The sequence below is a fragment of the Caballeronia temeraria genome, from assembly GCF_001544795.2.
In the GTDB taxonomy this organism is placed as follows: Bacteria; Pseudomonadota; Gammaproteobacteria; order Burkholderiales; family Burkholderiaceae; genus Caballeronia; species Caballeronia temeraria.
The window spans coordinates 1-55,781 of the sequence record NZ_FCOI02000027.1 but is presented as its reverse complement, the minus strand read 5'-3'; the positions used below and the strand labels follow the sequence as shown (position 1 = coordinate 55,781).

The 55,781-nt window shown below is 61.3% G+C and carries 62 protein-coding genes and 4 tRNA genes (1 of these 66 running past the window's edge); 5 read left to right on the top strand and 61 right to left on the bottom strand.

Features of this window, described 5'->3' with window-relative positions; all coding sequences use genetic code 11:
• The 6 genes from aroB to pilM form a co-directional block, all read right to left on the bottom strand.
• A protein-coding gene (gene aroB, locus AWB76_RS29185; RefSeq protein ID WP_061163586.1) for a 3-dehydroquinate synthase crosses the window boundary here: on the bottom strand, window positions 1-15 show its beginning. 1,062 nt of this gene lie to the left of the window's left edge; only the first 15 of its 1,077 coding nucleotides appear in the window; its start codon is at window positions 13-15; its stop codon lies off the left edge, out of view.
• Window positions 16-31: 16 nt separating this feature from the next.
• Window positions 32-577 carry a shikimate kinase gene (locus AWB76_RS29180; RefSeq protein WP_061163585.1) on the bottom strand — a complete coding sequence of 182 codons (546 nt, stop codon included), beginning with the start codon at window positions 575-577 and terminating at the stop codon, window positions 32-34.
• A gap of 93 nt (window positions 578-670) precedes the next feature.
• Window positions 671-2,140, bottom strand: coding sequence for a type IV pilus secretin PilQ (locus AWB76_RS29175; protein WP_061163584.1), 1,470 nt, complete (start codon window positions 2,138-2,140; stop codon window positions 671-673).
• Between the two features lie 38 nt (window positions 2,141-2,178).
• Window positions 2,179-3,048, bottom strand: a complete 870-nt coding sequence (locus tag AWB76_RS29170; RefSeq protein WP_061163583.1) for a type 4a pilus biogenesis protein PilO — start codon at window positions 3,046-3,048, stop codon at window positions 2,179-2,181.
• Window positions 3,045-3,716: a PilN domain-containing protein gene (locus AWB76_RS29165; RefSeq protein ID WP_061163582.1), complete on the bottom strand. Its 672-nt coding sequence runs from the start codon at window positions 3,714-3,716 to the stop codon at window positions 3,045-3,047. The genes AWB76_RS29170 and AWB76_RS29165 overlap by 4 nt, the downstream gene beginning before the upstream one ends.
• Entirely contained in the window at window positions 3,713-4,714 is a 1,002-nt protein-coding gene (gene pilM / locus AWB76_RS29160) for a type IV pilus biogenesis protein PilM (protein WP_061163581.1), read from the bottom strand. Before pilM ends, AWB76_RS29165 begins: the two co-directional genes overlap by 4 nt.
• A gap of 251 nt (window positions 4,715-4,965) precedes the next feature.
• On the opposite strand from pilM, the gene AWB76_RS29155 reads away from it, so the two are divergent.
• Complete coding sequence (locus AWB76_RS29155; protein WP_061163580.1) at window positions 4,966-7,374, top strand: penicillin-binding protein 1A; 2,409 nt, start codon at window positions 4,966-4,968, stop codon at window positions 7,372-7,374.
• Window positions 7,375-7,425: 51 nt separating this feature from the next.
• Here the strand turns inward: AWB76_RS29155 and cyaY are convergent, their stop codons facing one another.
• Window positions 7,426-7,743, bottom strand: a complete 318-nt coding sequence (gene cyaY, locus AWB76_RS29150) for an iron donor protein CyaY (RefSeq protein WP_061163579.1) — start codon at window positions 7,741-7,743, stop codon at window positions 7,426-7,428.
• Window positions 7,744-7,778: 35 nt separating this feature from the next.
• Between cyaY and lptM the strand changes: the two genes are divergently transcribed.
• Both lptM and lysA read left to right on the top strand, forming a co-directional pair.
• Entirely contained in the window at window positions 7,779-8,087 is a 309-nt protein-coding gene (lptM, locus tag AWB76_RS29145; protein WP_061163578.1) for an LPS translocon maturation chaperone LptM, read from the top strand.
• 44 nt (window positions 8,088-8,131) lie between these two features.
• Window positions 8,132-9,394: a diaminopimelate decarboxylase gene (lysA, locus tag AWB76_RS29140; RefSeq protein WP_061163577.1), complete on the top strand. Its 1,263-nt coding sequence runs from the start codon at window positions 8,132-8,134 to the stop codon at window positions 9,392-9,394.
• Window positions 9,395-9,443: 49 nt separating this feature from the next.
• Here the strand turns inward: lysA and msrQ are convergent, their stop codons facing one another.
• The 5 genes from msrQ to AWB76_RS29115 all read right to left on the bottom strand — a co-directional run bounded on the left by msrQ (window position 9,444) and on the right by AWB76_RS29115 (window position 15,496).
• Window positions 9,444-10,094 (bottom strand): protein-methionine-sulfoxide reductase heme-binding subunit MsrQ, encoded by a 651-nt coding sequence (gene msrQ / locus AWB76_RS29135; RefSeq protein ID WP_061163576.1) that lies wholly within the window; start codon window positions 10,092-10,094, stop codon window positions 9,444-9,446.
• Window positions 10,094-11,086, bottom strand: a complete 993-nt coding sequence (gene msrP / locus AWB76_RS29130) for a protein-methionine-sulfoxide reductase catalytic subunit MsrP (RefSeq protein WP_061163575.1) — start codon at window positions 11,084-11,086, stop codon at window positions 10,094-10,096. Before msrP ends, msrQ begins: the two co-directional genes overlap by 1 nt.
• 131 nt (window positions 11,087-11,217) lie before the next feature.
• Window positions 11,218-12,420: a c-type cytochrome biogenesis protein CcsB gene (gene ccsB / locus AWB76_RS29125; RefSeq protein ID WP_061163574.1), complete on the bottom strand. Its 1,203-nt coding sequence runs from the start codon at window positions 12,418-12,420 to the stop codon at window positions 11,218-11,220.
• Between the two features lie 4 nt (window positions 12,421-12,424).
• A complete protein-coding gene (locus AWB76_RS29120) occupies window positions 12,425-14,647 on the bottom strand; it encodes a cytochrome c biogenesis protein ResB (RefSeq protein WP_061163573.1) in 2,223 nt (740 codons plus the stop codon).
• Window positions 14,648-14,821: 174 nt separating this feature from the next.
• Complete coding sequence (locus tag AWB76_RS29115; protein WP_061163572.1) at window positions 14,822-15,496, bottom strand: c-type cytochrome; 675 nt, start codon at window positions 15,494-15,496, stop codon at window positions 14,822-14,824.
• Between the two features lie 304 nt (window positions 15,497-15,800).
• On the opposite strand from AWB76_RS29115, the gene yihA reads away from it, so the two are divergent.
• Window positions 15,801-16,463 carry a ribosome biogenesis GTP-binding protein YihA/YsxC gene (gene yihA, locus AWB76_RS29110; protein ID WP_061163571.1) on the top strand — a complete coding sequence of 221 codons (663 nt, stop codon included), beginning with the start codon at window positions 15,801-15,803 and terminating at the stop codon, window positions 16,461-16,463.
• A gap of 255 nt (window positions 16,464-16,718) precedes the next feature.
• Window positions 16,719-17,714, top strand: a complete 996-nt coding sequence (hemB, locus tag AWB76_RS29105; protein WP_061163570.1) for a porphobilinogen synthase — start codon at window positions 16,719-16,721, stop codon at window positions 17,712-17,714.
• A 38-nt stretch (window positions 17,715-17,752) separates the two neighbouring features.
• Here the strand turns inward: hemB and dsbD are convergent, their stop codons facing one another.
• The 49 genes from dsbD to AWB76_RS28860 form a co-directional block, all read right to left on the bottom strand.
• A complete protein-coding gene (gene dsbD / locus AWB76_RS29100; protein WP_061163569.1) occupies window positions 17,753-19,582 on the bottom strand; it encodes a protein-disulfide reductase DsbD in 1,830 nt (609 codons plus the stop codon).
• Window positions 19,575-19,907, bottom strand: coding sequence for a divalent-cation tolerance protein CutA (gene cutA, locus AWB76_RS29095; protein ID WP_061163568.1), 333 nt, complete (start codon window positions 19,905-19,907; stop codon window positions 19,575-19,577). Before cutA ends, dsbD begins: the two co-directional genes overlap by 8 nt.
• A 157-nt stretch (window positions 19,908-20,064) precedes the next feature.
• Window positions 20,065-20,460: a 50S ribosomal protein L17 gene (gene rplQ, locus AWB76_RS29090; protein ID WP_008344047.1), complete on the bottom strand. Its 396-nt coding sequence runs from the start codon at window positions 20,458-20,460 to the stop codon at window positions 20,065-20,067.
• 139 nt (window positions 20,461-20,599) lie between these two features.
• Window positions 20,600-21,577 carry a DNA-directed RNA polymerase subunit alpha gene (locus AWB76_RS29085; protein WP_044041638.1) on the bottom strand — a complete coding sequence of 326 codons (978 nt, stop codon included), beginning with the start codon at window positions 21,575-21,577 and terminating at the stop codon, window positions 20,600-20,602.
• A gap of 134 nt (window positions 21,578-21,711) precedes the next feature.
• On the bottom strand, window positions 21,712-22,335 hold the full coding sequence (gene rpsD, locus AWB76_RS29080) for a 30S ribosomal protein S4 (RefSeq protein ID WP_061163567.1): 624 nt from the start codon (window positions 22,333-22,335) through the stop codon (window positions 21,712-21,714).
• A gap of 160 nt (window positions 22,336-22,495) precedes the next feature.
• A complete protein-coding gene (gene rpsK / locus AWB76_RS29075) occupies window positions 22,496-22,900 on the bottom strand; it encodes a 30S ribosomal protein S11 (RefSeq protein WP_006052224.1) in 405 nt (134 codons plus the stop codon).
• 28 nt (window positions 22,901-22,928) lie between these two features.
• A complete protein-coding gene (gene rpsM / locus AWB76_RS29070) occupies window positions 22,929-23,294 on the bottom strand; it encodes a 30S ribosomal protein S13 (protein WP_008344037.1) in 366 nt (121 codons plus the stop codon).
• A 41-nt stretch (window positions 23,295-23,335) separates the two neighbouring features.
• Window positions 23,336-23,452, bottom strand: a complete 117-nt coding sequence (gene rpmJ / locus AWB76_RS29065) for a 50S ribosomal protein L36 (RefSeq protein ID WP_004199844.1) — start codon at window positions 23,450-23,452, stop codon at window positions 23,336-23,338.
• Window positions 23,453-23,472: 20 nt separating this feature from the next.
• On the bottom strand, window positions 23,473-23,691 hold the full coding sequence (gene infA / locus AWB76_RS29060; RefSeq protein WP_004521905.1) for a translation initiation factor IF-1: 219 nt from the start codon (window positions 23,689-23,691) through the stop codon (window positions 23,473-23,475).
• Window positions 23,692-23,699: 8 nt separating this feature from the next.
• Window positions 23,700-25,046: a preprotein translocase subunit SecY gene (secY, locus tag AWB76_RS29055; protein ID WP_061163566.1), complete on the bottom strand. Its 1,347-nt coding sequence runs from the start codon at window positions 25,044-25,046 to the stop codon at window positions 23,700-23,702.
• Window positions 25,047-25,087: 41 nt separating this feature from the next.
• Window positions 25,088-25,522, bottom strand: coding sequence for a 50S ribosomal protein L15 (gene rplO / locus AWB76_RS29050; RefSeq protein WP_050454129.1), 435 nt, complete (start codon window positions 25,520-25,522; stop codon window positions 25,088-25,090).
• Window positions 25,523-25,552: 30 nt separating this feature from the next.
• Window positions 25,553-25,735, bottom strand: coding sequence for a 50S ribosomal protein L30 (gene rpmD / locus AWB76_RS29045; RefSeq protein WP_061163629.1), 183 nt, complete (start codon window positions 25,733-25,735; stop codon window positions 25,553-25,555).
• A 10-nt stretch (window positions 25,736-25,745) separates the two neighbouring features.
• A complete protein-coding gene (rpsE, locus tag AWB76_RS29040; RefSeq protein ID WP_008343875.1) occupies window positions 25,746-26,264 on the bottom strand; it encodes a 30S ribosomal protein S5 in 519 nt (172 codons plus the stop codon).
• A 14-nt stretch (window positions 26,265-26,278) separates the two neighbouring features.
• A complete protein-coding gene (gene rplR, locus AWB76_RS29035) occupies window positions 26,279-26,644 on the bottom strand; it encodes a 50S ribosomal protein L18 (RefSeq protein ID WP_008343872.1) in 366 nt (121 codons plus the stop codon).
• 12 nt (window positions 26,645-26,656) lie between these two features.
• The gene (gene rplF / locus AWB76_RS29030; RefSeq protein WP_061163565.1) at window positions 26,657-27,190 is read right to left on the bottom strand and encodes a 50S ribosomal protein L6; all 534 of its coding nucleotides are present in this window, start codon (window positions 27,188-27,190) and stop codon (window positions 26,657-26,659) included.
• Between the two features lie 18 nt (window positions 27,191-27,208).
• On the bottom strand, window positions 27,209-27,604 hold the full coding sequence (gene rpsH / locus AWB76_RS29025; RefSeq protein WP_035967610.1) for a 30S ribosomal protein S8: 396 nt from the start codon (window positions 27,602-27,604) through the stop codon (window positions 27,209-27,211).
• Window positions 27,605-27,618: 14 nt separating this feature from the next.
• Window positions 27,619-27,924, bottom strand: a complete 306-nt coding sequence (rpsN, locus tag AWB76_RS29020) for a 30S ribosomal protein S14 (protein WP_016346471.1) — start codon at window positions 27,922-27,924, stop codon at window positions 27,619-27,621.
• Window positions 27,925-27,931: 7 nt separating this feature from the next.
• Window positions 27,932-28,471 (bottom strand): 50S ribosomal protein L5, encoded by a 540-nt coding sequence (gene rplE / locus AWB76_RS29015; protein WP_061163564.1) that lies wholly within the window; start codon window positions 28,469-28,471, stop codon window positions 27,932-27,934.
• Window positions 28,472-28,485: 14 nt separating this feature from the next.
• Window positions 28,486-28,794 carry a 50S ribosomal protein L24 gene (gene rplX / locus AWB76_RS29010; RefSeq protein WP_040050469.1) on the bottom strand — a complete coding sequence of 103 codons (309 nt, stop codon included), beginning with the start codon at window positions 28,792-28,794 and terminating at the stop codon, window positions 28,486-28,488.
• Between the two features lie 9 nt (window positions 28,795-28,803).
• On the bottom strand, window positions 28,804-29,172 hold the full coding sequence (gene rplN, locus AWB76_RS29005) for a 50S ribosomal protein L14 (RefSeq protein ID WP_006998478.1): 369 nt from the start codon (window positions 29,170-29,172) through the stop codon (window positions 28,804-28,806).
• A 303-nt stretch (window positions 29,173-29,475) separates the two neighbouring features.
• Window positions 29,476-29,748 (bottom strand): 30S ribosomal protein S17, encoded by a 273-nt coding sequence (gene rpsQ / locus AWB76_RS29000; protein WP_008343854.1) that lies wholly within the window; start codon window positions 29,746-29,748, stop codon window positions 29,476-29,478.
• Window positions 29,745-29,939, bottom strand: coding sequence for a 50S ribosomal protein L29 (gene rpmC / locus AWB76_RS28995; RefSeq protein ID WP_014192476.1), 195 nt, complete (start codon window positions 29,937-29,939; stop codon window positions 29,745-29,747). Before rpmC ends, rpsQ begins: the two co-directional genes overlap by 4 nt.
• A 10-nt stretch (window positions 29,940-29,949) precedes the next feature.
• Window positions 29,950-30,366 (bottom strand): 50S ribosomal protein L16, encoded by a 417-nt coding sequence (gene rplP / locus AWB76_RS28990; RefSeq protein WP_008343852.1) that lies wholly within the window; start codon window positions 30,364-30,366, stop codon window positions 29,950-29,952.
• Between the two features lie 2 nt (window positions 30,367-30,368).
• On the bottom strand, window positions 30,369-31,163 hold the full coding sequence (gene rpsC / locus AWB76_RS28985) for a 30S ribosomal protein S3 (RefSeq protein ID WP_061163563.1): 795 nt from the start codon (window positions 31,161-31,163) through the stop codon (window positions 30,369-30,371).
• Window positions 31,164-31,173: 10 nt separating this feature from the next.
• Window positions 31,174-31,503, bottom strand: a complete 330-nt coding sequence (gene rplV, locus AWB76_RS28980; protein ID WP_007730533.1) for a 50S ribosomal protein L22 — start codon at window positions 31,501-31,503, stop codon at window positions 31,174-31,176.
• A gap of 12 nt (window positions 31,504-31,515) precedes the next feature.
• Window positions 31,516-31,791, bottom strand: a complete 276-nt coding sequence (gene rpsS, locus AWB76_RS28975; RefSeq protein ID WP_008343850.1) for a 30S ribosomal protein S19 — start codon at window positions 31,789-31,791, stop codon at window positions 31,516-31,518.
• Window positions 31,792-31,801: 10 nt separating this feature from the next.
• On the bottom strand, window positions 31,802-32,629 hold the full coding sequence (rplB, locus tag AWB76_RS28970) for a 50S ribosomal protein L2 (protein ID WP_061163562.1): 828 nt from the start codon (window positions 32,627-32,629) through the stop codon (window positions 31,802-31,804).
• 2 nt (window positions 32,630-32,631) lie between these two features.
• Complete coding sequence (gene rplW, locus AWB76_RS28965) at window positions 32,632-32,946, bottom strand: 50S ribosomal protein L23 (RefSeq protein ID WP_008343846.1); 315 nt, start codon at window positions 32,944-32,946, stop codon at window positions 32,632-32,634.
• The gene (gene rplD / locus AWB76_RS28960; protein WP_061163561.1) at window positions 32,943-33,563 is read right to left on the bottom strand and encodes a 50S ribosomal protein L4; all 621 of its coding nucleotides are present in this window, start codon (window positions 33,561-33,563) and stop codon (window positions 32,943-32,945) included. Before rplD ends, rplW begins: the two co-directional genes overlap by 4 nt.
• Window positions 33,563-34,222 (bottom strand): 50S ribosomal protein L3, encoded by a 660-nt coding sequence (rplC, locus tag AWB76_RS28955; RefSeq protein WP_061163628.1) that lies wholly within the window; start codon window positions 34,220-34,222, stop codon window positions 33,563-33,565. Before rplC ends, rplD begins: the two co-directional genes overlap by 1 nt.
• 209 nt (window positions 34,223-34,431) lie before the next feature.
• On the bottom strand, window positions 34,432-34,743 hold the full coding sequence (gene rpsJ / locus AWB76_RS28950; protein WP_006998489.1) for a 30S ribosomal protein S10: 312 nt from the start codon (window positions 34,741-34,743) through the stop codon (window positions 34,432-34,434).
• A 140-nt stretch (window positions 34,744-34,883) separates the two neighbouring features.
• Entirely contained in the window at window positions 34,884-36,074 is a 1,191-nt protein-coding gene (tuf, locus tag AWB76_RS28945; protein ID WP_014192481.1) for an elongation factor Tu, read from the bottom strand.
• A 68-nt stretch (window positions 36,075-36,142) separates the two neighbouring features.
• Window positions 36,143-38,245 (bottom strand): elongation factor G, encoded by a 2,103-nt coding sequence (gene fusA / locus AWB76_RS28940; protein ID WP_061163560.1) that lies wholly within the window; start codon window positions 38,243-38,245, stop codon window positions 36,143-36,145.
• A gap of 120 nt (window positions 38,246-38,365) precedes the next feature.
• The gene (gene rpsG / locus AWB76_RS28935; protein WP_008343817.1) at window positions 38,366-38,836 is read right to left on the bottom strand and encodes a 30S ribosomal protein S7; all 471 of its coding nucleotides are present in this window, start codon (window positions 38,834-38,836) and stop codon (window positions 38,366-38,368) included.
• Window positions 38,837-39,018: 182 nt separating this feature from the next.
• A complete protein-coding gene (gene rpsL, locus AWB76_RS28930; protein WP_006053290.1) occupies window positions 39,019-39,399 on the bottom strand; it encodes a 30S ribosomal protein S12 in 381 nt (126 codons plus the stop codon).
• Window positions 39,400-39,617: 218 nt separating this feature from the next.
• Entirely contained in the window at window positions 39,618-41,465 is a 1,848-nt protein-coding gene (gene recQ / locus AWB76_RS28925) for a DNA helicase RecQ (RefSeq protein WP_061163559.1), read from the bottom strand.
• Between the two features lie 167 nt (window positions 41,466-41,632).
• Window positions 41,633-45,877 (bottom strand): DNA-directed RNA polymerase subunit beta', encoded by a 4,245-nt coding sequence (rpoC, locus tag AWB76_RS28920; protein WP_061163558.1) that lies wholly within the window; start codon window positions 45,875-45,877, stop codon window positions 41,633-41,635.
• 21 nt (window positions 45,878-45,898) lie between these two features.
• Window positions 45,899-50,005, bottom strand: a complete 4,107-nt coding sequence (gene rpoB / locus AWB76_RS28915; protein WP_061163557.1) for a DNA-directed RNA polymerase subunit beta — start codon at window positions 50,003-50,005, stop codon at window positions 45,899-45,901.
• A gap of 368 nt (window positions 50,006-50,373) precedes the next feature.
• Window positions 50,374-50,748, bottom strand: a complete 375-nt coding sequence (rplL, locus tag AWB76_RS28910; protein WP_014192486.1) for a 50S ribosomal protein L7/L12 — start codon at window positions 50,746-50,748, stop codon at window positions 50,374-50,376.
• A gap of 83 nt (window positions 50,749-50,831) precedes the next feature.
• A complete protein-coding gene (rplJ, locus tag AWB76_RS28905; protein ID WP_014192487.1) occupies window positions 50,832-51,329 on the bottom strand; it encodes a 50S ribosomal protein L10 in 498 nt (165 codons plus the stop codon).
• 302 nt (window positions 51,330-51,631) lie between these two features.
• Complete coding sequence (gene rplA / locus AWB76_RS28900) at window positions 51,632-52,330, bottom strand: 50S ribosomal protein L1 (protein WP_061163556.1); 699 nt, start codon at window positions 52,328-52,330, stop codon at window positions 51,632-51,634.
• Window positions 52,331-52,762 (bottom strand): 50S ribosomal protein L11, encoded by a 432-nt coding sequence (gene rplK, locus AWB76_RS28895; protein ID WP_061163555.1) that lies wholly within the window; start codon window positions 52,760-52,762, stop codon window positions 52,331-52,333. It abuts the gene before it with no gap.
• A gap of 147 nt (window positions 52,763-52,909) precedes the next feature.
• Entirely contained in the window at window positions 52,910-53,467 is a 558-nt protein-coding gene (gene nusG, locus AWB76_RS28890) for a transcription termination/antitermination protein NusG (protein ID WP_014192489.1), read from the bottom strand.
• A gap of 1 nt (window position 53,468) precedes the next feature.
• Window positions 53,469-53,849 carry a preprotein translocase subunit SecE gene (gene secE, locus AWB76_RS28885; RefSeq protein ID WP_008343790.1) on the bottom strand — a complete coding sequence of 127 codons (381 nt, stop codon included), beginning with the start codon at window positions 53,847-53,849 and terminating at the stop codon, window positions 53,469-53,471.
• Between the two features lie 34 nt (window positions 53,850-53,883).
• A tRNA-Trp gene (locus AWB76_RS28880) sits at window positions 53,884-53,959 on the bottom strand.
• Between the two features lie 67 nt (window positions 53,960-54,026).
• Window positions 54,027-55,217: an elongation factor Tu gene (gene tuf, locus AWB76_RS28875; RefSeq protein WP_014192481.1), complete on the bottom strand. Its 1,191-nt coding sequence runs from the start codon at window positions 55,215-55,217 to the stop codon at window positions 54,027-54,029.
• A gap of 62 nt (window positions 55,218-55,279) precedes the next feature.
• A tRNA-Thr gene (locus AWB76_RS28870) sits at window positions 55,280-55,354 on the bottom strand.
• 16 nt (window positions 55,355-55,370) lie between these two features.
• Window positions 55,371-55,444 (bottom strand) — tRNA-Gly (locus AWB76_RS28865).
• Between the two features lie 30 nt (window positions 55,445-55,474).
• Window positions 55,475-55,560, bottom strand: a tRNA-Tyr gene (locus tag AWB76_RS28860).
• Between the last annotated feature and the right edge of the window lie 221 nt (window positions 55,561-55,781).

The window sequence follows — 55,781 nt, the reverse complement described above, 5'->3', positions numbered from 1 at the left end:
GTTGACGGTAATCATGGCGGACATGTGATCTTCAAGCCGGTTTGACGACGCCGGCGACCTCCAGTTGCATCAGGACCATATTGACGAGCGCGTTCACGGTCGGCCGTCCCGTTTCCACGACGAAATGCGCGCATTCGTGGTACAGCGGATCGCGCGTCTGAAAGAGCGCTTCGAGCTTGCCGCGCGGATCTTCGGTTTGCAGCAGCGGGCGATTCTTGTCGCGCCGCGTGCGCTGCCAGAGATCGTGCGGATTGGCGCGCAGATAGATGACGATGCCGCGATTCTTCAGATGTTCGCGATTGTCGGGCCGCAGCACCGCGCCGCCGCCCGTCGCAAGGACGATGCCGCTGCGCTGCGACAGCTCGTCGATGACGTTCGCCTCGCGCTGACGGAAACCCGCCTCGCCCTCGAGTTCCCAGATCACCGGGATGCGGGCGCCCGTGCGCGCCTCGATCTCGTGATCCGAGTCGATGAACGAGCGCTGCAGACGGCGCGCAACCGCACGGCCCACGGTGGTTTTACCCGCCCCCATGAGTCCGACGAAAAAAATGTTCGCGTTCGCGTGCCCTTCCTGCAACTCGGTTTCCTTCCAGTTCGATGCAATTTGTTCGTGCGGCAGCTTAAGGGCAAACCGCCCGCTTTGTCGAGTCGCGCGGCCCTTGCGCCGGGCCTACCCGCTCGACGCGATCACATGCGGCGTAATCAATATGACGAGCTCGCTTTTCGAGCTGCGCCGCGCGTCGTTGCGAAACAGCCAGCCGATCAGCGGCAGTTTCGACAATCCCGGCACGCCGGTCGTGTCTTCGCGCTCGTCATCGGAATAAATGCCGCCGATCGCCACGGTGCCGCCATTTTCCACTTCCACGCGCGTCTGGACATGCTTGGTATGGATGGCCGGCCCGTTCGCCGTCTGCTCGCCGAGGCTGTCTTTCGTGATGTCGAGATCGAGAATGACGTGGCCGTGCGGCGTGATCTGCGGCTCAACCTCCAGTTTGAGCGTTGCGCGCCGAAACTGCACGCCCGACATGCCGTTGCCGACCTTCGCCTGATACGGCACTTCCATGCCCTGCTCGACGACGGACTTCACCCTGTCCGCCGTCACGACGCGCGGCCTCGACACGATTTGCCCGTGCCCTTGCGCCTCCAGCGCGCTCAACTGCACGTTGAGCAGCCGCGTCGCCTGCGCGACGAACAACGTGAGCCCGGCGGTCGCCGCGTCGAAACCGTTGATCGGCCCCGCCGACAGATCGTATACCACACCGTCCTTTCCGCCCGTGGCGCCCGTCGCCGGATCGTTCTGCGGCGCGACGCCCAGCTTGACGCCGAGATTGCGCGACAGACCGGCCTCGCCCTCGACGATCTTCGCCTCGATCATCACCTGCGGCGCCGGCTTGTCGATCAGCGCGATCAGCTCGGCGATCTGCCGGACGCGGGCATCGAGATCCGTGATGAAGAGCAGATTCGTGCGCGCATCGGCGATGGCGGACCCGCGTCTGGACAGCACGCGCTGATTGCCCGAACCGGACAGCATCTTGCGCAGCTCTTCCGCGCGCGAATAGCGCAGCACGAACGTACGGCTCGCGAGCGGTTCGAGCTCCGCCGCGCGCGCGTGCGCCTCGAAGCGCAGCTTTTCGCGCGCCGCCAGTTCGGTGAGCGGCGCGACCCAGATCACATTGCCGTGCCTCTCCATCGCGAGGCCGTGGACTTCGAGGAACGTGTCGAACGCGCGCCGCCACGGCACGGCGACGAGATTCATCGACACTTGTCCGCGCACCTTGTCGCTCGCGACGATGTTCAGGCCCGTGAAGCGCGCGAATGCGTGCAGTGCGGCGCTGAGGTCGGCGTTCTTGAGATCGAGGGTGATCGGCTTGCCGTCGTCGCTGCTCTTCGATGCGCCGCTCAACCGCTCGAGTTCCGGCAAGGGCACGGGCGGGCCTTCCAGCGCATCCGCCGATTCGGTTTTCTCTGGCGCAGGCTTCGCGGGCTGAACATCGTCGGTGTTCTGCACGACGGGCGCCTCGGGCGCGAGCGGATCGACAGGCTGGGCCTCGAACGATGCCGGCAGCGGCGGAAGCGGCGCGATGACCGCATCGGCGTCGTCGGCGGCGAACGCGACGTGCGTCGAAATCGATAGCGCCATCGCGAGGACGAATCTGCTTGAAAGTATCGCGAGCCGGCTCACTTGCGATCCTCCGCGATGGTCAGCACGCGCGAAACGCCGTCTTCGCGAGCCAGCTCGATCGCGCGCGGCATGACGCGCCCGAGCCGTGCGTCGCCGATCGTCTGGCCCGGCGCGAAGCTGTCGACGTCGCGGCCGCTCTGCAGTAGCGCCATCCCGCGATGCCGTCCGACGAACGTGCCCACGAGCAGCATGCTGCCGCCCTGCGCAGCCGCGTCCGCGCTGCCGAACGGATCGACGACGAACGCGTTCGCGCGCGGCGCCGACGCGGGCGCGACCGCCGGCAGCGTTTCGAAGATGCGCAACGTCCCTTCGATGGCGAGTACGCCCGGCTGCCGCCTGATCTGCACGTTTTCAGGCACGACGAGCCGTGGCAGGCCGGCGAGCGCTTCGAGAAAGCGTCGCATCTCCGCGAAGCTGCCGTCGGCGCGCAGCTTGAGCGCGCGCTCCGGGACCGTCTCACGCGCCTTCGGCTCGCCGCCCTTGACCGCGACAGGCTCCATATCCGCGACGCGCAAACCGTTCTGCGCCGCCAGATCCGCGACGGCGCGCAGTGCGTCGGCGGCGCTCCAGTGCTCCGGCGCCGGGCGGCCCGACGACGCGCGCGCCCGCAGAACGGGCAACTCGTCGGCGATGCGCGCTGCGTCCCGCGCCTTCGCTTGCGTCGCCGTCCACGCGGCGCGGCTCGTCTCGACCTGGCTCGCATCCGACATCCGCCACGCGCGCAGACCCAAGGCGAAGACAAGCACGCCCGACGTAAGCGCGACACAAGCGGTCCGGCGCCACGACCATTCGTCGAGCGGCCGCAGCACGGACGACGTGCCGCGCGAACGCCTCCGTGCGGCGAAATTCATCGGAATTGTGCTCATGAGCGTTTCCCCTGCGCCGATGTCGCGACCGGACGCGCCTGTCGCGACGACGCTTCATCGCGCGAATGATCCGGCGCGTAACGCACGAGCGCGACGAACTCGAAGTGCTCAGAACGCTCGTCGAACGCCGTCGATGCGCCGCGTTTCGCGGGCGGCGCCGCATCCGCGCGCCGTTTCATTTCAATCACTTCGACTGCCTGCACGCCATTCAGACGCTCCAGTTGCTTGAGCCATTGCGACGCTGCCTGCGAATCTGGCGCGAGCGCGGCAAGCTCCACCTCGTTGGTTCGCTGCGACACGCGTTGCAGGGCGACGCCGCGTTGCAGAGGCGCGTCGGCGAGCGCTTCGAGCAGCGCGAGGAAACGCTCGCGCGGCAACGCCAACGGTTGCGCAACCTCACGCGCGCGCCGCCGCTCGCTTTCGGCGCGCACGAGACGCGCGTGTTCGTCGATCTGCGCGCTCGACGCACGCAGCGATGCCTCCAGCGCCACGCGCCGTTCATCCAGACGGACGCGCTCGAACGTGTCCCAGCCGGCCGCCGCGCCGACGGCCGCGCAGCCTGCCAGACTCACCGCGCCGATCAGCGCGAGCCGACGGCGCCGCAACTCACGGCGTTTTCGCGCGCGATAGGGAAGCAGGTTGAATCCATCGAGCATGGCGGCGTTCATTGCATCACCTCGCGCAGCGCCAGCCCGAACGCCGTCGCGAAGCGCGGCGAATGCTTGTGCGCCGCCAGGATCTCGGCCGCTCCGTTGCAGTACGGCGCGGCCTCGAACGGCAGCGCCGCGCAGCCGAACGTCTTGCCGAGCACGGGAAGCGGAAGGCCCGCGTGCGCGATCAGCTCGATCTGCCCGCCCACATAGATGCAGTCGAGCGGCGCGTGCTCGCCGGCGAGTTCGTGCAATGCGTCGGCGATGCTCCGATGCTCCGGCGCGGGATATCGGACTTCGTCTTCGACGCCGCGCGAGCCGACCAGCCAGCCGTGCAGACCCGTGCTTTCCAGCCAGCAGACGAGATAGCGCGCGTCGGCATCCAGTTCGACGGAACCGGCATGGCGCATCGCGCGCAGTGCGGCGGCCGGTTCGCCGTCGATCGCCGATAACGCGATGCCCGCCTCCGCCGCAGTCTCGACGCGCGCCTCGACGTGCCGCCGCGCCGTCGCCGCGATCGCGACCAGCGCCTCGCCGTCATCCCGCGTCTGCACCGACCAGTCGACCGCCAGGGCGCCGCGTTCGATGCCCGCCGCGCGCTCGGCTTCCGCGAGCACGGCGGGTTCGAGCACGCCGCGCGGATCGCCGCCGATGGACGTCGCGAACTGCCCGTGGGTATCGATCAGCCGCGCGAGCGGGATCTGCGCCGTCAGCGTCGCCGACGCGGGCAGTCCCATCGCGCAACGCAGCGCCCGCCATGCGCCGCTCTCCGGCAGACGTCCGAAGGCCTCGCGCAACGCCGCGACGATCGCCGCACGGTCGACGAAATCGCCGCCGATCACCGCGCCCGACGGCAACGCCACCGACTCCAGATGTTCGACGCACACTGCCGCGTTCGCCCGCAAACGTCTGCTCACGACCGCGAGACGCACCGCGTCCTCGCCCACGTCGATGCCCGCCGCGTAGCGCCGCGTGACCGTCAGCATCGTGCCGCGCAACATGTTTTCCCTGCTCATGACTCACTCCTTCCATTCGCTCGCGCACCGAACCGCTCGGGCGCTTGACGTTGGAAGAATTGTCGCGAGCGTGATTCGTGCTGAACATTAGGCCGAATGGCCAACGCTGGCGTCAGAAGGATGCTTCCGCGCAGGATCACGCGTATCTTGAAGAGACTGGCAAGCGCACGCGATCGCCGTTCGCGCCGTAAGCGTTCAGAAAAGTCCCAAATCCGGACGGCTATAATCGCGTGATTGTTTTTGGTGGTGCTATGCAATCCTCTTCCCCGTCCAACCCGCCGTCCACGCCGCCCGAGAAGCCGAAAAAAGCCAAACGCCCTTGGTGGGCGAGGCTCATGCTCGGTTTTCTCGTCAGCATGTTCGCGCTCGTCGTCTGCGCCGGGCTCGTGCTCGGCTATGCGCTCGTCGTCGCGATGCCGAATCTGCCTTCGCTCGAAGCGCTCACGGATTACAAGCCGAAGGTGCCGCTGCGCATCTACACGGCGGATCACGTTCTCATCGGCGAATTCGGCGAAGAGCGCCGCAGCGTCGTGCGCATTCAGGATGTGCCCGATCATCTGAAAAAAGCCGTGCTCGCCATCGAAGACGCGCGTTTCTACGATCACGGCGGCGTCGATCTGACCGGCATTCTGCGCGCGGGCTCCGTCGCGCTGACCAACGGCCACGCGTCGCAAGGCGCGAGCACGATCACGATGCAGGTCGCGCGCAACTTCTTCCTGTCGAGCGAAAAGACCTACACGCGCAAGATTTACGAAATGCTGCTCGCGTACAAGATCGAGCGCGCGCTGACGAAGGATCAGATTCTCGAGGTCTATATGAATCAGATCTATCTCGGGCAACGCGCGTACGGTTTCGCGAGTGCTGCGCGGGTCTACTTCGGCAAGGACCTGAAGGACATCTCGCTCGCCGAGGCCGCGATGCTCGCCGGCCTGCCGAAAGCGCCGTCGGCCTATAACCCGGTCGTCAATCCGAAGCGCGCGAAGGTGCGGCAGGAGTACATCCTGCAACGCATGCGCGAACTGAACTTCATCACGCAGGCGGATTACGAGGAGGCCGTGAAGCAGCCGCTCGTCGTGAAGGGACAGGGCCGCGAGTTCAGCGTGCACGCCGAGTACGTCGCGGAAATGGTGCGTCAGATGATGTACGCGCAATATCGCGAAGAGGCGTACACGCGCGGCCTGAATGTCGTGACGACGATCGATTCCGCCGATCAGGACGCCGCGTACCGCGCGGTGCGCAAGGGCCTGATGGACTACGAGCATCGCCACGGCTATCGCGGGCCGGAGGGTTATATCGATCTGCCGTCGAACGCGGATGACCGCGAGCAGGCCATCGACGACGCGCTTGCCGAGCATCCCGACAACGGCGAGATCGTCGCGGCGGTCGTGACGTCGGCGAGTCCGAAGGCAGTGACGGCGAATTTCATCGACGGCAACGCGGTGACCATCAGCGGCAACGATCTGCGCTTCGTGCAGTCCGCCCTCTCGACGCGCGCGCAGCCGAACTCGCGCATCCGCCCGGGCGCAATCGTGCGTCTCACGAAGGACGACGACGGCAACTGGATCATCACGCAACTGCCGCAGGTCGAAGGCGCGCTCGTGTCGATGGTGCCGCAGGACGGCGCGATCCGCGCGCTCGTCGGCGGCTTCGACTTCAACAAGAACAAGTTCAATCACGTGACGCAGGCCTGGCGTCAGCCGGGTTCGAGCTTTAAACCGTTCATCTACTCGGCATCGCTCGAAAAGGGACTTTCGCCGGCGACCATCATCAACGACGGCCCGCTCTTCTTCAGCGCCGCGGAAACCGGCGGCCAGGCGTGGGAGCCGAAGAACTACGGCGGCGGCTTCGACGGCCCGATGACCATGCGCTCCGCGCTGCAGAAGTCGAAGAACATGGTGTCGATCCGCATCCTGAGCCATATCGGCACGAAGTACGCGCAACAGTACATCACGCACTTCGGCTTCGATGCGGACCGTCATCCCGCCTATCTGCCGATGGCGCTCGGCGCGGGACTCGTCACGCCGCTGCAAATGGCGGCCGGCTACGCGGTGTTCGCGAACGGCGGGTATCGCGTGAATCCGTATCTGATCGCCGACATCACCGATCCGTACGGCCGCGTCGTGTCGCATCCGCAGCCGCTCGTCGCACAGCAAAGCGCGCCGCTCGCGATCACGCCGCGCAACGCGTTCGTGATGAACAGCCTGCTGCAGAGCGTCGCGCAGCACGGCACGGGCGCGAAGACGAATCAGTTGAAGCGCGGCGATCTCGCCGGCAAGACGGGCACGACGAACGATTCACGCGACGCATGGTTCGCCGGCTACCAGCGCACGCTCGTGGCGATCGCGTGGATCGGCTACGACAATCCGCGCAGCCTCGGCGACAAGGAAACGGGCGGCGGGCTCGCGCTGCCGGTGTGGATGGATTACATGGGCAAGGCGCTCAAGGGCGTGCCCGAGTACAAGCCGATGATGCCGCCGGACATCACCTCGCTCGGCAACGAACTGTACTTCGACGACATGACGCCGGGCCACGGCTTCGTCGCGACGATCGGCGTGAGTCAGGCGCCGCCGCAGGAAGGCGTGTCCGGCGTGACGGCGCCCGCGCCCGAAGTCGGCGAGCAGGAGAAGCAGGACATCATGAATCTGTTCAAGGGGCAGTAAGCACGTCCCGCGATTCCTGAAGCGAGCGGACCGGAAGGCCGCTCGCTTTTTTTATGGCTTGAAGCGGATCGGCTCGCCGGCCTGCTCGCTCGAATACTTGCTCAAGGTCGCGAAGAATTCGCTGTTGTCGCGGGTGTCGCGCCAGGCGCCATCGACGTACTTGTAGTGAAATCCGCCGGCCTTCGCGGCGAGCCAGATCTCGTGCTTCGGCGGCTGCAAATTGACGATCACCTTCGTGCGATTCTCGAATTCCAGCGTAAGCACATTGCCGCTGCGCTCGAATTCGATGTCGGCTTCGGCGTTGTCCACCGAGCGTTCGATGGCCGTCAGCGCGGCCTCCGCCAGCGTCAGGTATTCCTGGTCTGTCATGCTAAACTCCATCGATTAAACGTATAGGGACGGTCATGCGAGTGGTTTTCAGGATGAGCGCGATTGTAGCGGCTTTGAGCATCGGCGCCGCGGCAACACTCTCGCTCGGCGGTTGTGGGCAACGCGGTCCGCTTTATCTGCCGAAAGTGCCGCCGCTGCCGCAACGTCCCAACGATCTCCAGAATACGCCGCCTTCGAACGTCGCTCCGGACAGCGAAACGGCATCACGCGCGGGCAGTGTTCCGGATACATCGGGACAACCGCTGTCGCTGTCGCCCGAGACCGACCTGAAGACAAGTCCCAATGCCGCATCGGCGCCGAAACCCGCGTCGTCCGCTTACTGATCCTCAAGCCTTAACGCCTTCGTGGCGCACTTTCGATTCCACGCATGAGTGATTCCGCATTCCACTATGTCGACGGCGTGCTGCACGCCGAAGGCGTCTCAGCCGCGTCGCTCGCGGACCAGTTCGGCACGCCGCTCTACGTCTATTCGCGCGATGCGCTGACGCGCGCCTATCGCGCTTACGCCGATGCCTGCGCCGGCCGCAAGGCAACCGTGCACGTCGCGGTGAAGGCGAACAGCAACCTCGCGGTGCTCAACGTGTTCGCGCGCATGGGCGCGGGCTTCGACATCGTGTCGTCGGGCGAACTCGCGCGCGTGCTCGCCGCGGGCGGCCGTGCGGAGAACACGGTGTTTTCGGGCGTCGGCAAGTCGGCGGCGGAAATGCGCGAGGCGCTCGAAGCGGGCGTGAAGTGCTTCAACGTCGAATCGATTCCCGAACTGCACGCGCTCAACGAAGTCGCCAAGTCGCTCGGCAAGAAGGCGCCGGTTTCGCTGCGCGTGAATCCCGACGTCGATGCGAAGACGCATCCGTACATTTCCACCGGTCTCAAGTCGAACAAGTTCGGCGTCGCATTCGGCGATGCGCGCGCGACGTACCGCGAAGCGCATGCCATGCCGAATCTCGATGTCGTCGGCATCGATTGTCATATCGGCTCGCAGATCACCGAGATCAGCCCGTATCTCGACGCGCTCGACAAGCTGCTCGAACTCGTCGAACAGATCGAAGCGGACGGCATGAGCATTCGTCACGTGGATGTCGGCGGCGGTCTCGGCATTACCTACGACGACGAAACGCCGCCCGATATCGGCGATTTCGTGAAGACGCTGCTCGATCACATCGAGACGCGCGACCACGGCCAGCGCGAAGTGTATTTCGAGCCGGGGCGCTCGCTCGTCGGCAACGCGGGCGTGCTGCTGACGCGTGTCGAGTTTCTGAAGCCGGGCGAGGAAAAGAATTTCGCCATCGTCGATGCCGCGATGAACGACCTCGCGCGCCCCGCGATGTACGAGGCGTTTCACCGCATCGTGCCGGTCGTGAAGCGCGATGAAAAAGCGCATACCTACCATGTCGTCGGCCCGGTCTGCGAGAGCGGCGACTGGCTCGGGCGCGACCGTGAGCTCGCCATCGCGCCGGGCGACCTGCTCGCGATCTGTTCGGCGGGCGCGTACGGCTTCGTGATGAGCTCGAACTACAACACGCGTCCGCGCGCCGCCGAAATCATGGTCTACGGCGAATGCGCGCGGCTCGTGCGCGAGCGCGAGGAAGTGAAGCAGTTGTTCGCCGGGGAATCGATTCTGCCGGACTGAACCCTCCGCACTTCAGGAAAAAAGCGATGCCCGAGCGGCATCGCTTTTTTTATGCGCCTTTGCTTCGTGTTCGAAGCCACGCGATCACGCGCCAGCCGAGCAGCACGATCACGATCGCGCCGTAAATCTTCGGCAGTTCGAGATCGTGCTTGCCTGCCTTCATCCACCAGAAGTGCAGGATCGCGAGCGCCGCAATCAGATAGATCGCGCGATGCAAGGTCTGCCAGCGGCGGCCGAGCTTGCGCACCATCGCTTTGGGCGACGTAACCGCAAGCGGAATCAGCAGCACGAACGCCGCGAATCCGACCGTGATGAACGGCCGCTTGCCGATGTCCTTCAGCATTGCGGCGACATCGAACCATTTGTCGAACCAGATGTACGTCGTGAAATGCAGCACGGCGAAGAAGAACGCGTAGAGGCCGATCATCCGGCGAAAACGCGCGAGCGCCGTCACGCCGGTCAAACGGCGAACAGGCGTGATCGCGAGCGTGATGCAGAGATACACGAGCGTCCAGAGGCCGGTCGAGCGCGTGATGAACTCGATCGGATTCGCGCCCAGACCGCCCGTCGCGCCGAGCAGCACGAGACGCGCGAGCGGAAACAGCATCGCGATGAACACGACGATCTTCGCCGGCGCGACCCAGCGCGGCCCGGAAGCGGCGCGCGTGCGAGCGCCCTTGATCTCCGTTGCGCTCGACATCAGAAGTTCTTTTTCAGGTCCATGCCCTGATAGAGCGACGCGACCTGATCGCCGTAGCCGTTGAACATGAGCGTCTTGCGCTTGGGCTGGAAAAAACCGTCCTCGCCGATGCGCCGCTCGGTCGCCTGACTCCAGCGCGGATGATCGACGGTCGGGTTCACGTTCGAAAAGAAGCCGTATTCGCTCGGCGCGTAGAGATTCCAGCTCGTCGGCGGCTGCTTCTCGACGAAGCGAATCTTCACAAGCGATTTCGCGCTCTTGAAGCCATACTTCCACGGGACGACGACACGCACCGGCGCGCCGTTCTGGTTCGGCAACACCTGGCCGTACAAGCCGACGGTCAGCAGCGTGAGCGGATTCATCGCCTCGTCCATGCGCAGGCCTTCGGAATACGGCCATTCGAGGATCGGCGTGGACAGTCCCGGCATCTGCGACGGATCGGCCAGCGTGATGAACTGCACGTACTTCGCGTTGCCCGTCGGTTCGGCGCGTTTGATCAGTTCGGACAAGGAGACGCCGACCCACGGAATCACCATCGACCAGCCTTCGACGCAGCGCAGCCGGTACACGCGCTCTTCCAGCGGCGCGAGCTTCAGGATGTCGTCGATGTCGTAGACCTTCGGATTCTTGATCGCGCCCTCGACCGACACCTTCCACGGCCGCGGACGCAGCGTGCCGGCGTGCGCGGCGGGATCGTCCTTGTCGGTGCCGAACTCGTAGAAGTTGTTGTAGCTCGTGATGTCCTTGAAGGGCGTCGGCTTGTCGAGCGCGACGAACTTCGGATTGGTCTGCGCCGCGAGCTTCTGGCCCTTGGCGTCGGGCGATGTCAGCGTCGCGTGGGCGAGGCCGCTCGCGAGTCCCGTCGCGGCGAATGCGCCGATCGAACCGATCGAACGCAGCGCCCGCCGGCGATTCTCGAACACGTCGCGCGGCGTGATTTCGTGTTCCGCGATGTCATCGCCATAAAGATGGCGATTTCGTTTGATCCACATGAAGCGCTACTCCTTCCGTTCATCCTGGTACGGGGAAAACAGCAGTCTGGATGCCAGTATTCCACCGCAAAACGAAAAAAAACCGCCAGCGCTCGTCACGCATGGCGGTTTTTTCGATTCGATGCTGCCGATCAGAGCTTGCCGTAGCTGTGCAGCCCAGACAGGAACATGTTCACGCCGAGGAACGCGAACGTCGTGACGATCAGACCGGTCAGCGCCCACCACGCGGCAGCCGCGCCGCGCAGGCCCTTCATCAGGCGCATATGCAGCCACGCCGCGTAGTTCAGCCAGACGATCAGCGCCCACGTTTCCTTCGGGTCCCAGCTCCAGTAGCCGCCCCACGCTTCCGCGGCCCACAGCGCGCCGAGAATCGTCGCGATGGTGAAGAACGCGAAACCGACCGCGATCGACTTGTACATGACGTCGTCGAGCACTTCGAGCGACGGCAGGCGGTCCGCCATGAAACCGCGCTGCTTGCCGAGATACGCGACGGAAACCATCGCGGAAAGGGCAAAGCTGCCGTAGCCGATGAAGTTCGCCGGCACGTGAATCTTCATCCACCAGCTTTGCAGCGCGGGCACGAGCGGCTGAATCTGCTGCGCGTCGCGTGCAATCGAGTACCACATCAGGAAGCCGACCGCCGCGCTGATGACGAGCAGCACGAACGCGCCCATCGCGCGCGTCGCGTAATGCTGTTCGTAATAGAGATAGAACAGCGACGTGATCAGGCAGAACAGCACGAACACTTCATACAGATTCGAAATCGGAATATGACCGACGTCCGTGCCGATCATGTACGACTCGTACCAGCGCACCATCAAGCCGGTGAAGCCCATCAGCACGGCGACCCAAGTCATGCGCGAGCCGATCGCGCCGCCCGTTTGCGAGCGCGTCACGAGGCCGATCCAGTAGAAGAGCGTCGCGAGAATGAAGAGCGCGCTCATCCACAGGATTGCGGACTGGCTCGACAGGAAGTACTTGAGGAAGAAGTTCGTCTCGGCGCGCGCGAGGTCATGCTGATAGAGCTGGATCGAGAAGAGCGACATGACCGCGATCATCGCGATCAGCAGGCGCACCGGTTTCCAGCGCCAGCCGAGCACGACGAACGTCGGCACCGCGCCGACCAGCACAGCGGTGTCGTACACGTCCATATACGCGTGATAGCGGTTCAGCGCGAAGCCCGCGCCGGCGACCATCGCGAGGGCGAAGAGCCAGTCGACGAGCGTCAGCCTGCGCAGAAACGGGCGATCGTCGAACTCGGCGACGTCGGGAAGCCCCGATGCCGGACGTTCCGTCTTGGCGGAGGCGTGGGAGGAAGTCTGTGTGAGGTCCATGATCTTACCGTGTTGAAACTTCCGAGCGCGGAGTCTCGGATTGCGAAGGCTGGGGCGCGTTCGAGGCCGGGGACGGATCGGCGGGTTTTACGCCGAGCGCCGCTGCGATCTGCGCGCGCGTGCGCACGAACTCTTTCTCGAAATCGAACGTGCGGCGAGCCGTGGACATCGCCATCAGCACGCTCGCGCCGCCCTGGCCCGTATCTTTGAGCCAGAACCAGAGCCGGCGTTCGCGCACGTAAAACATCGCGAAAATGCCGACCACCAGCAGAAGGCTGCCAAGATACACCAGATTTTTACCCGGTGCGCGCGTCAACTGGAATACCGAAGCTTGCACCTGCTTGAAGTTGTCCAGTTGCAGAAAGACCGGCGAACCGTACAGAAAGCTGTCAGAAAGCGCGTTGATGGACGATTGTACGAACGCGGCATTCTTATCATCCACTGTAGCGTCCGGCTGGCCGTTTTGCTCTCGGGAAATCTGCCATACGTCCCACATCGCGCCTTCGAGCATGCGCATCAGCAGTCCGGCGGCTTTCTCCTGCTCGCCCTTCGGCACAGATTTGTCGATGAACATCGCGATGCTCTGGAACCCGCCAATCATCTGAGGATTCGTGATTGCCTTGCCGTTTTCGTCCGCGCCCGCGAAGAGATTCAGCACGCGAACGGCGCTTTCCTCCAGATGCTTCTGCAATTCGCCGTTTTCCCGCGGCACCGAGCGCAGCGCGAAACGGCGCGCGGCTTCGGCGCGGGTCGCCGGCGTGGCGAGCGCGGCGCGCATATCCATCCATTGCTTGACCGTGCCCTGTTCGTCGGCGGGAATGCGCAGATAGCGGAACGGATCGTTCGGGCTCACGCGCATGCCGGCGAGGAACATGCGCTGGCCGCTCACGTCCACCGGCAGCATGTAGTTGCTGTACTCGCGCGCCTGGCCGTCCGTGCCGCGCACCTTGTACTGCACCGACGGGCCGATATTGCGCAAATCCGTGGGTTTCGAAGTCTTCGCGCCGGAACCGAGACGCTCGTCGAACGCGTCGCGCAGCGTTTCCTTCTTGCCGACGCCGCGCGCATCCGGCGCACCGTTGCCGTCGGTCATGTTCTCGACGTTGATCGCGCGGAAATCCGTGAACTCGATGGTCTCGCCCTGCGCGCCCTTGAACTGCGTGCCGATGGGCGCCGTGCCGCCGATCGTCCCGCTGAACGGCGCGGTCTTCGCGCTGCCGCCGGTCATCGGCCAGGCGGTCATGTCGAGCTTCGAGCCGCCGTCCTGAAAGCTCGACTGATAGATCGAGACGCCGTCGTACGTGAACGGCTTGTTCACCTCGACGCGCGCCGGAATGCGCTTGCCCGTCTTGTGATCGATCACGACGATATCGCTCGCGAAGAGCTTCGGCATGCCGGTCGAGTAGTAATCGACGATGAACTTGTTGAGCTGGATCGAGAACGGCAGGTCCTGAATGATCGAGCCGTCCTGCTGGTTCAGAATCGCCGTGCCGACGAACTGGCCTTCGGGCACCCACGCGTAGCCGCGGAACGTCGGGTTCGACGTCGAAAGACGATGCTCCGGCGGAATGTCGTTGATGACGGCGTTGCTGTTGATCGGCGTCTTGTTGAACATCCACATCTGCAATTTGATGGGCAGATTGCTGTCCAGCAGACCGCCGATACAGATCACGACGATCGCCACATGCGCCGAGATATAGCCGATCTTCGTCATCGCGCCGCGCTTGGCCGCGATGAGCGTCGCGCCGTTGTCGGTCTCGCGCGTCTTGAAGCGGTAACCCATCTTCGCGGCGAGGCGCTCGAGCGTGGCCGCGGTTTGCGCGCGGTCCGCCGAAACCGTGAACTCGCCCTTGTGATGGAACGCGCGCAGCCCGCCCTCGTGCACGCGATCCTTCCAGCTCTTGATATCCGCGATCATCTTCGGGCTGTTGCGGATGACGCACAACGACACCGAAATCACGAGGAAGATCAGGATCATCATGAACCACCATGCGCTGTACACGGTGTAGATGCTGATGCCGCGGAAGATGTCCGCCCAGAACGGGCCGAACTGATTGACGTAGTTGGGATACGGGTCGTCCTGCGTGAGCACCGTTCCGATGATGCTCGCGATCGCCAGGATGACCAGCAACGCGATGGCGAAGCGCATCGAACTGACCAGTTCGACGAAATGCCTGATGGCCCGGCGGCTCGACTTCGACTGCAAACCCGATGTGGTGACGCTCATTCAAACTCCGGCTGGACAGCAAAAAAGGGTGGAGACGCTGGCGGTCTGACCGACCGACGTCCCACCCTTTTCTTGTTTTGCGCCGGTCTTCTCGGATATTCCGGGACCGGCTTCGTAGTATGGGCGATTCCCGGGTTTGCCGCCGGGAACCGCTGGACGCTGACTGCTGCGCGTTTAATGCAAACCGGCGATGTAGTCGGCAACCGCCTTCATCTCCGCTTCATTCAGGCGCGAGGAAATCTGGTGCATCGGCTCGCTATTGTTGCGTTGCCCCGATGCGAAGGCGTTCAACTGCGCCACCGTGTAATCGCCCCACTGCCACGACAGCCGCGGATACTGCACCGGAATGCCCATGCCGGTTGCTCCGTGGCACGCCGCGCACGCCGGCACGCCCTTGTCCGCGATGCCGCCACGGTAGATCTTCTGACCCAGCGCGACGTCGTTCTTGTCGCGCGCATAGTTGGGCTTGGCCTTCTGCGACGCGAAATACGCCGCGACATTGATCATGTCCTGATCCGACAGCGCGCCCGCGATGCCCGCCATGATCGGATTGTTGCGCGCCGGCGCCTTTGCGCCCGGCTGCGTCTTGTAATCCTTCAACTGCTTAACGATGTACTCGGCATGCTGCCCCGCGAGCCTCGGAAACGCCGCACCGGCGCTGTTGCCGTCTGCTGCGTGACACGCCGCGCACACCTGAGTCGCGATGGCCTGACCTCGCGCCACATCCGGCTTGGCCGGTTGCGCGGGCTCCGCCGCGTTTATTGACATCGATACCGCTAGTCCACTCAAACCCGCACCGAAAGCCGCCGCTGCCCGAATCACCACCAGAGACCTGTACAGTCGGTTCATTCGCGTACCCTGTTTTTCGTCTTGTGAGAATGTGAGGTTCTGCAAAAAACGACGGCGACCCGATCATCGCCGCAAGATACCCTGGCCTTCCGAACGAAGAGGCTCAAAAGTAAGCCTCAAAAAACTGTCTCGCTCCTTGTGGGTGCCGCCTGCGGCCTGGGTCTTGCGCGCCCGTGCTGATCTTTAAAAATCCGTCGTATTGTACAATAACCCGCTACACGCAAAGACGCCAGTCGGGGCATGCCCAGTATTCGCCGGGTTCTCAAGGCTTCGGTTTTCGCAGCGCTTTCGATCGGACCCGCCCATGTCATTCCTGCTTCATCAATCCCGCTTCTTCACGACCGTCAATCATCTGCGCGATCTGCCGCCCACGCCGCAGCCCGAAATCGCATTTGCGGGGCGCTCGAACGCGGGTAAATCGACCGCCATCAACATCCTGTGCAACCAGAAGCGGCTCGCCTTCGCGAGTAAAACGCCGGGGCGCACGCAACACATCAATTACTTCTCGGTCGGCCCGCAAGACGCGCCCACCGGTTATCTCGTCGATCTTCCCGGTTACGGTTACGCCGAAGTGCCGGGCGCCGCGAAGGAACACTGGCAGCGGCTGCTTTCCACCTATCTGCAAAGCCGCGCGCAACTGTGCGGCATGATCCTGATGATGGACTCGCGCCGCCCGCTCACCGAGCTCGATCGCATCATGATCGACTGGTTCGCGCCGACCGGAAAGCCGATCCACGCGCTGCTCACCAAATGCGACAAATTGACGCGACAGGAGATGACCAACGCCCTGCGCGCAACGAAGAAATCGTTCGCCGAATACAAGGATGCGGGCTATCGCGGTGAGCTCACCGCGCAGCTCTTTTCCGCGCTCAAGCGCACGGGCATCGATGAAGCGCATGAGCAGATCGAAAGCTGGCTGATGCCCGAAGAAGCCGGCGAGAACGCGCCGGAAGACGCATCCGAGTGAGTGCCGCGCGCACGCGCCGGCATAAAAAAACCCGCCGCGATGACGGCGGGTTAACAGCCTAATCGAATATCGACAGGCGCCCGCTCAGGGAGGAGAAGCGGGGAGTCCGGCGGCAAGCGCCTCGCTCGATCGGTATGATATACCATTGTCTCAAAACGGTTTCAGACGCAGCCAAGTGCTTGTTCGGCAAGGATTTACGCGTTCCGGAACACGTTTTCGACCTCCCCTGAAGACCCTCCAAATTCGAGTCGAAACATGAGCTTCTATCCTCACCATCGCCCGCGCCGCATGCGCCGCGATGACTTCTCGCGTCGTCTGATGCGCGAGAACCTCCTCACGACGAACGACCTCATCTATCCCGTGTTCATCGTCGAAGGGACGAATGTGCGGCAGGCCGTGCCGCCGATGCCCGGCGTCGAGCGCACGTCCGTCGATCTGCTGATGAAAACCGCCGAGCAATGCGTCGAACTGGGCGTGCCGGTGCTGTCGCTGTTCCCGGCGATCGAACCGTCGATCAAGACGCCCGATGGCCGCGAAGCCACGAATCCGGAAGGTCTCATTCCGCGCGCCGTGCGCGAGCTGAAGAAGAACTTCCCGATGCTCGGCGTGCTCACGGACGTCGCGCTCGATCCGTACACGAGCCACGGCCAGGACGGCGTGCTCGACGAAGAAGGCTACGTGAAGAACGACGAAACGAGCGAAATTCTCGTCGAACAGGCGCGCACGCAGGCTGAGGCGGGCGTGGATATCGTCGCTCCGTCGGACATGATGGATGGCCGCATCGGCGCGATCCGCGAAATGCTCGAGAGCGAAAGCTATATTCACACGCGCATCATGGCGTACGCGGCGAAGTACGCGTCGGCGTTTTATGGTCCTTTCCGCGATGCCGTCGGCTCGGCCGCGAATCTCGGCAAGGGCAACAAGATGACGTATCAGATGGACCCGGCCAACTCCGACGAAGCCATGCGTGAAGTGCGCATGGATATCGAGGAAGGCGCGGACATGGTGATGGTCAAGCCCGGCATGCCGTATCTCGACATCGTGCGACGCGTGAAGGACGAGTTCCGTTTTCCGACGTACGCGTATCAGGTGAGCGGCGAGTACGCGATGATCAAGGCGGCCGCGCAGAACGGCTGGATCGACCACGACAAGGTCATGATGGAAGCGCTCCTCGCGTTCAAGCGCGCGGGCGCGGACGGCGTACTGACGTACTTCGCGCTGGACGCGGCGCGCATTCTGCGGGCGTCCTGAGCGGTCTACAGAGCGGTGCTTCGACGCACCGCTTTTTTTTATCCGTTCGACGAGCCGACTTTGTCGAGACTCTTCAGAAACGTATCCGCCGATTCGTAGCCGACCACGCGGGCGACTTCGTTGCCTTGCGCGTCGAAGAAAATGATCCCCGGCGGCCCGAACAGCTTGAAGCGCTTGAGCAAAATCTGATCGTTCATGTTGTTGGCGGTCACGTCCGCGCGCAAGAGATTCAGTTGCGCGAGACGCGCCTGCACGCGGGCATCGGAGAAAGTCAGCTTCTCCATTTCCTTGCACGACACGCACCAGTCCGCGTAGAAATCGAGCATGGCCGGACGCGCCGCGGCTTTGACCGCCGAATCCAGTTCAGCCGATGAGCGCACCGGCGCGAAAATCGGCCCTGGCGTTTGCGCATTCGCCGACGAGCCGCCTCGCGATGCCAGCACGGCGAGCGGGCGCAGCGGGTCCGTGGAGCCGGCGGCCAGTCCGACGAGCAGCGTCGCCGCCCAGATCGCAAACGCCGCGCCGAGGCCGCGCCCGAGCCGCTTCCAGACGCCCGCTGGCGTCGCCGAGCCCGAAGAGAACAAGCCGAGCGACGCCGCCGCGGTCAGCAGCCACAGCGCCGCGAGCAACATCTGCGCGACAGCGCCGATGACCGCCCACACGATCCACAACGCGGCCCCGAGCAGCACGACGCCGAAGAACACCTTCACCCCGTCCATCCACGCGCCGGCGCGCGGCAGAACCGAACCCGCGCCCAGTCCGATGACCAGCAGCGGCACGCCGAGCCCGATGCCCATCGCGAAGAGCGCCGCGCCGCCCAGCGCCGCGTTGCCCGTATGCGCGATGAACGCGAGCACCGCGAAGAGCGGCGCGGTCATGCACGCGCCGACGACGAGCGCCGACAGCGCGCCCATCACCGCGACCGCCGCGAACTTGCCGCCGCTGCGCTTCCGCGATACCTCGTTGACGCCGCTTTGCCAACGCTCCGGCAACGCGATATCGACGCCCGAAATCAGCGCGACGGCGAACGCCGCGAGCAGCACGCCGAACGCACCGAGCACCCACGGGTTCTGCAGCCACGCGCCGAGACTTTGCCCGATCAGCGCGGCGGCGATGCCGAGCACCGTGTAGACGAGCGCCATGCCGATCACGTACGACACGGACAACGCGAAGCCACGCGAACGCGTGACGCGCGCGCCTTCGCCGACGATGATCGCCGAGAGGATCGGGATCATCGGATACGAGCAAGGCAAGAGGCTCAACACCATGCCCGCCAGGAAATACAGTCCGACGACGGCGAAGAATCCGCCGCCTTCGAGCATCGATTGCGCGTAGTCGGCGCTCGTCGCGCGCTCGAACCACGACGCGCCCGTGCTGGCCGCCGCCGTTGTGGTTGGCGCCGCGCCCGCGGGCTGAAGCGCGTCGCCGCGCACGCGATACGTCTTTTCCATCGGCGGATAGCAGATGCCGCCATCCGCGCAGCCCTGCGACGTCACCGCGATCTCGAACGGCCCGCTCGCCTTCGTCACCGGAATGCGAATGAGCAGTTCGCCGCGATACGTCTCGACGTCCTTGTTGAACGTCTGGTCAAAGTGGACTTTGCCGGCCGGCAATTGCGCGGCACCGATGGTCGCGTCGCCGCTCTTCACCGCGAACGCGAAGCGCTCACGGTACATGTAGTAGCCGTCCGCGATCTTGTAGCGCACGTCCACTTCGCCCGGCTTTTCCGATGCGCTGAATTTGAACGCGACGTCGGGATCGAGGAAATCGTCGGCAGCGCGCGCGGCGCCCGAAAGCAGCGCAAAAGCCGCGAGGAACAGGAACGCGCCGAAAAATCGCCGCGAGATGAGACGAGAAAACTCAAACATGAAGAGGACGCTGCGTTTCTGCGTTGACCCACTGACCGTACGCCGGCGAGGCATCCACCTGCCAGACGAGGATCTCGGGTGTTTCATACGGATGCCGAGTCTCGACGAAGCGCTGCAACTCATCGCTGCGCGCCGTGCTCGTCTTGAACAGCAACTGCACTTCCTGCGACGATTCCAGCACGCCCTTCCAGTGATATTGCGACGACACCGCGCCGAGGTTCGTCACGCATGCGGCGAGCCGCGCGGCCAATGCGTCTTGCGCGAGCGCATCGGCTGCGGCGGCATCGGGCAGCGTCGACAGCATCAAAACGACGGGAACGTTCACTCGCAGTGCTCCGGAAAAGCGCGGAAGGTCAATTGCATATCGTAGCATCGGCGGCTGACACACACTTTTACGCGTCGACGCGCCGAAGTGTCGCAGCCAGAAAACAAAAAGGCCAAGCTTCGAGCCTGGCCTTTCTGGTAACAACCGAAGACGGAATTTATTCCGCTTCTTGCACTTCTTCCGTCTCTTCGACTTCCGGGCGATCCATCAACTGGACCAGCGCCATCGGCGCGTTGTCGCCGACACGGAAACCGAACTTCAGGATGCTCAGGTAGCCGCCCGGACGGTTCGCGTAGCGCGGGCCGAGGACGTCGAACAGCTTTGCGACGGAATCACGATCGCGCAGGCGGTTGAACGCCAGACGGCGGTTCGCGAGCGACGGCTTCTTGCCCAGCGTGATGAGGGGCTCGACAACCTTGCGCAGTTCCTTGGCCTTCGGCAGCGTCGTCTTGATGACTTCGTGCTCGATCAGCGAGTTCGACATATTACGGAGCATTGCCAGACGATGGCTGCTCGTGCGGTTCAGTTTCCGCAGACCATGCTTATGACGCATTTTCAGCTTCCTATAACGAGTTTAGAGCCAGCTCTTCTATTGCACCCTAATTCGGGGCACGGGCCGGTCGGAGAAAAAGCAAGACGCGGATTTTAAAGGAAAATCCGCGTCCTTGCCAGTAACGCTTGTGACTTCGGAATTACTTGTCGAGACCAGCCGGCGGCCAGTTTTCGAGCTTCATACCGAGCGTGAGACCACGCGAAGCCAGCACTTCCTTGATTTCGTTCAGCGACTTGCGGCCCAGATTCGGCGTCTTCAGCAGCTCGTTTTCCGTGCGCTGGATCAGATCGCCGATGTAGTAGATGTTCTCGGCCTTCAGGCAGTTCGCGGAACGAACCGTGAGTTCGAGATCGTCCACCGGACGCAGCAGGATCGGATCGATCTGCGGCGCACGCGACGGCGCTTCCGCTGCCGCTTCCGTGCCTTCCAGCGCTGCGAACACCGACAACTGATCGACCAGAATGCGAGCCGACTGGCGGATCGCTTCTTCCGGCGAGATCACGCCGTTGGTCTCGATGTTCATCACGAGCTTGTCGAGGTCGGTACGCTGTTCGACACGCGCGCTTTCCACGGCGTAGCTCACGCGGCGAACCGGCGAGAACGACGCGTCCAGCACGATACGGCCGATGATCTTGGCCGACTCTTCGCCGTAGCGACGCACGTTGCCCGGCACATAGCCGCGGCCCTTTTCGATCTTGATCTGAACGTCGAGCTTGCCGCCCTTCGACAGGTGAGCGACCACGTGTTCCGGGTTGATGACCTCGCAGTCATGCGCGAGTTCGATATCGCCGGCCGTGACAACGCCTTCGCCTTCCTTGCGCAGCGTCACCGTGACTTCGTCGCGGTTGTGCAGCTTGAAGACGACACCCTTCAGGTTCAACAGCAGGTTGACCACATCCTCTTGCACACCATCGAGCGTCGAGTATTCGTGCACGACGCCTGCGATCGTCACTTCGGTCGGCGCGTAGCCGATCATCGACGACAGCAGCACGCGCCGAAGCGCGTTACCCAAGGTGTGGCCATAGCCGCGTTCGAACGGCTCCATAACCACTTTCGCATGGTTCTCACCAAGCGATTCAACTGCAATGATCTTGGGCTTCAACAAACTGGTTTGCATAGGTTTTCCTTTTCAATACCCTCGGCTCGTTACACCGATAAGGCTGACCGGTGACAACCTGAAAATAAACAGCCGAGGCCACCCCTTGCCACGAGCAATCAGGCTCCCCGGCTGTCCATCCATTACCGCCGCGATTAACGCGAATACAATTCGACGATCAGGCTTTCGTTGATGTCGCCAGCGATATCGCTACGCTCGGGCATCGACTTGAACGTGCCTTCGAACTTCTTCTCGTCGACCGACACCCAGCTCGGCATGCCGCCTTGCTGTGCCAGCGAGAGCGCTTCGACGATACGAGCCTGCTTGCGCGACTGCTCGCGCACGGACACGACGTCGCCCGACTTCACTTGCAGGGACGGGATGTTCGCGACTTGGCCGTTCACCATGATCGACTTGTGGCTCACGAGCTGACGCGCTTCTGCGCGCGTCGAGCCGAAGCCCATGCGATAGACGACGTTGTCGAGACGCGACTCGAGCAATTGCAGCAAGTTTTCGCCCGTCGGGCCCTTGCGGCGGTCGGCTTCAGCGAAGTAGCGGCGGAACTGACGCTCCAGCACACCGTAGATACGCTTCACTTTTTGCTTTTCGCGCAACTGGGTACCGTAGTCGGACGTACGCGCGCCCGAGGTGCGGCCATGTTGGCCGGGCTTGCTGTCGAGCTTGCACTTGTCGGCGAGGGAGCGGCGTGCGCTCTTCAGGAACAGGTCAGTGCCTTCACGGCGGGACAGTTTTGCTTTGGGACCGGTATAGCGTGCCACTTTGCATCCTTAAATATTGATCACGCAAACTTCCGACGAACGTTGGTCTGCGCTAGTCCGAACCCTTTGGGCCGAACGGTGGGCTTAGTCAAAAAGTACTAACGCACGAAACCCGCCGATACTTTCGCATCGACAGGCAACATGCGGTTGCGTCGACGTATTAGATACGACGGCGCTTCGGCGGACGGCAGCCGTTGTGCGGGACCGGCGTCACGTCGGAGATCGCGGTGATCTTGATGCCAAGACCATGCAGCGCGCGCACCGCCGATTCACGGCCAGGACCGGGGCCCTTGATCCGCACTTCGAGGTTCTTCACGCCGTATTCCATTGCCACGCGGCCAGCCGATTCCGCTGCGACCTGAGCTGCAAACGGCGTCGACTTACGCGAGCCCTTGAAACCCTGGCCACCCGAGGTCGCCCATGCCAGCGCGTTACCTTGACGGTCGGTGATCGTGATAATGGTGTTGTTGAACGACGCGTGAACGTGAACCACGCCCTCGGCGACGTTCTTCTTGACCTTCTTGCGAACGCGTTGCGCCGCGGAGTTGTTCGAAGCCTTAGCCATTACGTTTTCCTGTAACTGTCAGTTCCGCTTACTTCTTCAGCGATTGCGCCGCACGACGCGGACCCTTGCGGGTACGGGCGTTCGTACGCGTACGCTGGCCACGCAGGGGCAGACCCTTGCGATGGCGCATGCCGCGGTAGCAACCCAAGTCCATCAGGCGCTTGATGTTCATCGTCACTTCACGACGCAGGTCGCCTTCGACGATGAACTTGCCCACTTCGTCACGCAGCTTTTCGAGGTCTGCGTCGGTGAGGTCCTTGACCTTCTTCGAAAATTCCACACCAGCGGCGGTGCAAATGCCGCGCGAACGCGTGCGACCGATGCCGAAGATTGCCGTCAGGCCGATCTCGGTATGCTGGTGATTCGGGATGTTAACCCCTGCGATACGAGCCATTGTTTTTCCTCAAACAAAAAGCGCAAGCAAAAGCGCGGCGTTCAGCCTTGACGCTGTTTGTGGCGCGGATCAGAGCTGCAAATCACGCGCACAACGCCCTTGCGCTTGATGATCTTGCAATTGCGGCAAATGCGCTTAACCGATGCCATCACTTTCATGATATTACCCTTTTTTCAAATCACTTCGCCCGGAACACGATCCGTGCACGAGACAGATCGTAAGGCGTCAATTCAACCGTAACCTTGTCGCCCGGCAGGATGCGGATGTAGTGCATCCGCATCTTTCCGGAAATATGCCCCAGGACGACATGGCCATTTTCCAATTTCACCCGGAAAGTAGCGTTGGGGAGGTTTTCGATGACCTCACCCTGCATCTGGATAACATCGTCTTTGGCCATGGTCCTAATTAACGCATCGGGACGTTGCCGCCCTTGAAGTTTGCCTTCTTGAGCAGCGACTCATACTGTTGCGACATAACGTACGACTGCACCTGAGCCATGAAGTCCATCGTGACGACGACAATGATCAGCAGCGACGTTCCACCAAAATAAAACGGCACGTTCCAGCGCAACACCAGAAACTCAGGCAGCAGGCACACGAATACGATGTAGATCGCACCAGCCAGCGTCAGACGCGTGAGGATGCGGTCGATATATCGTGCAGTCTGATCGCCCGGACGGATACCCGGAACGAAAGCACCGCTCTTCTTCAAGTTGTCGGCGGTCTCCCGGCTGTTGAACACCAGTGCGGTGTAAAAGAAGCAGAAGAAGACGATCGCCAACGCATACAGCAGCACGTACACCGGTTGACCTGGCTTGAGCGCCTCGGCCACGTTGTGCAGCGTGTTTGCGAACCAGTTGGTGCGCGTACCCGAACTGAACCAGTTCAGGATGGTTGCCGGGAAGAGGATGATCGACGACGCGAAGATCGGCGGAATCACACCCGACATGTTCAACTTCAGCGGCAGATGGGACGACTGTCCGCCGTAAATCTTGTTACCGACCTGGCGCTTCGCGTAATTCACGAGGATCTTGCGCTGACCGCGTTCGATGAACACGACCAGATACGTGACCGCCGCGATCAGCACGACGATGATGATCGACGAGATGATGCTCATCGAACCGGTGCGAACCAGCTCGAACAGACCACCGATCGCATTCGGGAAACCCGCCGCGATACCACCGAAGATGATGATCGAAATGCCGTTGCCGAGACCGCGTTCCGTGATCTGCTCACCGAGCCACATCAGGAACATCGTGCCCGTCACCAGCGTGACGACCGTCGTCAGCCGGAACACCATGCCGGGGTCCAGCACCAGAGCCGGCTGATTTTCCAGCGCGACCGCGATACCGAACGCCTGGAAGGTCGCCAGAACCACCGTGAAGATACGCGTGTACTGCGTGATCTTCCGTTGTCCCGCCTGCCCTTCCTTCTTCAACGCCTCCATCTGCGGCGACACGATCGACAGCAACTGCATGATGATCGAGGCCGAAATGTAGGGCATGATGCCCAGCGCAAAGATCGTGAATCGCGACAGCGCGCCACCCGAGAACATGTTGAACATGCCTAGGATGCCGCCCGACTGGCTTTGGAACAGCTTCGCCAGTTGATCCGGATCGATGCCGGGTACCGGAATATGCGCACCAATGCGGTAGACGATCAACGCCAGCAGCAGGAACACTGCACGCCGGCGCAGATCGCCAAATTTCGCCGCGCTTCGACCGGTTTTTGCGAGACTCGGGCTGTTAGCCAAGTACCTTCTCCGATGCTAGTGCTAGTAACGGCGAAAGCGCGTTACTCGGCGAACGAGCCGCCAGCGGCTTCGATTGCTGCACGGGCGCCTGCCGTTGCCGACAGACCCTTCACCGTGACCTTGCGCGTGATCTCGCCGGTCTTGATGATCTTCGCGCTCTTGATGAGCTCGCCGACCAGACCCGCTTGCTTCAGCGCCAGGAGATCGATTTCGTCGACCGGCAGCTTTTCCAGATCGTTCAGGTTCACTTCACCGACGAATTCCTTCGTCAGCGAGGTGAAGCCGCGCTTCGGCAAACGACGCTGCAGAGGCATCTGACCGCCTTCGAAGCCGACCTTGTGAAAGCCGCCCGAACGCGATTTCTGACCCTTGTGACCGCGACCTGCGGTCTTGCCGAGGCCCGAACCGATACCGCGACCAACGCGACGCTTTGCGTGCTTCGCGCCTTCAGCCGGCTTCAGGTTATTCAATTCCATGTTCAACTCCTTGGATCCTTGGTCGGCCGCTTAGGCGATGACCTTAACGAGGTACGAGACCTTGTTGATCATCCCGCGCACTGCCGGCGTGTCCTGCAGCTCGGAAACCGAGTTCAGGCGACGCAGGCCGAGGCCACGCACCGTTGCGCGGTGCGATTCGCGGGTCCCGATCAGGCTCTTGACGAGCTGAATCTTGACAGTTTTTTCAGACATGGTGACCACCTTAGCCCAGAATGTCTTCGACGGACTTACCACGCTTCGCCGCGATGTCTGCCGGGGTCGACTGCTTGCGCAGACCGTCCAGCGTCGCACGGACGAGGTTGTACGGGTTCGTCGAACCGTGGCTCTTGGCCACAACGTTTTGCACGCCCATCACGTCGAACACTGCGCGCATCGGGCCGCCAGCGATCACGCCGGTACCGTCCTTCGCCGGAGCGAGGAGGACCGCCGATGCGCCGTGCTTGCCGTGCACTTCGTGTTGCAGCGTGCCGTTCTTCAGGGGCACCTTGAACATGTTGCGGCGGGCCTGTTCCATTGCCTTTTGAACGGCAACCGGAACTTCCTTGGCCTTACCCTTGCCCATGCCGATCCGGCCGTCACCGTCGCCGACCACGGTCAGTGCGGCGAAGCCGAGAATCCGGCCACCCTTCACGACCTTGGTCACGCGGTTGACCGAAATCATCTTTTCGCGCAGGCCGTCGTCGCGTTCGTCAGCCTGAACTTTCGCTTGCATCTTTGCCATGACGAATTCTTCCCTTAGAACTTGAGCCCGGCTTCGCGCGCCGCATCAGCCAGCGCCTTCACGCGGCCGTGGTAGCGGAAACCCGAGCGGTCAAAGGCGACGGATTCGATGCCGGCAGCCTTGGCCTTTTCGGCGATACGTTTGCCGATCAAGGTCGCAGCATTGACGTTGCCGCCCTTGCCCGACTTGTCGGCCAGTTCAGCGCGCACTTCAGCTTCCAGCGTCGAGGCGCTAGCCACGACCTTCGTGCCGCATGCCGAGAACACTTGCGCGTAGATATGCGTATTCGTGCGATGCACGGCCAGACGCGGAACCTGCAGCTCAGCGATCTTGATACGCGTCTGACGAGCGCGGCGCAGGCGAGATTGAGTCTTATCCATGATTGCGCACCCTTACTTCTTCTTCGTTTCTTTGAGGATCACGACCTCGTCGGAATAACGCACGCCCTTGCCCTTATACGGCTCAGGCGGACGATAGCCGCGCACTTCTGCTGCGGTCTGTCCGACTTTCTGCTTGTCGATCCCCTTGATCACGATTTCGGTCTGCGACGGGGTTTCAGCCTTGACGCCTTCCGGCATCTGGTGCACCACGGGGTGCGAGAAACCCAGCGACAGGTTCAGCTTGTCGCCTTGCGCTTGCGCACGATAACCAACGCCAACCAGCGTCAGCTTGCGCTCGAAACCCTTGGTGACGCCCTGCACCATGTTTGCCACAAGGGCGCGCATCGTGCCTGACATCGCGTTTGCTTCGCGGCTTTCGTCCGTCGGAGCCAGCTTCAGGGTGCCGTTCTCGTTCGTCACGGCAACCAGCTTGTTCGCCGGTTGCGAGATCGTGCCGAGCGGACCCTTCACGGTGATGACGTCGCCCTTGATCGCCACTTCCGCGCCTTGCGGCAGCGTAATCGGGCTTTTACCTACTCGAGACATGTTTCTTCTCCTTAGGCGTTAAGCGACGTAGCAGATGACTTCGCCACCGACGCCGTTCTGGCGCGCCTTGCGGTCGGTCATCACACCCTTCGGCGTCGACACGATTGCAACGCCGAGGCCGTTCATGACCTGCGGGATGTCGTTGCGACCGCGGTACACGCGCAGACCAGGCTTCGAGACGCGCTCGAGGCGCTCGATAACCGGACGGCCAGCGTAGTACTTCAACGCGATATTCAATTCCGTCTTCGCACCTTCAGCCTTCACTGCGAAGTCGTCGATATAACCTTCGTCCTTCAAAACCTGCGCAATCGCAACCTTGACTTTCGACGAGGGCATAGTCACCGAAACCTTCTCGACCATCTGCGCGTTGCGGATGCGAGTCAGCATATCGGCGATAGGATCACTCATGCTCATTTATGTTTCTCCTATTACCAGCTCGCCTTGGTCAGGCCAGGGATTTCGCCGCGGAAAGCGATTTCACGAATCTTGCCGCGTGCGAGTCCGAACTTGCGGAACGTGCCACGCGGACGACCCGTGATCGCGCAGCGGTTACGCTTGCGAGTGGGGTTCGAGTTACGCGGCAGTTGTTGCAGCGCCAGACGCGCGAAATAGCGCTCTTCGTCCGACTTGCTTGCGTCGTCGATCACAGCCTTCAGTTCAGCACGCTTCGGAGCGTACTTAGCTGCCAGGCGCGCGCGCTTCTTTTCACGTTCGATCAGTGCCAGTTTAGCCACGGTAACCTCAGTTTCTGAACGGGAACTTGAAGCCGGCGAGCAGCGCCTTTGCTTCGTCGTCAGTCTTCGCGGTAGTCGTGATGCTGATGTTCAGCCCACGCAGCGCGTCGATCTTGTCGTAGTCGATTTCGGGGAAAATGATCTGCTCTCTCACACCGATGTTGTAGTTGCCACGACCGTCGAATGCACGGCCCGACACGCCACGGAAGTCGCGCACACGGGGGAGCGCAACCGTCACGAAACGGTCGAGGAATTCGTACATCGCTTGGCCGCGCAGCGTGACCATCGCGCCGATCGGGTAGCCTTGACGAATCTTGAAGCCTGCGATTGCCTTGCGCGCCTTCGTGATAACCGGCTTCTGGCCAGCGATCTTCGTCAGGTCGCCCACGGCGTTTTCGATGATCTTCTTGTCAGCGACGGCTTCGCCAAGACCCATGTTCAGGGTAATCTTGGTGATGCGCGGCACTTCCATGATGGACTTGTAGCCGAACTTTTCAACGAGTTGCGGCACAACCTTTTCTTTGTAAATCTCTTGCAGACGAGCCATTTTTTAACTCCGCGTCAGGCGTTGAGCGTGGCGCCGGTCGACTTCAAGAAGCGAACCTTCTTGCCGTCTTCGACCTTGATGCCAACGCGCGATGCCTTGCCGTTCGCGTCGACCAATGCGACGTTCGAAATATGCAGCGGCATCGTTTTGGCTTCCACACCGCCCGTCGTACCCTTCATCGGGTTCGGCTTCACGTGCTTCTTGACGAGGTTGATGCCCTCGACGGTGACACGGTCTTCCGCAACGACCAGCACGGTGCCGCGCTTGCCCTTGTCCTTGCCGGTGGTGACGATGACTTCGTCACCCTTGCGAATCTTATTCATCGCGACTCCTTACAGCACTTCCGGAGCGAGCGAAACGATCTTCATGAATCGTTCGCTACGCAGTTCACGCGTAACCGGCCCGAAAATACGCGTGCCGATCGGCTCGAGCTTCGTGTTCAGCAGAACGGCGGCATTGCCGTCGAACTTGATGAGCGAGCCATCCTGGCGACGCACGCCCTTGGCCGTACGAACGACCACGGCGTTATAGATTTCGCCCTTTTTCACGCGTCCGCGCGGCGTCGCTTCTTTGACGGTCACCTTGATGATGTCGCCAATGCTTGCGTAACGACGCTTCGAGCCGCCGAGCACCTTGATGCACATGACTTCACGCGCACCCGTGTTGTCGGCCACTTCAAGCCGAGTTTCGGTCTGGATCATGGTTTATCTTTCCCAACTTAATCCGATTGCACCACCATGGCACAGCCGGTCAGTCTTGGTCCCGTCAGCCAAATGGCTGCTTGGGTTAGAACAGGCAGCAACGGCAGACGAAACCCGCCATCGCAATCCGGTGAATCTGTCGGCCCAGGCTGAGCGCCCGAACCGGCTTCCCCCACCAATTTCGCCCGCGACGGGGCTCCCACAAAGAGGGAAGACCGAGATTATAACAAATAATCTCGGTCTTGCAAGCGAAACTTACTGCGATACAACTACTTACCGCATCGCGGTACTACAACTTCCGCTTTAGATCACGCGAGCCGCTTCAACCAGCTTCGACACAACCCAGGCTTTCGTCTTCGAAATCGGACGGGTTTCCTGGATTTCGACGAGATCGCCTTCGTTGTACGTGTTCGCGTCGTCATGCGCGTGGTACTTCTTCGAGCGCACGACGTACTTGCCGTAGATCGGATGCTTCACGCGGTGCTCGACCAGCACGGTGACCGTCTTGTCCATCTTGTTGCTGACGACCTTGCCGACCAGCGTCCGCTTGAGCGAGGTTTTTACGCTATCGTTCATTTCTGGTTCGCCTTCTCGGTCATGACGGTGCGCACACGTGCGATGTCGCGACGGACCTTCTTCAGCTGGCTCGTGTTCGTGAGCTGCTGGGTCGCGAGCTGCATACGCAAGCCAAATTGCGCCTTGAGCAGGTCCGACAGCTCCTTGTTGAGCGCGTCCTGGTCTTTCTGGCGAAGTTCAGTTGCCTTCATCATTTACTCCTTAGGCGCCGAGCTGACGGACCACGAAGTTCGTCTTGAGCGGCAGCTTGGCTGCAGCCAGACGGAACGCTTCGCGCGCCAGTTCTTCGGAGACACCGTCCATTTCGTACAGCATCTTGCCCGGTTGAATTTCAGCGACGTAGTACTCCGGGTTACCCTTACCGTTACCCATACGCACTTCGGCCGGCTTTTGCGAAATCGGCTTGTCCGGGAAGATACGGATCCAGATCCGGCCGCCACGCTTGATGTGACGCGTCATTGCACGACGCGCCGCTTCGATTTGACGCGCGGTCAAACGGCCGCGACCGATAGCCTTCAGACCGTATTCACCGAACGACACCGCGTTGCCGCGCGTCGCCTTGCCGGTGTTACGACCCTTCTGCTCTTTGCGATACTTTCTGCGTTTCGGTTGCAGCATCGTTATTCTCCAGTCTTCGCGTCACCGCCAGCGCGACGGGGTGCACCGCGACGCGCGCCGCCCGGAGCGCCTTCACCGTCACGGCGCGGACGGCGATCGCCACCCGGACGTGCGTTGCGGCGCGGACGCTTTTCTTCCGCCACTTCTTCCACCACCGGCGCATCGTTGCGGCCCAGCGTGTCGCCCTTGTAGACCCACACCTTCACGCCGATGATGCCGTACGTGGTCTTCGCTTCCGACGTCGCGTAGTCGATATCGGCGCGCAGCGTATGGAGGGGCACGCGACCTTCGCGATACCACTCGGTACGAGCGATTTCGATACCGTTCAGACGGCCCGCGCTCATGATCTTGATGCCCTGGGCGCCAAGACGCATTGCGTTTTGCATCGCGCGCTTCATCGCACGGCGGAACATGATCCGGCGCTCGAGCTGCTGCGTGATGGAGTCGGCGATCAGTTGTGCATCGGTTTCCGGCTTGCGAATCTCTTCGATGTTGACGTGAACCGGAACGCCCATGCGCTTCTGCAGTTCAGCCTTCAGCGATTCGATGTCCTCGCCCTTCTTGCCGATGACAACGCCCGGACGCGAGCTGTAAATCGTGATGCGCGCGTTCTTCGCCGGACGCTCGATGACGACGCGACCGACCGAAGCGTTCTTCAGCTTCTTCTTCAGGTATTCACGAACACCGATGTCTTCCTGCAACATCGCCGCGAAATTGTTGTTGTTCGCGTACCAACGCGACGCCCAATTGCGGCTGACGGCCAAACGGAAGCCAGTCGGATGAATTTTCTGTCCCATCGTTGGCTCCTTAATTCCCGACCGTCACAGTGATGTGACAGGATTGCTTCTCGATGCGGTTGCCACGACCCTTTGCGCGTGCGGTGAAACGCTTCAGCGAAGCTGCCTTGTCGACGTAGATGCTCGTGATCTTGAGCTCGTCGATGTCAGCGCCTTCGTTGTGTTCCGCATTCGCGATCGCAGACAGCACGACCTTCTTGACGATACCCGCCGCCTTCTTCGGCGAGAACGTCAGAACGTTCAGCGCCTTGTCGACCGGCAAACCACGAATCTGGTCAGCCACAAGGCGCGTTTTCTGCGCCGAGATGCGGGCACCGCGATGAATTGCTTTCACTTCCATCTTGATTGCCCCTTATTTCTTGGCCTTCTTGTCGGCCGCGTGACCCTTGAACGTACGGGTCAGTGCGAACTCGCCAAGCTTATGGCCGACCATGTTTTCCGTGACGTACACCGGGACGTGTTGACGGCCGTTGTGAACGGCGATCGTCAGACCGATGAAGTCCGGCAGAATCGTCGAACGACGCGACCAGGTCTTGATCGGCTTCTTGTCACGCGTCGATGCAGCCGCCTCAACCTTCTTCAGCAAATGAGCGTCGCAGAACGGACCTTTTTTAGCAGAACGTGTCATTGCCTACTCCTTAACGCTTGTGACGGCGCTGGACGATCATCGTCGTCGTGCGCTTGTTGCTGCGGGTGCGATAACCCTTCGTCGGCGTGCCCCACGGGCTCACCGGATCGCGACCTGCAGCCGTCTTGCCTTCACCACCGCCGTGCGGGTGATCGACCGGGTTCATTGCAACACCACGGACCGTCGGGCGGATACCGCGCCAGCGATTCGCACCGGCCTTACCGATTTGACGGAGGCTGTGCTCTTCGTTGCCGACTTCACCGATGGTCGCGCGGCACTCGACGTGCACGCGGCGGATTTCGCCCGAACGCAGACGAACCTGCGCGTAGACGCCTTCACGTGCCAGCAGCATGGCCGACGTACCAGCCGAACGCGCCATTTGCGCGCCCTTGCCCGGCAGCATTTCGATGCAGTGGATCGTCGTACCGACCGGGATGTTGCGGATCGGCAGGGCATTGCCCGCGCGGATCGGCGCTTCCGAACCGGACATCAGCTGCGCACCAACCGCCACGCCCTTCGGCGCGATGATGTAGCGACGCTCGCCGTCTGCGTACAGAACCAGCGCGATGTTCGCGCTACGGTTCGGGTCGTACTCGAGACGCTCGACCTTTGCCGGGATGCCGTCCTTGTTGCGACGGAAATCGACGATACGATAGTGCTGCTTGTGACCACCACCCTGGTGACGCGTGGTGATACGGCCGTTGTTGTTACGGCCCGCCGACTTGGATTGCGTGTCGAGCAGCGCTGCGTGCGGCTTGCCCTTATGCAGATCCTTGTTGACGATCTTGACCATCGCGCGGCGACCCGGCGAGGTCGGCTTAACTTTCACGATTGCCATGATTACTTGGCCTCCGCTTCAAAGTTGATTTCCTGGCCGGGCTTCAGGCAGACGTATGCCTTCTTCACGTCCTTGCGCTTGCCGTTGAAGCGGCCAAAGCGCTTTGCCTTGCCCTTCGTGACGAGCACGTTGACGGAATTGACTTCGACCTTGAACAGCAGCTCGACAGCAGCCTTGACTTCCTGCTTCGTGGCGTCCGGCGCGACTTCGAACACGACTTGTTCGTTCTTGTCGGCAACCAGCGTCGCCTTTTCGGAGATCACCGGCGCGAGCAGAACTTGCATCAAACGATGATCGTTTTTGCGAATCTCGCTCATGACAGCAACTCCTCGATCTGAGCGACCGCAGCCTTCGTGATCAGCACTTTCTTGAAGTAGATCAGCGAGAGCGGGTCGGCGTAACGCGGCTCGACAACCGCCACGTGGGCCAGGTTGCGCGACGCGAGGTACAGGTTTTCGTCGACCGTATCGGTGATGACCAACACGGAGTCGAGACCCATTGCCTTGAATTTTTCGGCCAACAGCTTGGTCTTCGGAGCTTCGAGCACGAAGTCTTCGACTACGGCGATACGACCTTCGCGAGCCAACTGCGAGAAGATCGAGCGGAGACCCGCGCGATGCATCTTCTTGTTGACCTTGTGCGAGAAGTTTTCTTCCGGCGAATTCGGGAAGATGCGACCACCGCCACGCCACAACGGGCTCGACGACATACCGGCACGGGCGCGGCCCGTACCCTTCTGGCGCCACGGCTTCTTCGTCGTGTGCTTGACCTGCTCGCGATCCTTCTGCGCGCGGTTGCCGCTACGTGCGTTCGCCTGATAAGCGACGACCACCTGGTGAATCAGGGCTTCGTTGTAATCGCGACCGAACACGGTGTCCGATGCGTTCACGCCAGCGCCTTCCTGACCATTGGCATTCAGGAGCTTAAGTTCCATTATTTCGCTCCTTTCACAGCACGCGTCTTGACGGCCGGGGTCACGAAGACCTTGCCGCCCTTCGCACCCGGAACAGCACCGCGGACGAGCAGCAGATTGCGCTCAGCGTCGATGCGGGCGATTTCGAGGTTTTGAACCGTAACGGTTTCGTCGCCCAGGTGACCCGTCATGCGCTTACCCGGGAAAACACGACCCGGATCCTGCGCCATACCGATCGAACCCGGAACGTTGTGCGAACGCGAGTTACCGTGCGATGCGCGGCCCGAAGCGAAGTTGTAGCGCTTGATCGTACCGGCGTAGCCCTTACCGATCGACGTGCCTTGCACGTCAACTTTCTGGCCAACTTCGAAAATATCCGTAGCGATGACAGTGCCGTTCGACAGTTCACCTGCCTTGGCTGCATCGATATGGAATTCCTTGAGGATTTCGCCGGCTTGAACGCCGGCTTTGGCGAGGTGGCCCGCCAACGGCTTCGTCACGCGCGATGCGCGACGAATACCGAATGCAACCTGAACGGCGGTATAACCATCCGTTTCAACGGTCTTGATCTGCGTCACGCGGTTGTCCGACACGTCCAGCACGGTGACGGGGATCGAGTCCCCCTCAGGCGTGAAGATACGGGTCATGCCAACCTTGCGACCTACGAGTCCAAGGCTCATCGTTTTCTCCATTCCCAACTGCGATTGGTCGGGGCTGATTTACAAATGCCGGCTTCGTTACGAGAAACTGGGTCGGCTATTCTTGCGCCTTTGCATGTGCATAGGCGCGAAAAGCCTTGAAGTATAACAAGGCTTTTCGAATCCTGCAAGCAATCAAAGACTTAGCTCTGTCTGGCGGCTTTGACGCCGGTCAGCAGGGCTTTGGGGACTTACTGCAGCTTGATTTCGACGTCGACGCCTGCCGGCAGGTCAAGCTTCATCAGCGCGTCAACGGTTTTGTCCGTCGGATCGACGATGTCCATCAGGCGCTGGTGGGTACGGATTTCGAGCTGGTCGCGCGACGTCTTGTTGACGTGCGGCGAACGCAGGATGTCAAAACGCTGAATACGCGTCGGCAGCGGCACCGGGCCACGGACGATTGCGCCAGTCCGCTTCGCCGTGTCGACGATTTCGGCTGCCGATTGATCGATCAGACGATAGTCGAAAGCCTTAAGACGAATACGGATTTTCTGGTTCTGCATGACGATTCCTTGAAAAGAGCGAGGCGGTGTTGCACCGCACATGAGCAAAAGAGCGTAGGACCGGATACCCGCTGAGGGCGGGCATCCGGCCCCGGTTTTTACTGCCTTACTACGAGTTCAAATCGAGCAAGCCCGATATCTTACTCGATAATCTTCGCCACGACACCGGCGCCGACGGTACGGCCGCCTTCGCGGATGGCGAAGCGCAGACCTTCTTCCATGGCGATCGGAGCGATCAGCTTGACCGTGATCGACACGTTGTCGCCCGGCATCACCATTTCCTTGTCCTTCGGCAGCTCGATCGAGCCCGTCACGTCCGTCGTACGGAAGTAGAACTGCGGACGGTAGTTGTTGAAGAACGGCGTGTGACGGCCGCCTTCGTCCTTGCTCAGCACGTACACTTCAGCCGTGAAGTGCGTGTGCGGCGTGATCGAACCCGGCTTGGCCAGAACCTGACCACGCTCCACGTCTTCACGCTTCGTGCCGCGCAGCAGGATACCGACGTTGTCGCCTGCCTGACCCTGGTCGAGCAGCTTGCGGAACATTTCCACGCCCGTGCAGGTCGTCTTCACCGTCGGCTTGATACCGACGATTTCGATTTCCTCGCCGACCTTGACCAGACCGCGCTCGATACGGCCCGTCACCACCGTGCCGCGACCCGAGATCGAGAACACGTCTTCCACCGGCATCAGGAACGAACCGTCCACGGCGCGCTCCGGCGTCGGGATGTACGTGTCCAGCGCGTCGGCCAGGTTCATGATCGCCACTTCGCCCAGCTCACCCGTGTCGCCTTCCAGCGCCAGCTTGGCCGAACCCTTGATGATCGGAGTGTCGTCGCCCGGGAAGTCGTACTTCGACAGGAGCTCACGCACTTCCATTTCGACGAGCTCGAGCAGCTCAGCGTCGTCCACCATGTCGCACTTGTTCAGGAACACGATGATGTACGGCACGCCAACCTGACGGGCCAGCAGGATGTGCTCACGCGTTTGCGGCATCGGGCCGTCAGCGGCCGAGCACACCAGGATTGCGCCGTCCATCTGAGCCGCGCCCGTGATCATGTTCTTCACGTAGTCGGCGTGGCCCGGGCAGTCGACGTGTGCGTAGTGGCGGTTAGCCGTTTCGTACTCGACGTGCGCGGTGTTGATGGTAATACCACGTGCCTTTTCTTCCGGTGCAGCGTCGATCTGGTCGTACGCCTTTGCTTCGCCGCCGAACTTCTTGGTCAGCACCGTCGTGATTGCTGCCGTCAGCGTGGTCTTGCCGTGGTCAACGTGACCGATCGTGCCCACGTTCACGTGCGGCTTGGTCCGCTCGAATTTACCTTTTGCCATGATTACCTTCGTTCAAAGTTTGGTTATCGGTTTAAAGCTTTTGGCTTGCGCCGAAATGACTTGCGGGATTACTTACCCTTGGCGTTGATGATCGCGTCGGCGACGTTACGCGGAGCTTCAGCATAGTGCTTGAATTCCATCGTGTACGTAGCGCGGCCTTGCGTCAGCGAGCGCAGCGAGGTCGAGTAGCCGAACATTTCCGACAGCGGCACTTCGGCGCGGACGATCTTGCCGCCGCCAACCATGTCGTCCATGCCCTGGACGATACCGCGACGGCCCGACAGGTCGCCCATCACGTTGCCCATGTAGTCTTCCGGCGTTTCGACTTCCACAGCCATCATCGGTTCAAGGATGACCGGGCTTGCCTTGCGCATCGCTTCCTTGAAGGCCATCGAACCGGCCATACGGAACGCGTTTTCGTTCGAGTCGACGTCGTGGTACGAACCGAACGTCAGGTGAACCTTCACGTCCACCACCGGGAAGCCAGCCAGCACGCCCGACTTCAGCGTTTCCTGGATGCCCTTGTCCACGGCCGGGATGTATTCGCGCGGAATCACGCCGCCCTTGATCTCGTCCAGGAACTCGTAGCCCTTGCCCTGCTCGTTCGGCTCGAGCGTGATGACCGCGTGACCGTACTGGCCGCGACCACCCGACTGCTTGACGAACTTGCCGTCGACGTCTTCCGCCTTGCTGCGGATCGTTTCGCGATAAGCAACCTGCGGCTTGCCGACAGTCGCTTCCACGCCGAACTCGCGACGCATACGGTCGACCAGAATTTCGAGGTGGAGCTCGCCCATGCCCGAAATGATGGTTTGACCCGACTCTTCGTCCGTCTGAACGCGGAACGAAGGATCTTCCTGTGCCAGACGATTCAGCGCCAGACCCATTTTTTCCTGGTCGGGCTTCGTCTTCGGCTCGACGGCCTGCGAAATCACCGGCTCCGGGAAAATCATGCGTTCGAGCACGATCGGGCTTTGCGGATCGCACAGCGTGTCACCCGTGGTCGCTTCCTTCAGGCCGACCGCGGCAGCGATATCGCCCGCGCGCACTTCCTTGATTTCTTCGCGCTGGTTCGCGTGCATCTGCAGAATACGACCCAGACGTTCCTTCTTGTCCTTGGTCGCGTTCAGGATGGTGTCGCCCGAATTCACAACGCCCGAGTACACGCGGAAGAAGATCAGCTGGCCGACAAACGGGTCGGTCATGATCTTGAATGCCAGCGCCGAGAACTTCTCGTCGTCAGCCGCACGACGCTCGCCCTTCTCGCCGCTTTCGAGTTCGCCCGTAACCGGGGGAATGTCGACCGGCGACGGCAGGAAGTCGATCACGGCGTCGAGCATGCGCTGCACGCCCTTGTTCTTGAACGCGGTGCCGCACAGCATCGGCTGGATTTCGCACGCGATGGTCCGGTCGCGGATCGCCTTGACGATTTCCGCTTCCGACAGCTCTTCGCCGCCGAGGTACTTTTCCATCAGCTCTTCGCTGGCTTCGGCAGCCGACTCGATCATCTTCTCGCGCCACTCGTTGCACGTGTCAACGAGTTCAGCCGGGATGTCGACGTAGTCGAACTTCGTGCCTTGCGAGGCTTCATCCCAAATGATCGCTTTCATCTTCAGGAGGTCGACGACGCCCTTGAAGCTTTCTTCCGAGCCGATCGGCACCACGACCGGCACCGGGTTCGCCTTCAGGCGGGTCTTCAGCTGGTCATAGACCTTGAAGAAGTTCGCGCCGGTACGGTCCATCTTGTTGACGAACGCGAGACGGGGAACCTTGTACTTGTTCGCCTGACGCCACACGGTTTCCGACTGCGGCTGCACGCCGCCCACTGCGCAGTAGACCATGCACGCGCCGTCGAGAACGCGCATCGAGCGCTCCACTTCGATCGTGAAGTCGACGTGTCCCGGCGTGTCGATGATGTTGATGCGGTGCTCGGGGTAGTTGCCGCCCATGCCCTTCCAGAAGGCCGTGGTAGCAGCCGACGTGATGGTGATGCCGCGCTCCTGCTCCTGCTCCATCCAGTCCATCGTTGCTGCGCCGTCGTGAACTTCACCGATCTTGTGGTTCACGCCCGTGTAGAACAGGATGCGCTCGGTCGTCGTCGTTTTGCCGGCGTCGATGTGAGCGCTGATACCGATATTGCGGTAGCGCTCGATAGGTGTCTTGCGAGCCACTTTGGATCCTTTTTTCGGTCGACGCGACGGCGGATTGCCGGCCGCGTCCTAACACAAACGGGCGAGGCGCCAAAACTAGCGCACCCGCCCTGATTTTCCGTTTGCCCGGTGAGCGGGAGCTTAGAAACGGAAGTGCGAGAATGCCTTGTTGGCTTCTGCCATGCGGTGAACTTCGTCGCGCTTCTTCATTGCGCCACCACGGCCTTCAGCCGCTTCCTGCAGTTCACCTGCGAGACGCAGGGCCATCGACTTTTCGCTGCGCTTCTTCGCGGCTTCACGCAACCAACGCATCGCCAATGCCATACGACGCGAGGGACGCACTTCGACCGGAACCTGGTAGTTGGCACCACCAACGCGACGGCTCTTCACTTCGACCACCGGCTTCACGTTGTTGAGCGCAACCGTGAACACTTCCAGCGGGTCCTTGCCACCCTTGGTCTGGATCTGTTCAAAAGCGCCGTACACGATACGCTCGGCAACCGACTTCTTGCCGGAGAGCATCAGCACGTTCATGAACTTGGCTACATCTACATTGCCGAATTTCGGATCCGGCAACACTTCCCGCTTGGGGACTTCGCGACGACGCGGCATGATTCTTCCTTTACTTTTTCAGTTGGAGCGTTTTCCGCTCCGCGGCCACCAACTAACCCGATCCATCTATTCGACTAAACCAGCTTGGCCGGGTGACCACTTACTCGATAGCACCGGCACTTCCGGCACCACCGCCTAAACCGCCTTGCGGCGACCTGATTCCTTCACAGCAGACCGGCGACTTACTTGCCAGCCTTGGCGCGCTTCGCACCGTACTTCGAGCGAGCTTGCTTACGATCCTTGACGCCCTGGGTATCCAGCGAGCCGCGAACCATGTGGTAACGCACACCCGGCAAGTCCTTCACACGGCCGCCGCGAATCAGCACGACCGAGTGCTCTTGCAGGTTGTGGCCTTCACCGCCGATGTACGAAATAACTTCGAAGCCGTTGGTCAGGCGAACCTTGGCGACCTTACGGAGTGCCGAGTTCGGCTTCTTCGGCGTCGTCGTGTACACGCGGGTGCACACGCCGCGACGCTGCGGGCAGTCCTGCAGGGCCGGCGACTTGCTCTTCGTCGTTTCCGACGTGCGGCCTTTGCGAACCAGTTGATTGATGGTTGGCATTGTCTAATCCTAAAAATGAACAGAATCCACGCGATTTTCTCGGGCAAAGCGAAAAGAATTGCGTGTTTAGCGATCTCGCCGATGAATTCCGCGTTCCGCATCCGGCGTTAAGCCAGATCCGAAGGCGGACCAATAACGAGAACCAAGCATGATATTCTGAAAATCGCAATCGGGTCAATACGTTGCGGAGATTTCAGTCGTATTTCGAGCGATGAATGTCAGTCCGAACCGACGACGTCCAGCAGTTCGTCACCGAAGCGTTCCAGTTTGCGCACGCCGATGCCGGGAATGTGTCGCAGATCGTCGATGGTATCCGGGTCGCTGCGCGCAATTTCGGCGAGCGTGGCGTCGTGGAAGATGACATAGGCCGGCACGCCGTCGCTTTTAGCGGTTTCGGCGCGCCAGCTGCGCAGACGCTCCCAGCGCGCTTTCTCCCGTGCCGACATGCCGGCGGTCGGATCGGCGCGTTCGCCGGTGCGGCTGGACGACTGCCGCGCGCGCGTCGGCTTGACGTATTTGCGCAGCGTGACGTGCTCTTCGCCTTTGAGCACGGGCTTGCTGGCGTCGGTCAGAACGAGCGCGCCGAAGCCGTCGTGATCGACGGCGAGATAACCGAACGCGACCAGTTGGCGGAACACCGCGCGCCATTCCGGCTCCGAAAGCGCGGCGCCGACACCGAAGGTCGAAATTTTTTCGTGCCCGCGCTGCAGGACTTTTTCGCTACGCGTGCCGCGCAGGATGTCGATCAGGTGCCCCGCTCCGAAATGGAAGCCGCTCGCCCGCCGCGCGCGGTAAACACACGAGAGCGCCATCTGCGCCTCGCGCGTGGCATCGAATGACGCGGGCGGTTCGATGCACGTGTCGCAGTTGCCGCACGGCTTGCTCGTCTCGCCGAAATACGCGAGCAGACGCACGCGTCGGCACGACGCCACTTCGCACAGCCCGAGCAATGCGTCGAGCTTGCCGGTCTGCACGCGCTTGTGCGCGTCGTCGGCTTCGGATTCGTCGATCATCTTGCGCTGCTGCACGACGTCGCCCAATCCGTAGGCCATCCACGCGTTCGCCGGCATACCGTCGCGGCCGGCGCGCCCGGTTTCCTGATAATAGCCTTCGACGCTCTTGGGCAGATCCAGATGCGCGACGAAGCGCACGTCCGGTTTGTCGATGCCCATGCCGAACGCGATCGTCGCGCACATGACGACGCCTTCCTCGCGCTGAAACATCTCCTGATGTTTTTGCCGCGTCTCGAACTCCATGCCAGCGTGATACGGCAGTGCGCGGATGCCCTGGCCCTTCAGCCAGTCGGCGGTTTCCTCGACCTTGCGGCGCGACAGACAGTAGACGACGCCCGCGTCCGTCGTGCCGTCTTTGTTCGTATGCTCGGCGCGGATGAAATCGAGCAACTGCGAGCGCGCGTTGTCCTTTTCGACGATCCGATAACGGATGTTCGGCCGATCGAAGCTGGAAACGAAGATGCGCGCATCGTCGAGCGCCAGTCGATGCACGATTTCATCGCGCGTGATGGCGTCGGCGGTCGCTGTCAGCGCGATGCGCGGCACGTTCGGAAACCGTTCGTGCAGCACCGACAACTGAATATATTCGGGCCGGAAGTCGTGGCCCCACTGCGACACGCAATGCGCCTCATCGATCGCGAACAAGCCGACAGGCGAGCTATCCAGCAAATCGAGAAAGCGCGGCGTCATGAGCCGCTCTGGCGCGACATAGAGCAGATCAATCTCGCCGTTGCGCAGCGCGCGCTCGGTCGCGGCGGCTTCCGCGCCTGAAAGCGTCGAATTGAGGTACGCCGCGCGCACGCCGACTTCGGTCAGCGCGGCGACCTGATCCTGCATCAACGCGATGAGCGGCGACACCACGATTCCCGCGCCGTATCCCGCCTCCCGCCGCACCAGCGATGGAATCTGGTAGCACAGCGATTTCCCGCCGCCCGTGGGCATCAGCACGAGGCAGTCGCCGCCGTTCGCGACATGCTCGACGATCTCCGCCTGTTGTCCGCGAAAAGCGGGATAGCCGAAGATTTCGTTGAGTATTTCGAGCGACCGGGACATGGAGAGAAGCGCGCACTGCGACGTGAGAGATAACGAATTCTACCAACGCAACCATGCATAAAACGTCCGTTGGCCATTCGGACGAGGGCGAGAGCGGAACGTACAGACGAAAAAAAAACCGCCCAGCCGAAGCTGGGCGGTTCGATAGTGCTACGAGCGAGAGACGCTTACTCGTTGGTATGCGGCTGTTGCTGCTCCGCTGCCGGGGTTTCCGGCGTACCAAAGTCGAAAGCCTCTTCGGCCGCGATCTGGTCGAAACGCTCCCGATCCGACGATTCCTTCGCACGGCGCGCCTTGTGGAACGCGAGACCCGTACCGGCCGGAATCAGACGGCCGACGATCACGTTTTCCTTCAGGCCACGCAGATCGTCGCGCTTGCCCATGATCGCCGCTTCGGTCAGCACGCGGGTCGTTTCCTGGAACGACGCCGCCGAGATGAACGAATCGGTCGACAGCGATGCCTTCGTGATACCGAGCAGCACGTTGTCGTACGAAGCCGGGCGCTTGTCTTCCGCGATCATCTTGTCGTTCTCGTCGAGCATGTCCGAGCGCTCGACTTGTTCGCCAGGGATGAAACGCGTATCGCCGTTGTCGACGATCTGCACGCGGCGCAGCATCTGACGCACGATCACTTCGATGTGCTTGTCGTTGATCTTCACGCCCTGCAGACGGTACACGTCCTGCACTTCGTCCACGATGTAGCGCGACAGCGCCTCGATACCCTGCAGACGCAGGATGTCGTGCGGATCGGCAGGACCGTCGACGATCATTTCGCCCTTGTTGACGACCTGACCATCGTGCACCAGCACCTGCTTTTCCTTCGCGATCAGGAACTCGTGCTGATTGCCTTCGAGGTCCGTGATAACGAGACGCTGCTTGCCCTTCGTGTCCTTACCGAACGACGTCGTGCCCGTGACTTCCGCCAGAATGCCGGCGTCCTTCGGCGAGCGCGCTTCGAACAGTTCGGCCACGCGCGGCAGACCACCGGTAATGTCACGCGTCTTCTGCGCTTCAACCGGGATACGTGCCAGCACTTCACCGACCTGCACTTGCTGACCATCCTTCACGGTGATCAGTGCGCCGACCTGGAAGCCGATCTGCACCGAATGCTCGGTGTTCGGGATCTTCACTTCCTCGCCGTTCGCGTCGAGCAGCTTCACCTGCGGACGAACGCTCTTCGAAGCCTGCGAGCCGCGACGCTTCACGTCGATCACGACCAAGGTCGAAAGACCGGTCACGTCGTCGATCTGCTTCGCCACCGTCACGCCTTCCTCGACGTTTTCGAACTTCACCGTACCGCCCCACTCGGTGATGATCGGACGCGTCAGCGGATCCCATTGAGCCAGTTGCGTACCGGCCTTGATCGCCGCGCCGTCGAGTTGCAGCAGCGTCGCGCCGTACGGAATCTTGTGGCGCTCACGCTCGCGGCCGAAGTCGTCGGCGATGATCGCTTCGCCCGAACGCGAAATGACAACCTGCTCGCCCTTCGCATTCGTGACGTAACGCATCGTGGCCGTGAAGCGCAGCGTACCGTTGCTCTTCGCTTCCACCGTCGAAGCCACCGCCGCACGCGATGCCGCACCACCGATGTGGAACGTACGCATCGTCAGCTGCGTGCCCGGCTCGCCGATCGACTGAGCAGCGATCACACCGACCGCCTCACCGACGTTCACGCGCGAACCACGGCCCAGATCGCGGCCATAGCACGCGGCGCACAGGCCGTAGCGCGTTTCGCAGGTCAGCGGCGTGCGCACGCGCACTTCGTCGATGCCCAGACGTTCGATTTCTTCGACCGCATCTTCGTCGAGCAGATCGCCCGAAGCGTAGATCGTCTCTTGCGTTTCCGGATTGACGACGTCCGCCACCGCGACGCGACCGAGAATACGGTCACGCAGCGCTTCGACGACTTCACCGCCTTCGACCAACGCCTTCATCGCCACGCCGTTCGACGTGCCGCAATCATCTTCGACGACGACCAGATCCTGCGTCACGTCGACGAGACGACGCGTCAGGTAACCCGAGTTCGCGGTCTTCAACGCCGTATCCGCCAGACCCTTACGGGCACCGTGCGTCGAGATGAAGTACTGCAACACGTTCAGGCCTTCGCGGAAGTTCGCGGTAATCGGCGTCTCGATAATCGAGCCGTCCGGCTTCGCCATCAGGCCGCGCATACCGGCCAGCTGACGAATCTGCACCGCGGAACCGCGCGCGCCCGAGTCGGCCATCATGTAGATGGAGTTGAACGACTCCTGCTTCGTTTCGTTGCCGTCACGATCCGTGACGGGTTCCGTCGCGAGCTGCTCCATCATCGCCTTGCCGACGCTTTCCGACGTCGCCGACCAGATGTCGACCACGTTGTTGTAGCGCTCTTGCGCGGTGACGAGACCCGACATGTACTGACGGTCGTACTCCTTCACCTTCTTCGCGGCGTCGCCGACGATCGTCTCTTTCTGCGGCGGCACGAGCATGTCGTCCACGCAAATCGAGATGCCGGCGCGCGTCGCGAGACGGAAACCCATCTGCATCAGCTGGTCGGCGAAGATCACCGTTTCGCGCAGACCGCACTTGCGGAACGCCGTGTTGATCAGGCGCGAGATTTCCTTCTTCTTCAGCGGCTTGTTCAGCACCGTGAACGGCAGACCCGGCGGCAGAATCTCCGACAGGATCGAGCGGCCGACCGTGGTCGCGTACAGCGAGATCTTCGGCACGAACTTCGGCGCGCCTTCGCTCTGGTCTTCGTTCGCCACCATTTCGGTGATACGCACGTTGACGCGCGAAGCCAGCTCGACTTCCTTGTTCTCGTACGCGCGGATCACCTCCGACACGCCCGTGAACGTCATGCCTTCGCCCTTGCCGTTGATCGCTTCACGCGACGCGTAGTAAAGGCCCAGCACGATATCCTGCGACGGCACGATCGACGGATCGCCGTTCGCCGGGAACAGGACGTTGTTCGACGCCAGCATCAGCGTACGCGCTTCCATCTGCGCTTCGAGCGACAGCGGCACGTGAACGGCCATCTGGTCACCGTCGAAGTCGGCGTTGAACGCCGCGCAAACGAGCGGGTGAAGCTGAATCGCCTTGCCTTCGATCAGCACCGGCTCGAAAGCCTGAATGCCGAGACGGTGAAGCGTAGGCGCGCGGTTCAGCATGACCGGATGTTCGCGAATGACTTCTTCGAGAATGTCCCACACCACCGGCGTCTGGTTCTCGACTTCCTTCTTCGCAGCCTTGATGGTCGTTGCCACGCCCATCACTTCCAGCTTGTTGAAGATGAAAGGCTTGAACAGTTCGAGCGCCATCAGCTTCGGCAGACCGCACTGATGCAGCTTGAGCGTCGGGCCGACCACGATCACCGAACGGCCCGAGTAGTCGACGCGCTTACCCAACAGGTTCTGACGGAAACGACCGCCCTTACCCTTGATCATGTCAGCGAGCGACTTCAGCGGACGCTTGTTCGCGCCGGTCATCGCCTTGCCGCGACGGCCGTTGTCGAGCAGCGAGTCGACGGCTTCCTGCAGCATCCGCTTTTCGTTGCGGACGATGATTTCAGGCGCCTTCAGCTCGAGCAGACGCTTCAACCGGTTGTTACGGTTGATCACGCGGCGATACAGGTCGTTCAGATCCGACGTCGCGAAACGACCGCCGTCCAGCGGCACGAGCGGACGCAGTTCCGGCGGCAGCACCGGCAGCACTTCGAGCACCATCCAGTCGGGCTTGATGCCCGAACGCTGGAAAGCCTCGAGCACTTTCAGGCGCTTCGCGTACTTCTTGATCTTCGCTTCCGAACCCGTGTTCTTGAGTTCGGTGCGCAGCATCTCGACCTGTTCGTCGATGTTGATCGCGCGCAGCAGTTCGCGCACGCCTTCCGCGCCCATTTCGGCACGGAATTCGTCACCGTATTCTTCGACCTTGTTGTAGTAATCCTCTTCGGTCATGATCTGCCGCGCTTTCAGCGGCGTCATGCCCGGATCGATCACCACGTAGGCTTCGAAGTACAGCACGCGCTCGATGTCGCGCAGCGTCATGTCGAGCACCATGCCCAGCCGCGACGGCAGCGACTTCAGGAACCAGATGTGCGCGACCGGCGAGGCCAGCTCGATGTGGCCCATCCGCTCGCGACGCACCTTCGCCAGCGTCACTTCGACGCCGCACTTCTCGCAGATCACGCCACGATGCTTCAGGCGCTTGTACTTGCCGCAAAGGCATTCGTAGTCCTTGATCGGACCAAAAATCTTCGCGCAGAACAGACCATCCCGCTCCGGCTTGAACGTGCGGTAGTTGATGGTCTCAGGCTTCTTCACTTCGCCAAACGACCAAGAACGAATCTTGTCGGGCGACGCGAGGCCGATCTTGATCGCATCAAAAACTTCTTCTTGTTGGACTTGCTTGAATAGATCGAGCAGAGCTTTCATTGCTTTCTCTCCGTAGTCCGATTAGTTGCGGTCCAGATCGATATCAATACCGAGCGAGCGGATTTCCTTCACCAACACGTTGAAGGATTCCGGCATGCCCGCGTCGATCACGTGGTCGCCCTTGACGAGGTTCTCATAAACCTTCGTCCGGCCCGTCACGTCGTCCGACTTGACCGTCAGCATTTCCTGCAGCACATACGACGCGCCGTACGCTTCCAGTGCCCACACTTCCATTTCACCGAATCGCTGACCACCGAACTGCGCCTTACCACCCAGCGGCTGCTGCGTGACGAGCGAGTACGGACCGGTCGAACGTGCGTGCATCTTGTCGTCGACCAGGTGGTGCAGCTTCAAGTAGTGCATGTAACCGACCGTGACCTTGCGCTCAAACGGCTCGCCGGTGCGACCATCGTGCAGTTGAACCTGATTCTTCGACGAGTTCATGCCGAGGTTCGTGGCGATGTCGTCCGGATACGCCAGATCGAGCGCACGCCCCATTTCCTCTTCGGTTGCGCCATCGAACACCGGCGTTGCGAACGGCACGCCTTCGCGCAGGTTCTTCGCGAGTTCGAAGATTTCGTCATCGGAGAAGTTTTCCAGCTCTTCCTTGCGGCCCGATTCGTTGTAGATCTTCGTCAGGAACTGGCGCAGCTCCTCGATCTTCGTCTGACGCGCCAGCATTTCGCCGATACGCCAGCCGAGACCCTTCGCGGCCCAGCCCAGATGCACTTCGAGAATCTGACCCACGTTCATCCGCGACGGCACGCCGAGCGGGTTCAGCACGACGTCGGCCGGACGGCCATCGGCCATGTACGGCATGTCTTCGATCGGTACGATCTTCGACACGACACCCTTGTTACCGTGACGGCCCGCCATCTTGTCGCCAGGCTGCAGACGACGCTTGACCGCGAGATACACCTTGACCATCTTCAGCACGCCCGGCGGCAATTCGTCGCCCTGCGTGAGCTTCTTGCGCTTCTCTTCGAACGCGAGGTCGAACTGGTGACGCTTCTGCTCGATCGAGTCCTTGATCGCTTCCAGCTGCGCCGCTGCTTCTTCGTCCGCGAGGCGGATGTCGAACCAGTGGTAGTGGTCGAGATCTTCGAGGTACGCGAGGTCGATTGCCGTGCCCTTCGCGAGCTTCTTCGGACCGCCGTTCGCGACCTTGCCGTTCAGCATACGGGCGAGACGCGAGAACGCGTCGCCTTCCACGATACGCAGCTGATCGTTCAAATCGAGGCGATAGCGCTTCAGTTCGTCGTCGATGATCTGTTGCGCGCGCTTGTCGCGCGTGATGCCTTCGCGCGTGAACACCTGCACGTCGATGACCGTGCCGCTCATGCCCGACGGCACGCGCAGCGACGTGTCCTTCACGTCCGATGCCTTCTCGCCGAAGATCGCGCGCAGCAGCTTTTCTTCCGGCGTCAGCTGGGTTTCGCCCTTCGGCGTGACCTTGCCGACCAGTACGTCGCCTGCTTCGACTTCCGCGCCGATGTACACGATGCCCGACTCATCCAGTCGGCCAAGCTGCACTTCCGCGAGGTTCGAAATGTCGCGCGTGATTTCTTCCGGTCCGAGCTTCGTGTCGCGAGCAACGACATTCAGTTCTTCGATGTGGATCGACGTGTAGCGATCGTCGGCCACGACCTTCTCCGAGATCAGAATCGAGTCTTCGAAGTTGTAGCCGTTCCACGGCATGAACGCGACCAGCATGTTCTGGCCGAGCGCGAGCTCGCCCAGATCCGTCGAGGCGCCGTCGGCCAGCACGTCGCCACGCGAGACCTTGTCGCCGACCTTCGCGATCGGACGCTGGTTGATGTTCGTGTTCTGGTTCGAACGCGTGTACTTGATCAGGTTGTAGATGTCCACGCCGACATCGCCGGCGACGGCTTCATCATCGTTCACGCGAATTACGATACGGCCCGCGTCGACGTAATCCACCACGCCACCGCGCAGCGCCTGAACCGTCGTACCCGAGTCGACCGCCACCGTGCGCTCGATGCCCGTACCGACGACCGGCTTTTCCGGACGCAGACACGGCACGGCCTGACGCTGCATGTTCGAGCCCATCAACGCGCGGTTCGCGTCGTCGTGCTCGAGGAACGGAATCAGCGATGCCGCCACCGACACGATCTGCGACGGCGCCACGTCCATGTACTGGATGCGGTCCGGCGTGACCATCAGCGTTTCGCCCGCTTCACGCGACGACACGAGTTCGTCGGTCAGCGTGCCGTCGTCGGCCACCGCCGCGTTCGCCTGAGCGATCACGTAACGGCCTTCTTCGATCGCCGACAGATAGTCGATCTGGTCGGTCACCTTGCTGTCCACGACCTTGCGATACGGCGTTTCGAGGAAGCCGTACTCGTTCAGGTGCGCGTACAGAGCGAGCGAATTGATCAGGCCGATGTTCGGACCTTCCGGCGTTTCGATCGGGCACACGCGGCCGTAGTGCGTCGGATGCACGTCGCGGACTTCGAAGCCCGCGCGCTCGCGCGTCAGACCGCCCGGGCCCAGTGCGGAAACACGACGCTTGTGCGTGATTTCCGACAGCGGGTTGGTCTGGTCCATAAACTGCGAGAGCTGCGACGAACCGAAGAACTCGCGGATCGCCGACGAAATCGGCTTCGAGTTGATCAGGTCGTGCGGCATCAGGTTTTCGCTTTCGGCCTGGCCGAGGCGTTCCTTCACTGCACGCTCGACGCGCACGAGACCCGCGCGGAACTGGTTCTCCGCGAGTTCGCCGACGCAACGCACGCGACGATTGCCGAGGTGGTCGATGTCGTCCACTTCGCCCTTGCCGTTACGCAGCTCGACGAGGATCTTGATGGTCGCGAGGATGTCGTCGTCCTGCAGCGTCATCGGGCCGACGATTTCGTCGCGGCCGACGCGGCGGTTGAACTTCATACGGCCGACCTTCGACAGGTCGTACGCGTCTTCGCTGTAGAACAGACGGTTGAACAGCGCCTCGACTGCTTCTTCGGTCGGCGGCTCGCCCGGACGCATCATGCGGTAGATCGCGATGCGCGCGGCCATCTTGTCGGCGGTTTCATCGATACGCAGCGTCGACGAAATGTACGGACCCTGGTCCAGATCGTTCGTGTAGAGCGTCTGGATGTCCTTGACCTTCGCTTCGCGCAGCTTCTCGAGAACCGACTCGGTGATTTCCTCGTTGGCGTTCGCGATCACTTCGCCCGTTTCCGGATCGATCACGTTCTTCGCCAGCACGCGGCCAAGCAGATACTCCTCGGGCACCGAGATGAACTTCGTCTTGGCGTTTTCGAGGTCGCGAATGTGCTTTGCGTTGATTCGCTTGTCCTTCGTCACGATGACGTTGCCATCGCGATCCTGGATGTCGAAGCGCGCGACTTCGCCGCGCAGACGCTCAGGAACGAATTCCATTTGCGCGCCTTCGCTCATCAGGCCGAAGTTGTCGAACACGAAGAAGTTCGCGAGGATCTGCTCCGGCGACATGCCGATGGCCTTCAGCAGGATCGTGACCGGCATCTTGCGGCGACGGTCGACGCGGAAGTACAGCACGTCCTTCGGATCGAATTCGAAGTCGAGCCACGAACCGCGGTAAGGGATGATACGAGCCGAGAACAGCAGCTTGCCGGAGCTGTGCGTCTTGCCCTTGTCGTGCTCGAAGAACACGCCAGGCGAACGGTGGAGCTGCGACACGATCACGCGCTCGGTACCGTTGATGACGAACGAACCCGTCGGCGTCATGAGCGGAATTTCGCCCATGTACACTTCCTGTTCCTTCACTTCCTTGACGACCGGCTTGCTCGGCGATTCTTTATCGAGCAGAACCAGGCGCACCTTCGCGCGCAGAGCCGAGCAGTACGTCAGGCCACGCTGCTGGCATTCCTTGATGTTGAACGCCGGCGGCGACAGCATGTAGCTGACGAACTCGAGCCGTGCGAAGCCGTTGTGCGAAACGATCGGGAAAACAGAGGTGAACGCAGCTTGCAAGCCTTCTGCCTTGCGCTGCGAGGACGACGTGTCTGCTTGCAGAAACGTCTGGAATGATTCAAGCTGGGTCGCCAGCAAAAAGGGAACTTGGTGAACGATGGGGCGCTTCGCGAAACTCTTGCGAATACGCTTCTTCTCGGTGAAGGAATATTGCATACGATCTCCGAATCACGGCGGGCGTTACCGAGGCGGGATACCTCGATGCCACAGCCCGGTGTTCACCGACTGAGACCCGCGCAGATGTCCGGGGAGGACGCGCGAATCTAGAAGCTTGGTGGTTGGCCGCTACCAACCGCTGGCTGACGGCAACGGATGCCTGTGTATCCCGTTGCCCGACCAAACTTGCCTTCTGCAGTCGCTTCAGAAGACAAAGAGAACGGCCGGAAATTCTTTCCACACCGGGCGTTCTCTTTGGCTTCTATGGAGACATTTATGCTTGCCGACAAGCATAAAAACTGCGTCCCCACAAAGCACAAAAAGGCCGGCGGTGAAAAACCGCCAGCCTTCGCATAGCGCAATGAAACTTACTTGATTTCAGCCTTCGCGCCAGCGTCTTCCAGCTTCTTCTTGGCTTCTTCAGCAGCAGCCTTGGGCACCGCTTCCTTGATGGGCTTAGGTGCGCCGTCAACCAGATCCTTCGCTTCCTTCAGGCCGAGACCCGTCAGTTCACGAACAGCCTTAATGACGGAAACCTTGTTCGCACCTGCTTCGAGCAGGTTCACGGTGAACTCGGTCTGCTCTTCAACAGCAGCAGCAGCGCCGCCGCCTGCCGGGCCAGCAACTGCAACAGCAGCAGCCGACACGCCAAACTTCTCTTCGAACGCCTTGACCAGCTCGTTCAGTTCCAGCACCGACATCGAGCCAACGGCTTCCAGGATGTCTTCTTTTGCGATTGCCATTTGAAATACTCCTAAATTGAATTCGGATCGAGCTAGCGATCTAGCTTTGCCTAACTTAAGCGACTAGCGCCCAAGCGTGACCGTTACGCAGCTTCGCTCTGCTTCTTCTCAGCCAGCGCGGCCAGAGCACGCGCAAAGCCGGAAACAGGAGCCTGCATGACGAACAGCAGCTTGGAGAGCAGTTCTTCGCGGCTCGGGATGTTGGCCAGCGCTTGCACGCCTGCCTTGTCCATCACTTTGCCTTCGTAGGAACCAGCCTTGATGATCAACTTGTCATTGCCCTTACCGAAGTCGTTGACGACCTTGGCAGCGGCAATGGCATCTTCCGAGATGCCGTAGATCAGAGGACCGGTCATCTGCTCAGCCAGCGGAGCGAACGGGGTACCTTCGACAGCGCGACGCGCCAGCGTGTTCTTCAACACGCGCAGATACACCTGTTGCTCACGCGCTTTTGCGCGCAGCTTGGTCAGATCGCCAACCGTGATCCCACGATACTCAGCGAGCACCATCGTCTGAGCCTTCGCGACTTGCGCGGCGACTTCAGCGACGACTGCCTGCTTATCTTCTTTGTTCAGTGGCACGGTTAAACCTCCAGATTCGATGCACTCGGGCGAACTACCCTCATGCACCACGTTCGACAACGGCGTCCGACTGTTAGGAGTATTTCGATCGGTTGGTGAGGCATCTCACGACGCTCGATAACCGACTTCAACCACTGCAAAACTGTTTCGGGTTCGCCATCTGCGTTGGCTTGAATTAAGGCGCCGCCTGCCTGCTGCGACACCACCAACGGTCTTTGACAACCGGTTGCTTCGCTGAACTGCCGCGGAACAACCGCCCAAAGCCCTTTAAAGACGTGATCTTACGATCGCGCCTGAAATCTTTACTGCTGCGCCAGCGTGGCTTGATCCACGCGAACGCCAACGCCCATCGTGCTCGACACGGCGATCTTGCGCAGGTACACGCCCTTGCTCGTCGCCGGCTTCGCCTTTTGCAGCGCTTCGATCAGCGCAGCCAGGTTCTGACGCAGCGATGCCGGTTCGAACGATGCGCGACCGATCGTGCCGTGGATGATACCGGCCTTGTCGACGCGGAACTGAACCTGACCCGCCTTCGCGTTCTTGACAGCTTGAGCGACGTCCGGCGTAACCGTACCGACCTTCGGGTTCGGCATCAGGCCGCGCGGTCCGAGGATCTGACCCAGCGTACCGACCACACGCATCGTGTCCGGCGAAGCGATCACGACGTCGAAATTCAGATTGCCAGCCTTGACTTGCTCTGCCAGGTCTTCCATGCCGACCACGTCCGCACCCGCTGCGCGAGCCTGTTCCGCCTTGTCGCCTTGCGCGAACACCGCCACGCGAACCGACTTACCGGTACCGGCCGGCAGAACGACGGAGCCACGAACCACCTGGTCCGACTTCTTCGCGTCGATGCCGAGTTGAACGGCAACGTCGATCGACTCGTCGAACTTCGCGCTCGCGCATTCCTTCACGAGAGCCAGCGCGTCGTCGATCGCGTACACCTTCTGACGATCAACCTTGCTTGCGAATGCCTGAAGGCGCTTAGAAAGCTTAGCCATTTACACGCCCTCCACAGTAATACCCATCGAACGCGCGCTGCCGGCGATCGTGCGCACGGCTGCGTCCAGATCAGCTGCCGTAAGATCCGGCATCTTGGTCTTCGCGATTTCTTCCGCTTGAGCGCGAGTGATGTTGCCAACCTTGTCGGTGTGCGGCTTGGCCGAACCCTTTTGCACTGCGGCTGCCTTCTTGATCAGCACGGTAGCCGGCGGCGTCTTCATGATGAACGTGAAGCTCTTGTCCGCAAATGCCGTAATAACGACCGGCACCGGCAGACCCGGCTCCATGCCCTGAGTCTGCGCGTTGAACGCCTTGCAGAACTCCATGATGTTCAGGCCACGCTGGCCCAGTGCCGGACCGACCGGCGGCGACGGGTTGGCTTTACCTGCAGGAATCTGCAGCTTGATAAAGCCGATGATTTTCTTTGCCATGTTGAAAACCTCTGCTGAACGCGTGAGCGTTCGGTGAGTGATAGCGCGCGTTCGACGTTGCCGGCTACTGACGCTCCTCAACGGCCATAACGCGGACCGTAAGCGCGAATCGCGCGATGGCCCGAAAGCCACGCGCGATGTATTCGATTAAAGCTTTTCGACCTGACCGAACTCGAGTTCGACCGGCGTCGAGCGCCCGAAGATCGTGACGGAGACACGCACCCGGGACTTTTCGTAATTCACTTCTTCGACGTTGCCATTGAAGTCTGTGAACGGACCTTCCTTCACGCGGACCATCTCGCCAACTTCGAACAGCGTCTTCGGCCGCGGCTTCTCGACGCCTTCCTGCATCTGCGACATGATCTTTTCGACTTCGCGCGGCGAGATGGGGCTCGGTCGATTGCGCGCGCCACCGACGAAACCGGTCACTTTGGCCGTGTTCTTGACCAGGTGCCACGTTTCGTCCGTCATTTCCATTTCGACCAGGACATAGCCCGGGAAGAAACGACGCTCGGTGACCGACTTGTGGCCACCTTTTACTTCGACAACTTCTTCGGTCGGAACAAGAATCTGACCGAATTGATCTTGCATGCCTGCGCGTTCGATGCGCTCCTGAAGCGCGCGTTGCACGCTCTTCTCCATGCCGGAGTAGGCGTGCACCACATACCAACGCTTTCCACTCGGGGATGTCGGAGTATCGCTCATATCATTTCCAACCCAATATCGCCGAGAAAATCACCCATTCGATCGACTTATCGCTAAGCCAAAGGAAAATGGCCATGATCAGAACAAATGCGAAGACCACCAAGGTCGTTTGCGTGGCCTCTTTGCGGGTCGGCCAGACAACCTTGCGGACTTCCTTGTACGAGTCTTTGGCGAAGGCGATGAAACCTTTGCCCGGCGCAGAGAGAAGACCGACTGCGACACCCGCGATGACACCGACAGCAAGCGCTGCGCCGCGGACGTACCATTCTTGGCCCGAGAGCCAGAAGAATCCAACGAACCCGGCCAAGACCAACAATACGCCCGCCACCAACATCAACTTGTCGCCGGAAGTATTTACAGTTTCGACGGAAGGATTCGCCATAACACCTTAAACAGCGCCACTTGGCGCGAGAATTTGGCAGGGGCAGAGGGAATCGAACCCCCAACCTTCGGTTTTGGAGACCGACGCTCTGCCAGTTGAGCTATACCCCTAAACCATTTGGGGTCGACGGACTTCGCCGACCCCGAAACCACTAACTACCGAGAAGATTTCTGGCTCTTACTCGATAATCTTCGCCACGACACCGGCGCCGACGGTACGGCCGCCTTCGCGGATGGCGAAGCGCAGACCTTCTTCCATGGCGATCGGAGCGATCAGCTTGACCGTGATCGACACGTTGTCGCCCGGCATCACCATTTCCTTGTCCTTCGGCAGCTCGATCGAGCCCGTCACGTCCGTCGTACGGAAGTAGAACTGCGGACGGTAGTTGTTGAAGAACGGCGTGTGACGGCCGCCTTCGTCCTTGCTCAGCACGTACACTTCAGCCGTGAAGTGCGTGTGCGGCGTGATCGAACCCGGCTTGGCCAGAACCTGACCACGCTCCACGTCTTCACGCTTCGTGCCGCGCAGCAGGATACCGACGTTGTCGCCTGCCTGACCCTGGTCGAGCAGCTTGCGGAACATTTCCACGCCCGTGCAGGTCGTCTTCACCGTCGGCTTGATACCGACGATTTCGATTTCCTCGCCGACCTTGACCAGACCGCGCTCGATACGGCCCGTCACCACCGTGCCGCGACCCGAGATCGAGAACACGTCTTCCACCGGCATCAGGAACGAACCGTCCACGGCGCGCTCCGGCGTCGGGATGTACGTGTCCAGCGCGTCGGCCAGGTTCATGATCGCCACTTCGCCCAGCTCACCCGTGTCGCCTTCCAGCGCCAGCTTGGCCGAACCCTTGATGATCGGCGTGTCGTCACCCGGGAAGTCGTACTTCGACAGGAGCTCACGCACTTCCATTTCGACGAGCTCGAGCAGCTCAGCGTCGTCCACCATGTCGCACTTGTTCAGGAACACGATGATGTACGGCACGCCAACCTGACGGGCCAGCAGGATGTGCTCACGCGTTTGCGGCATCGGGCCGTCAGCGGCCGAGCACACCAGGATTGCGCCGTCCATCTGAGCCGCGCCCGTGATCATGTTCTTCACGTAGTCGGCGTGGCCCGGGCAGTCGACGTGCGCGTAGTGGCGGTTAGCCGTTTCGTACTCGACGTGCGCGGTATTGATGGTAATACCACGTGCCTTTTCTTCCGGTGCAGCGTCGATCTGGTCGTACGCCTTTGCTTCGCCGCCGAACTTCTTGGTCAGCACCGTCGTGATTGCTGCCGTCAGCGTGGTCTTGCCGTGGTCAACGTGACCGATCGTGCCCACGTTCACGTGCGGCTTGGTCCGCTCGAATTTACCTTTGGCCATTTTCGACTCCTAACAGGATTTTCGCACCTTGCGCCGCGCGCAACTTACTAGACTGATACAGCTGGTGCCCATGGGCAGGATCGAACTGCCGACCTCTCCCTTACCAAGGGAGTGCTCTACCACTGAGCCACATGGGCACTACAAAACCGACACTGGAGCGGGTGAAGGGAATCGAACCCTCGTCGTAAGCTTGGAAGGCTTCTGCTCTACCATTGAGCTACACCCGCGAGGGTTGGATTCCCTTACCGCTTGAATTCTGGTGGAGGAGGTTGGATTCGAACCAACGTAGGCGTAAGCCAACAGATTTACAGTCTGCCCCCTTTAGCCACTCGGGCACCCCTCCGCAGAGAACTATCGATTATGGGGTAACAACACGCCGTTGTCAAGCGTTTCTTACGACCCGAAACAATCGAGGCTCTCACTTATAGGCGAGACGAAAACGCAAAAAGCCCCAACTCACGGAGTTGGGGCTTTTGCTTGCTTCGCAGCATAAGGAGCCTGACGATTACCTACTTTCACACGGGAATCCGCACTATCATCGGCGTGGAGTCGTTTCACGGTCCT

Bases quoted from the DNA above. Each gene is read 5' to 3' on its own strand.
- rpsL (WP_006053290.1), bottom strand. From the start codon at position 39,399: ATGCCAACCATCAATCAACTGGTTCGCAAAGGCCGCACGTCGGAAACG.
- AWB76_RS29170 (WP_061163583.1), bottom strand. From the start codon at position 3,048: ATGAGCACAATTCCGATGAATTTCGCCGCACGGAGGCGTTCGCGCGGC.
- rplB (WP_061163562.1), bottom strand. From the start codon at position 32,629: ATGGCAATCGTGAAAGTTAAGCCGACCTCGCCGGGTCGCCGCGCGATG.
- rplA (WP_061163556.1), bottom strand. From the start codon at position 52,330: ATGGCTAAGCTTTCTAAGCGCCTTCAGGCATTCGCAAGCAAGGTTGAT.
- rpsG (WP_008343817.1), bottom strand. From the start codon at position 38,836: ATGCCGCGTCGTCGCGAAGTCCCCAAGCGGGAAGTGTTGCCGGATCCG.
- rplC (WP_061163628.1), bottom strand. From the start codon at position 34,222: ATGAGCCTTGGACTCGTAGGTCGCAAGGTTGGCATGACCCGTATCTTC.
- rpsJ (WP_006998489.1), bottom strand. From the start codon at position 34,743: ATGCAGAACCAGAAAATCCGTATTCGTCTTAAGGCTTTCGACTATCGT.
- hemB (WP_061163570.1), top strand. From the start codon at position 16,719: ATGAGCTTCTATCCTCACCATCGCCCGCGCCGCATGCGCCGCGATGAC.
- rpoB (WP_061163557.1), bottom strand. From the start codon at position 50,005: ATGCAATATTCCTTCACCGAGAAGAAGCGTATTCGCAAGAGTTTCGCG.
- rpsM (WP_008344037.1), bottom strand. From the start codon at position 23,294: ATGGCTCGTATCGCAGGGGTTAACATCCCGAATCACCAGCATACCGAG.
- yihA (WP_061163571.1), top strand. From the start codon at position 15,801: ATGTCATTCCTGCTTCATCAATCCCGCTTCTTCACGACCGTCAATCAT.
- rpsH (WP_035967610.1), bottom strand. From the start codon at position 27,604: ATGAGCATGAGTGATCCTATCGCCGATATGCTGACTCGCATCCGCAAC.
- rpsC (WP_061163563.1), bottom strand. From the start codon at position 31,163: ATGGGACAGAAAATTCATCCGACTGGCTTCCGTTTGGCCGTCAGCCGC.
- rplO (WP_050454129.1), bottom strand. From the start codon at position 25,522: ATGGAATTGAATAACCTGAAGCCGGCTGAAGGCGCGAAGCACGCAAAG.
- AWB76_RS29115 (WP_061163572.1), bottom strand. From the start codon at position 15,496: ATGAACCGACTGTACAGGTCTCTGGTGGTGATTCGGGCAGCGGCGGCT.
- AWB76_RS29155 (WP_061163580.1), top strand. From the start codon at position 4,966: ATGCAATCCTCTTCCCCGTCCAACCCGCCGTCCACGCCGCCCGAGAAG.
- recQ (WP_061163559.1), bottom strand. From the start codon at position 41,465: ATGTCCCGGTCGCTCGAAATACTCAACGAAATCTTCGGCTATCCCGCT.
- rplE (WP_061163564.1), bottom strand. From the start codon at position 28,471: ATGGCTCGTCTGCAAGAGATTTACAAAGAAAAGGTTGTGCCGCAACTC.
- tuf (WP_014192481.1), bottom strand. From the start codon at position 36,074: ATGGCAAAAGGTAAATTCGAGCGGACCAAGCCGCACGTGAACGTGGGC.
- cyaY (WP_061163579.1), bottom strand. From the start codon at position 7,743: ATGACAGACCAGGAATACCTGACGCTGGCGGAGGCCGCGCTGACGGCC.
- rplF (WP_061163565.1), bottom strand. From the start codon at position 27,190: ATGTCTCGAGTAGGTAAAAGCCCGATTACGCTGCCGCAAGGCGCGGAA.
- dsbD (WP_061163569.1), bottom strand. From the start codon at position 19,582: ATGTTTGAGTTTTCTCGTCTCATCTCGCGGCGATTTTTCGGCGCGTTC.
- rpmC (WP_014192476.1), bottom strand. From the start codon at position 29,939: ATGAAGGCAACTGAACTTCGCCAGAAAGACCAGGACGCGCTCAACAAG.
- msrQ (WP_061163576.1), bottom strand. From the start codon at position 10,094: ATGTCGAGCGCAACGGAGATCAAGGGCGCTCGCACGCGCGCCGCTTCC.
- AWB76_RS29175 (WP_061163584.1), bottom strand. From the start codon at position 2,140: ATGGCGCTATCGATTTCGACGCACGTCGCGTTCGCCGCCGACGACGCC.
- rpsE (WP_008343875.1), bottom strand. From the start codon at position 26,264: ATGGCAAAGATGCAAGCGAAAGTTCAGGCTGACGAACGCGACGACGGC.
- tuf (WP_014192481.1), bottom strand. From the start codon at position 55,217: ATGGCCAAAGGTAAATTCGAGCGGACCAAGCCGCACGTGAACGTGGGC.
- rpsS (WP_008343850.1), bottom strand. From the start codon at position 31,791: ATGACACGTTCTGCTAAAAAAGGTCCGTTCTGCGACGCTCATTTGCTG.
- secE (WP_008343790.1), bottom strand. From the start codon at position 53,849: ATGGCGAATCCTTCCGTCGAAACTGTAAATACTTCCGGCGACAAGTTG.
- rpoC (WP_061163558.1), bottom strand. From the start codon at position 45,877: ATGAAAGCTCTGCTCGATCTATTCAAGCAAGTCCAACAAGAAGAAGTT.
- rplK (WP_061163555.1), bottom strand. From the start codon at position 52,762: ATGGCAAAGAAAATCATCGGCTTTATCAAGCTGCAGATTCCTGCAGGT.
- rpmJ (WP_004199844.1), bottom strand. From the start codon at position 23,452: ATGAAAGTGATGGCATCGGTTAAGCGCATTTGCCGCAATTGCAAGATC.
- rpmD (WP_061163629.1), bottom strand. From the start codon at position 25,735: ATGTCTGAAAAAACTGTCAAGATTCAGCTCGTCAAGAGCCTGATCGGG.
- rplX (WP_040050469.1), bottom strand. From the start codon at position 28,794: ATGAATAAGATTCGCAAGGGTGACGAAGTCATCGTCACCACCGGCAAG.
- lysA (WP_061163577.1), top strand. From the start codon at position 8,132: ATGAGTGATTCCGCATTCCACTATGTCGACGGCGTGCTGCACGCCGAA.
- rplR (WP_008343872.1), bottom strand. From the start codon at position 26,644: ATGGATAAGACTCAATCTCGCCTGCGCCGCGCTCGTCAGACGCGTATC.
- rplP (WP_008343852.1), bottom strand. From the start codon at position 30,366: ATGCTGCAACCGAAACGCAGAAAGTATCGCAAAGAGCAGAAGGGTCGT.
- rplW (WP_008343846.1), bottom strand. From the start codon at position 32,946: ATGAGCGAGATTCGCAAAAACGATCATCGTTTGATGCAAGTTCTGCTC.
- rpsK (WP_006052224.1), bottom strand. From the start codon at position 22,900: ATGGCTAAGGCTTCGAACAACTCCGCGGCGCAACGCGTTCGCAAGAAG.
- rplV (WP_007730533.1), bottom strand. From the start codon at position 31,503: ATGGAAGTGAAAGCAATTCATCGCGGTGCCCGCATCTCGGCGCAGAAA.
- nusG (WP_014192489.1), bottom strand. From the start codon at position 53,467: ATGAGCGATACTCCGACATCCCCGAGTGGAAAGCGTTGGTATGTGGTG.
- rplN (WP_006998478.1), bottom strand. From the start codon at position 29,172: ATGATCCAGACCGAAACTCGGCTTGAAGTGGCCGACAACACGGGTGCG.
- rplL (WP_014192486.1), bottom strand. From the start codon at position 50,748: ATGGCAATCGCAAAAGAAGACATCCTGGAAGCCGTTGGCTCGATGTCG.
- ccsB (WP_061163574.1), bottom strand. From the start codon at position 12,420: ATGGACCTCACACAGACTTCCTCCCACGCCTCCGCCAAGACGGAACGT.
- pilM (WP_061163581.1), bottom strand. From the start codon at position 4,714: ATGAGCAGGGAAAACATGTTGCGCGGCACGATGCTGACGGTCACGCGG.
- AWB76_RS29165 (WP_061163582.1), bottom strand. From the start codon at position 3,716: ATGAACGCCGCCATGCTCGATGGATTCAACCTGCTTCCCTATCGCGCG.
- rplQ (WP_008344047.1), bottom strand. From the start codon at position 20,460: ATGCGTCATAAGCATGGTCTGCGGAAACTGAACCGCACGAGCAGCCAT.
- AWB76_RS29120 (WP_061163573.1), bottom strand. From the start codon at position 14,647: ATGAGCGTCACCACATCGGGTTTGCAGTCGAAGTCGAGCCGCCGGGCC.
- lptM (WP_061163578.1), top strand. From the start codon at position 7,779: ATGCGAGTGGTTTTCAGGATGAGCGCGATTGTAGCGGCTTTGAGCATC.
- infA (WP_004521905.1), bottom strand. From the start codon at position 23,691: ATGGCCAAAGACGATGTTATCCAGATGCAGGGTGAGGTCATCGAAAAC.
- msrP (WP_061163575.1), bottom strand. From the start codon at position 11,086: ATGTGGATCAAACGAAATCGCCATCTTTATGGCGATGACATCGCGGAA.
- rplD (WP_061163561.1), bottom strand. From the start codon at position 33,563: ATGGAACTTAAGCTCCTGAATGCCAATGGTCAGGAAGGCGCTGGCGTG.
- rpsQ (WP_008343854.1), bottom strand. From the start codon at position 29,748: ATGAACGATAGCGTAAAAACCTCGCTCAAGCGGACGCTGGTCGGCAAG.
- AWB76_RS29085 (WP_044041638.1), bottom strand. From the start codon at position 21,577: ATGCAAACCAGTTTGTTGAAGCCCAAGATCATTGCAGTTGAATCGCTT.